At 36.6% G+C, this 57,671-nt stretch carries 45 protein-coding genes and 1 pseudogene (2 of these 46 only partly in view); 5 read left to right on the top strand and 41 right to left on the bottom strand.

Annotated features, from left to right (window positions below; translation table 11 throughout):
• Positions 1-575 carry the 3' portion of a PAS domain S-box protein gene (locus tag BUF13_RS17450; protein WP_243839761.1) on the top strand. It extends 3,625 nt beyond the left edge of the window, so only the last 575 of its 4,200 coding nucleotides appear in the window; its start codon lies off the left edge, out of view; it ends in the stop codon at positions 573-575.
• A gap of 7 nt (positions 576-582) precedes the next feature.
• Here the strand turns inward: BUF13_RS17450 and BUF13_RS17445 are convergent, their stop codons facing one another.
• The 14 genes from BUF13_RS17445 to BUF13_RS17380 all read right to left on the bottom strand — a co-directional run bounded on the left by BUF13_RS17445 (position 583) and on the right by BUF13_RS17380 (position 23,061).
• Positions 583-1,290, bottom strand: coding sequence for a LytR/AlgR family response regulator transcription factor (locus BUF13_RS17445; RefSeq protein WP_073573095.1), 708 nt, complete (start codon positions 1,288-1,290; stop codon positions 583-585).
• Between the two features lie 2 nt (positions 1,291-1,292).
• On the bottom strand, positions 1,293-1,601 hold the full coding sequence (locus tag BUF13_RS17440; protein WP_083586508.1) for a hypothetical protein: 309 nt from the start codon (positions 1,599-1,601) through the stop codon (positions 1,293-1,295).
• A gap of 29 nt (positions 1,602-1,630) precedes the next feature.
• Positions 1,631-2,035, bottom strand: coding sequence for a hypothetical protein (locus BUF13_RS17435; RefSeq protein ID WP_073573093.1), 405 nt, complete (start codon positions 2,033-2,035; stop codon positions 1,631-1,633).
• A gap of 318 nt (positions 2,036-2,353) precedes the next feature.
• Positions 2,354-4,807: a leucine-rich repeat domain-containing protein gene (locus BUF13_RS17430; RefSeq protein WP_073573092.1), complete on the bottom strand. Its 2,454-nt coding sequence runs from the start codon at positions 4,805-4,807 to the stop codon at positions 2,354-2,356.
• Complete coding sequence (locus tag BUF13_RS17425) at positions 4,794-5,636, bottom strand: hypothetical protein (protein WP_073573091.1); 843 nt, start codon at positions 5,634-5,636, stop codon at positions 4,794-4,796. Before BUF13_RS17425 ends, BUF13_RS17430 begins: the two co-directional genes overlap by 14 nt.
• Positions 5,633-6,211, bottom strand: a complete 579-nt coding sequence (locus tag BUF13_RS17420; protein WP_073573090.1) for a hypothetical protein — start codon at positions 6,209-6,211, stop codon at positions 5,633-5,635. Before BUF13_RS17420 ends, BUF13_RS17425 begins: the two co-directional genes overlap by 4 nt.
• 24 nt (positions 6,212-6,235) lie before the next feature.
• The gene (locus BUF13_RS17415) at positions 6,236-6,706 is read right to left on the bottom strand and encodes a nucleoid-structuring protein H-NS (protein WP_073573172.1); all 471 of its coding nucleotides are present in this window, start codon (positions 6,704-6,706) and stop codon (positions 6,236-6,238) included.
• A gap of 711 nt (positions 6,707-7,417) precedes the next feature.
• Positions 7,418-7,957, bottom strand: coding sequence for an SRPBCC family protein (locus tag BUF13_RS17410; protein WP_073573089.1), 540 nt, complete (start codon positions 7,955-7,957; stop codon positions 7,418-7,420).
• Between the two features lie 21 nt (positions 7,958-7,978).
• A complete protein-coding gene (locus BUF13_RS17405) occupies positions 7,979-8,938 on the bottom strand; it encodes an MraY family glycosyltransferase (RefSeq protein WP_073573088.1) in 960 nt (319 codons plus the stop codon).
• Positions 8,939-9,063: 125 nt separating this feature from the next.
• Positions 9,064-10,218, bottom strand: coding sequence for a UDP-N-acetylglucosamine 2-epimerase (gene neuC, locus BUF13_RS17400; protein ID WP_073573087.1), 1,155 nt, complete (start codon positions 10,216-10,218; stop codon positions 9,064-9,066).
• A gap of 4 nt (positions 10,219-10,222) precedes the next feature.
• Positions 10,223-11,215, bottom strand: coding sequence for an N-acetylneuraminate synthase family protein (locus BUF13_RS17395; protein WP_073573086.1), 993 nt, complete (start codon positions 11,213-11,215; stop codon positions 10,223-10,225).
• Positions 11,216-19,876, bottom strand: coding sequence for a PKD domain-containing protein (locus BUF13_RS17390; protein WP_139243098.1), 8,661 nt, complete (start codon positions 19,874-19,876; stop codon positions 11,216-11,218).
• 159 nt (positions 19,877-20,035) lie between these two features.
• Positions 20,036-20,992, bottom strand: coding sequence for a glycosyltransferase (locus BUF13_RS17385; protein WP_073573084.1), 957 nt, complete (start codon positions 20,990-20,992; stop codon positions 20,036-20,038).
• 59 nt (positions 20,993-21,051) lie between these two features.
• A complete protein-coding gene (locus BUF13_RS17380; protein ID WP_073573083.1) occupies positions 21,052-23,061 on the bottom strand; it encodes a hypothetical protein in 2,010 nt (669 codons plus the stop codon).
• A gap of 126 nt (positions 23,062-23,187) precedes the next feature.
• Here BUF13_RS17380 and BUF13_RS20865 point away from each other — a divergent pair.
• The 4 genes and pseudogenes from BUF13_RS20865 to BUF13_RS17365 form a co-directional block, all read left to right on the top strand.
• Positions 23,188-23,523, top strand: a pseudogene (locus tag BUF13_RS20865) (glycosyltransferase family 32 protein); the annotation flags it as partial.
• A gap of 42 nt (positions 23,524-23,565) precedes the next feature.
• Entirely contained in the window at positions 23,566-24,012 is a 447-nt protein-coding gene (locus tag BUF13_RS20860; protein ID WP_342039405.1) for a hypothetical protein, read from the top strand.
• Positions 24,012-25,007 (top strand): glycosyltransferase family 61 protein, encoded by a 996-nt coding sequence (locus tag BUF13_RS17370; RefSeq protein WP_073573081.1) that lies wholly within the window; start codon positions 24,012-24,014, stop codon positions 25,005-25,007. Before BUF13_RS20860 ends, BUF13_RS17370 begins: the two co-directional genes overlap by 1 nt.
• Before the next feature lie 200 nt (positions 25,008-25,207).
• The gene (locus BUF13_RS17365) at positions 25,208-25,840 is read left to right on the top strand and encodes an FkbM family methyltransferase (protein ID WP_166669850.1); all 633 of its coding nucleotides are present in this window, start codon (positions 25,208-25,210) and stop codon (positions 25,838-25,840) included.
• A gap of 13 nt (positions 25,841-25,853) precedes the next feature.
• Here BUF13_RS17365 and BUF13_RS17360 read toward each other — a convergent pair whose 3' ends face one another.
• The 27 genes from BUF13_RS17360 to BUF13_RS17230 all read right to left on the bottom strand — a co-directional run.
• Positions 25,854-26,729: a sulfotransferase domain-containing protein gene (locus BUF13_RS17360; protein WP_073573080.1), complete on the bottom strand. Its 876-nt coding sequence runs from the start codon at positions 26,727-26,729 to the stop codon at positions 25,854-25,856.
• A 43-nt stretch (positions 26,730-26,772) separates the two neighbouring features.
• Entirely contained in the window at positions 26,773-27,756 is a 984-nt protein-coding gene (locus BUF13_RS17355) for a class I SAM-dependent DNA methyltransferase (RefSeq protein WP_073573079.1), read from the bottom strand.
• Between the two features lie 47 nt (positions 27,757-27,803).
• Positions 27,804-28,850, bottom strand: a complete 1,047-nt coding sequence (locus BUF13_RS17350) for a glycosyltransferase family 4 protein (protein ID WP_073573078.1) — start codon at positions 28,848-28,850, stop codon at positions 27,804-27,806.
• Positions 28,851-28,886: 36 nt separating this feature from the next.
• Positions 28,887-29,795 carry an alpha-1,2-fucosyltransferase gene (locus BUF13_RS17345; RefSeq protein WP_166669849.1) on the bottom strand — a complete coding sequence of 303 codons (909 nt, stop codon included), beginning with the start codon at positions 29,793-29,795 and terminating at the stop codon, positions 28,887-28,889.
• Between the two features lie 11 nt (positions 29,796-29,806).
• Positions 29,807-31,618, bottom strand: coding sequence for an ABC transporter ATP-binding protein (locus tag BUF13_RS17340; protein ID WP_073573076.1), 1,812 nt, complete (start codon positions 31,616-31,618; stop codon positions 29,807-29,809).
• Positions 31,619-31,641: 23 nt separating this feature from the next.
• Complete coding sequence (locus BUF13_RS17335) at positions 31,642-32,625, bottom strand: glycosyltransferase (protein WP_073573075.1); 984 nt, start codon at positions 32,623-32,625, stop codon at positions 31,642-31,644.
• 76 nt (positions 32,626-32,701) lie between these two features.
• A complete protein-coding gene (locus BUF13_RS17330; RefSeq protein WP_073573074.1) occupies positions 32,702-34,000 on the bottom strand; it encodes a phenylacetate--CoA ligase family protein in 1,299 nt (432 codons plus the stop codon).
• On the bottom strand, positions 33,997-34,905 hold the full coding sequence (locus tag BUF13_RS17325) for an NAD-dependent epimerase/dehydratase family protein (protein WP_073573073.1): 909 nt from the start codon (positions 34,903-34,905) through the stop codon (positions 33,997-33,999). Before BUF13_RS17325 ends, BUF13_RS17330 begins: the two co-directional genes overlap by 4 nt.
• Complete coding sequence (locus BUF13_RS17320; RefSeq protein ID WP_166669848.1) at positions 34,902-36,128, bottom strand: glycosyltransferase family 4 protein; 1,227 nt, start codon at positions 36,126-36,128, stop codon at positions 34,902-34,904. Before BUF13_RS17320 ends, BUF13_RS17325 begins: the two co-directional genes overlap by 4 nt.
• A 5-nt stretch (positions 36,129-36,133) precedes the next feature.
• The gene (locus tag BUF13_RS17315) at positions 36,134-37,516 is read right to left on the bottom strand and encodes an O-antigen ligase family protein (RefSeq protein ID WP_134204538.1); all 1,383 of its coding nucleotides are present in this window, start codon (positions 37,514-37,516) and stop codon (positions 36,134-36,136) included.
• A 74-nt stretch (positions 37,517-37,590) separates the two neighbouring features.
• Entirely contained in the window at positions 37,591-38,670 is a 1,080-nt protein-coding gene (locus tag BUF13_RS17310) for a glycosyltransferase (protein ID WP_073573070.1), read from the bottom strand.
• Entirely contained in the window at positions 38,667-39,803 is a 1,137-nt protein-coding gene (locus BUF13_RS17305; RefSeq protein WP_073573069.1) for a glycosyltransferase family 4 protein, read from the bottom strand. Before BUF13_RS17305 ends, BUF13_RS17310 begins: the two co-directional genes overlap by 4 nt.
• A complete protein-coding gene (locus BUF13_RS17300) occupies positions 39,800-40,828 on the bottom strand; it encodes a glycosyltransferase family 2 protein (protein ID WP_073573068.1) in 1,029 nt (342 codons plus the stop codon). Before BUF13_RS17300 ends, BUF13_RS17305 begins: the two co-directional genes overlap by 4 nt.
• Positions 40,821-42,281: a glycosyltransferase family 2 protein gene (locus BUF13_RS17295; RefSeq protein ID WP_134204536.1), complete on the bottom strand. Its 1,461-nt coding sequence runs from the start codon at positions 42,279-42,281 to the stop codon at positions 40,821-40,823. The genes BUF13_RS17300 and BUF13_RS17295 overlap by 8 nt, the downstream gene beginning before the upstream one ends.
• Positions 42,282-42,382: 101 nt before the next feature.
• Positions 42,383-43,534 (bottom strand): glycosyltransferase family 4 protein, encoded by a 1,152-nt coding sequence (locus BUF13_RS17290; RefSeq protein WP_073573066.1) that lies wholly within the window; start codon positions 43,532-43,534, stop codon positions 42,383-42,385.
• 10 nt (positions 43,535-43,544) lie between these two features.
• Positions 43,545-44,945, bottom strand: coding sequence for a UDP-glycosyltransferase (locus tag BUF13_RS17285; RefSeq protein ID WP_073573065.1), 1,401 nt, complete (start codon positions 44,943-44,945; stop codon positions 43,545-43,547).
• Positions 44,946-44,949: 4 nt separating this feature from the next.
• Entirely contained in the window at positions 44,950-46,035 is a 1,086-nt protein-coding gene (locus BUF13_RS17280; RefSeq protein ID WP_073573064.1) for a glycosyltransferase family 2 protein, read from the bottom strand.
• Entirely contained in the window at positions 46,028-46,963 is a 936-nt protein-coding gene (locus BUF13_RS17275; protein ID WP_073573063.1) for an NAD(P)-dependent oxidoreductase, read from the bottom strand. The genes BUF13_RS17280 and BUF13_RS17275 overlap by 8 nt, the downstream gene beginning before the upstream one ends.
• Positions 46,960-47,661, bottom strand: a complete 702-nt coding sequence (locus BUF13_RS17270) for an acylneuraminate cytidylyltransferase family protein (protein WP_073573062.1) — start codon at positions 47,659-47,661, stop codon at positions 46,960-46,962. The genes BUF13_RS17275 and BUF13_RS17270 overlap by 4 nt, the downstream gene beginning before the upstream one ends.
• Before the next feature lie 19 nt (positions 47,662-47,680).
• Positions 47,681-50,059 (bottom strand): GumC family protein, encoded by a 2,379-nt coding sequence (locus BUF13_RS17265; protein WP_073573061.1) that lies wholly within the window; start codon positions 50,057-50,059, stop codon positions 47,681-47,683.
• 8 nt (positions 50,060-50,067) lie between these two features.
• On the bottom strand, positions 50,068-50,895 hold the full coding sequence (locus tag BUF13_RS17260; protein WP_083586504.1) for a polysaccharide biosynthesis/export family protein: 828 nt from the start codon (positions 50,893-50,895) through the stop codon (positions 50,068-50,070).
• Positions 50,896-50,930: 35 nt separating this feature from the next.
• The gene (locus BUF13_RS17255) at positions 50,931-52,232 is read right to left on the bottom strand and encodes a nucleotide sugar dehydrogenase (protein ID WP_073573059.1); all 1,302 of its coding nucleotides are present in this window, start codon (positions 52,230-52,232) and stop codon (positions 50,931-50,933) included.
• A gap of 253 nt (positions 52,233-52,485) precedes the next feature.
• Positions 52,486-54,183 (bottom strand): capsule assembly Wzi family protein, encoded by a 1,698-nt coding sequence (locus tag BUF13_RS17250; RefSeq protein WP_073573058.1) that lies wholly within the window; start codon positions 54,181-54,183, stop codon positions 52,486-52,488.
• Positions 54,183-55,037, bottom strand: coding sequence for a glycosyltransferase family 2 protein (locus tag BUF13_RS17245; protein ID WP_073573057.1), 855 nt, complete (start codon positions 55,035-55,037; stop codon positions 54,183-54,185). The genes BUF13_RS17250 and BUF13_RS17245 overlap by 1 nt, the downstream gene beginning before the upstream one ends.
• 2 nt (positions 55,038-55,039) lie before the next feature.
• Positions 55,040-55,795, bottom strand: coding sequence for a glycosyltransferase family 2 protein (locus tag BUF13_RS17240; RefSeq protein ID WP_073573056.1), 756 nt, complete (start codon positions 55,793-55,795; stop codon positions 55,040-55,042).
• The gene (locus BUF13_RS17235; RefSeq protein ID WP_134204534.1) at positions 55,795-56,484 is read right to left on the bottom strand and encodes a glycosyltransferase family 2 protein; all 690 of its coding nucleotides are present in this window, start codon (positions 56,482-56,484) and stop codon (positions 55,795-55,797) included. The genes BUF13_RS17240 and BUF13_RS17235 overlap by 1 nt, the downstream gene beginning before the upstream one ends.
• A 56-nt stretch (positions 56,485-56,540) precedes the next feature.
• Positions 56,541-57,671 carry the 3' portion of a hypothetical protein gene (locus BUF13_RS17230; protein ID WP_073573054.1) on the bottom strand. Its footprint extends 72 nt past the window's final position, so 1,131 of the gene's 1,203 nt are visible here — the last part of the coding sequence; its start codon lies off the right edge, out of view; the stop codon is at positions 56,541-56,543.

The raw sequence follows: 57,671 nt of genomic DNA, 5'->3' as shown, positions 1-57,671 counted from the left end.
TGGATATTCAGATGCCAGAAATGAATGGTTATGTAGCAACAGAAAAAATCAGATCCCTCTCAAATGGTCAGAATGTTCCAATTATAGCATTGACTGCAGGTAATGTCAAAGGCGAAAAAGAAAAGTGCCTGGCCGTGGGGATGAATGATTTTGTAGTCAAACCTATCGTAGAGGACATGCTTCGAGAAGTACTTGAAAAATGGGCGACTTTTAATGCAGACTCCAATTCAGATACCACTGCCCTAAAAGAAACCGATCATTATGACCCGGAAGTACTTAAGCTATATACTGACTACAATTCTGAAGTCTGGGAAGGAATTATTGAAATTGTTAAATCTGAATTAAGTCGATCAAAGCTAAGCCTTAGGAAAGAAATCGAGGCTAAAAATCTTCCAGGCATTAAGGAGGCTGGCCATAAACTATATGGTACCGCTGTAAGTTCTGGGATGAATCAATTAGCCAAAATGTCAGAGGAATTTGAACTTACAAAAGAGATTAATCAGGAATCTTTAATAAAACAATTAGAAAAAATAGAAAAAGAAATAGAACTAATATTAGAGTTACTTAAAAAGTAAATACCAACTAAAATAAGTTTATTCTTCTCATTAAATCAGCCTTCTTATACCGACTAATTGGGATGACAGTTTTATCTATCAAAACCGTATTATCTTGAATATCAATAATTTTACTCAAATTAATAATATAAGACCGGTGTACCTGAAAAAAGCTATCCGAAGGCAGTTTATCTAGAACATTTGATAAAGTGGTATGCACCAAGTATTCTCCTTTCTCTAATAAGATCTGAACATAGTCACCTTGAGCTTTAAAAAAGTAAACTTGCTTTAAATCTAATTTGATCAGTTTTTTATCAATATTGATATAAAACTGATCTGATTCTTGTGGCTTATTCTCTTTAGTTTTTACAGTCACCCTTTCGATCAACATATTTGAAGCTTTTTGAACAGACTTCACAAACCTCTCAGGATCAATAGGTTTACTTAAGAAATCAATAATACTATCATATTCAAATGCATGAATAGCCTGCCCTTTATCCGAAGAGGTAATTATTACTAAAGGAGGGTTCTTCAAAGTTTGAATAAAATCAAAGCCATTAAAACCAGGCATATGTATATCTAGAAAAATCAAATCAACTTCAGAACTATTTAAAAACCTAAAGGCCTCAATTGCACTTGCAAAACTTCCTTTCAAACTCAACTCTGGTTGTTTATTACATAAAAAAGTTAATATCTCTCTCGATACGCTTTCATCATCTAAGATGATACAGTTCATAATTATATAGAGTATTTTGGCAGGAAGTTAAGAATTTTAGTAACCACTTCATTAAAATATGGATGGTATTTTAAATTCCCTTCCCTCAAATACTTTTCATGCTTCTCCACTTTTTTATAGGATTCTTCTAATTGAAAAAAAGCGATCTTTTGGATAATACGATGGACAATTTCTGAAGCCCAAAAATAATTACCTCCAGCAATAGCATGTTTATATAGCGTATACTCTTCTGGGAGTTCTGCTAAGATTATTTTCACAATCTTTTTCTTAAACTCCTCATTTCCACCGGATAATTCATCTAAATAAGTCATAGAGGGTTCCATAATAGTCTTGGATGCATTTAGAGTAGATAGATTGGGTAACAGTCTCCTCCCCTTTTAGGGATAGACAAGGAAGTTTTAACAGGGTCAACATCCAAAACCATTTCTTTCCCCCTCCTAGTATCTCCAATCCCCATTTTTACCAAAAAGGTAAAAATCCAATGTTTGGGATCTTTGATATGACTTACATAAACTGACAGGTGATTCATGGGTTTTTCTTTAACCAAAACAGAAATAAAATCCTTAAATCTGGTTTTAAGGTCCAGAGGACTTCCAACTATGACAGGTAAAGATCCATCCAACTCGTAGGACAAGTTGTTTTGTCCCCCAATCTCTCCAAAAACTGATGTGATCAGATCATAGCTATCCAAGATTTGCTCTTGGTAGCTGAGCGGGAAGAATTGGTTTTCCACTTGATCTGACATTTACATTATTTGAATTAACATGGGGGACAAAAGGGCAATCAAACAACTTTTACTCTTACATGATTTCTCATGCTCCTTATCCACCAATAGGTTTAACAGGTATTCGATTAATCTTTGACCATCGATTAATCAAATGATCTGAACAAATGTAATTCTGATGAAAGAGCCCGTGTAAAAAATTAGCTCAAAACCGTTCAACTATCGGTGAATGGCAATTTCCTTTCGGTAAAAAATATTCCAAAATTGCTTTAATGATATTTCTCATAAAAAAAGCCTCTTCAGATTTATCCGAAGAGGCTTTCATATGAATGGATCAATTTAATAATATCTCACTTCACAGTCAGGAATAGCTTGCTTAAATCGATCAACAGTTCGGCTGGACAACCTGGTATTAAAGCAGCTCAATTTCTTCAAATTGTTAAGCCCTTCTATCGGTCTCAATGACCTCAAATTGGTACTTGCTACATCTAACTCAACTAGGTTGATCAGTCCTTCTAGTCCTTTTAAGCCTGTTAAGTTTGTTCCGGAGAGATTCAAAACTTTCAATTCAGTCAATGAACCCAATGGATCAAGATCTTCAACTCCTGTATTAGAAAGATCTAAGGTTTCAAGAGAAAACAAACTTGAAACAGGCAGAAAATCAGTAATAGGTGCTTGAGATAGTCTCAAATTGGTCAAAAGATGCAGTTCTGAGATTGGAGAAATATCAGACAAAGGTGCATCAAAGATCACCAGGGACCTTAAATTAACAAAAGCAGTCAAAGGCCTAATATCTCTAATAGAAACGCGTTCAAGGTCTAATGATGACTTGGCTGTCAAATTATGCAATTGTTCTGTAGTAGGCTCCTCAGGCATGCTAAACTGCCTTCTAAACAATTCTTTCCAGTCAGAAGGTAAATTAGTCCACCATTGATTCAATTCCTCTACCCTATAAACCAAAGTTAAATCAGACTTCTTCATCAAAACTTCTGGAACCTCTTCTCCAAAAATCGATGATCCGTTGACATTTAAATAACTAATATTTGGCAAGCTTAAAATTGGCAGGATACTTTCTACAGGGCTCCCTTCCAAATTAATTTTCTTTAAGCTCTCATTGTTTCTTATTGGATTTAAATCCTTGACCAATGTATTGGCAGCTACCAATTCTTCCAACGTATTTACTTCACTCAGAGGAAGTAAGTCCCCCACAGGATTGTCTGACAAGTTGATCTTTTTCAGCTTCGCAAATCTAGTTACCGGATTCAGAGTCTCTACTCCAGCTCCTGAAAGGTCGAGTGACTCAAGTCCAATCGTTGAAGTCAGGACTTCGACATTTGGAGAGTTGCTTCGAATTTGGGAATTAGCCTTTTTGAGACTTTCCTTCCAAGCTTCCGATAATCCTGACCACCAAGACTCCAAGTCCTTGACATGGTGAATCAACAATACTTTAGGGTTGTTTCTGATAAAATTATCCGCAGAGCTTACCGAAAGACTTGTCTCATCGGCCAATACCTTTTCTAAGTTTGGTTTGGCATTCAATACCGAGATATCAGCTACTTCAGTTTGAGTCAAGTCAACAATCTCCAGATGTGACAACTTATTTAACGGTGTCAGATCTTTTATATTCGTTTGAGACAGGTTGATATATTTTAATGATTCCAATTCTCCCAAACTTGTGAAATTGATCAGGTAATTTTTACTCAAATCCAAGTCTTCCAATCGTGATAAATCCTTGATATTTTCAGCATTATTAAACCCGCTTTCCGTCAAATTCAAAGACCTCAAGCTGTCAAATTCATTTAACACTGCAAAACTCATTATTGGAGTTTTCTCAGCTTTTAGGCTTTTTAGAGACTTCAGATTACTAAGCTCACTGATGTCATGAATTTGGGTATTGGAGATATCCAAATGACGCAACCTATCAGAGTATTTGATAAACTGGATATCTGAAGTTGGAGTATTGGCTACATTGAGATACTGAAGAAAGGTCACATTGGAAATAGGCCCCAAAGCTGTGATTTGGGTATTGCTCAAATCGACATATTTCAAATCCCTTAAAGCTTCCAAAGGACGTAAATCCAATAAGCTATCTGTACCAGAAATATCTAGGGTATCAATGGAAACAAATCTATACAGCTGATCCAGATCAACCGAATCGAAAGGTGTCAATTCAAATCTCTCATGGAAATAAGCCTTCCAATGAGGATTTAGGATTTCCCACCATTCCAGTAACTCCTCATCTCTGCTCAATTTGGTCGTATACATACTGACGATTTTCAGCTCCTGGCTTTTATCATCAAGATTTACTTCTACAAATCGAGGTTTTGTATTGGTTATTTTCTTCCCATCATTATCTGAAGCGTCAATTGTCCTATCCAATGATACTACGAAATAGACCTCTCCATTGTCTTTTTGGGCAGGTTTTACGTCTCGGATTTTAAATTTGAAATTGACATTCTGATAGAAGAACTCAATGTCTTTCATATAAGCCGTGACATCTTTATTGGTCACTACTTTTCTATCCAAAAGTAGATCATCTTCCACTTGGACACTGGCATCTCTAAATATCTTCAGATAGCTCTCCCTGATGATGACATCCTTGTCTCGAGCAGGAGTTTCAGCTGACCCCACTGTGTTCAGCAAATACTCAAGAAATCTAACCTGGTCTTCGACTTTGGAAGAAAAATCTTTGATCTCCTCTTTTGTATATCCTTTGATACTTTGAGAAAAAGCAAAAGGACTTGTTAAAAGAAGAATTACCAGAAAAAGAAAATGTCTGTTACTTCTGATCATAAATGTACTTTTCAATGGTTTCCTTATCTCCAGGATTAAGCTTTACTAGATTAGAAATCAGCCATCCTGTATTGAATCCGGGACGGTTGAACTGTGATACTTCAAAATACCAGCCATCTATTTGGAAAAAATGAAACTTAACATCATTCACCGTGATGAATTTTATATTATTCTGTTTCATTTCATACAAAAACAAGGTCAGGTAGTCCGGGTGAAAGGTGGAACCTGTGAACGCCTCAGGAACTTTAGAATCCTGAAACGCCCTTCTTAAATTCATAAAGCCCAGTTCATGGGAAAGTGGATGAAGAAAATCCTTCTCCTCTCCTACTGGCTTATTGAACAAATTCTTAAATGGAGGAAAGCTAACTGCATCTATTACCCATTCGTAGCCCAAACCCTCAGGTTGGATTTTTAGGATAAGCGTAGCACTTTCTCTTTTTCCTTTAAAAGTAAACTCTGCCTGAACTTCAGAATACCACCCTACTCTGTGAAAATTAAGATATTGAGGGTAGACCTCTGAAAGGACATTTTTAGTAAACTGATCCTTTAAATCTCGAGAAATAGAACTTGTCTGATTGTCAAAAAGGATTTGAAGAAACCCTTGTCTTAAGGCATTATTATGATAGAGTGAGTCTCCCGGATAAAATCGGGTATTCCCATCTGTTGGTGACTCTTCACCATTGAAGCGTCTAAAAAATTGATTTAGTTGTTTGGTAGAAGCGGCAAATCTGCCATCATCTTTGATTGTACCGCCAGAGCCAATGCCCTGAGCGGATACAATCGAAATGCTTGCGATAAAAATCGCAAAAATAATTAGGGTAAATCTCATGCGGAGGTTTCAGTCACTCGCACATCACCAAGCATCACATCCCAGAATTCGATGGTTCTACCGGCAATTTGAGTTTGTTTTTTCTCTACGTAGATCGTGATGTCTTTCTTAGTGGTGTCTTTGTAGTTCATACCAGTTTCGATAGAAGTACCTTCGAATCTCTGGAAGATGGTAATCACACCTACATATCTACCGTCAGGTTGTCTTTCCAAATCTGAGATATATTGGATATCATACCAAGTGATATTGACACGGTCGTAGTTCAAAGCCATTAGACGCTCAAAGTATCTTCTTACTTTATAGTAAGCGATCTCATTAGAGTTGATACTAGAAACACCCATTTCAGCTCCTGGAGCAAAAAGCTCCTCAGCACGATCCATCACGCGGTTTGCCTCAGAAAACTGAGTGTCTTTGCTACCGATGATAGCGATGTATTTACTTAAGTCTTTTACTTTCTCCAATGCCAAAGAGTCAATCGCCTGCTTTCTAGCTGGGCTGATGTCATCTGACTGGGCAAGGACTACTACCGAACTTGCAAGAAAGAGGCCAAGAAATAGAATTAATTTATTTTTCATTTTGGATTGATTTACTAGGGATGATTATTTTCTTCTCAATTCAAGCTCTGAAACTTTACCATTGGCATCCAAGCGGATGTCAGAGATATAGTTCAGGTTTTTCTTGGTATCCTTCAAGTACTCAAGATACTTTCGGATTGTAGTTGGTTCATCATAGTCCTTGATACCGTTTTCTTCGTGAATTACGATCAAAACAGGAGTATCTTGATTTGAGAACATTGCCAAAGTCTGCTCGATAGATTGGTTTGCCATAGCTGTGCTACTCGCACCAGCTACTGAATTAAATGCACTTTCTAGTTTTTGTGCAGCTACTTCTTCAGCTGATGGTTGTGGAGCTGGAGGAGGAGGAGTTTCCTCTACGCGCTCAACAGGTGCAGGTGCAGGTTCAGGCTGTACAGCTTTTTTCTTTGACTTACAGGCACCCACTGCCAGCAACGCTACCAAAGCAAACATCAAGGAGCGATTTAGCGAAAATGAGATCAGCTTTTCTTTCATTTTGGGGATTGGATTAAGATTTATTTGGTTGTTTGGAAAAACGTATTGCCACATTTTTCCCTTTTTGAAATTTGGGACAAAGTAAATAAAAACCAATGATTAACGTGCAATGCTTGTTCCAAAAGAACATTTACTTCTGTCAATTTTTCTTAATTCCATTTAAGCGGTAATTCTCTCCTTTCCCAATTGGGGATTTTTGTGGATTTTTTCCGAAAAATTGAATGTATTTTCCTCAACATTGAACCCAAATACCATCTAGGCTATTGTAATACCCTTTAAAAAGAAAAATGGGCCCTCCAGAAGAAAAACTGAAATGAAAAACAAAGAGATCTTAAAACCTAATTATTTAATTGACGAAAGACCATTACATGGAATTCTTTGAAAAATCCTACAAACAGCCAAATTGAAGCAAATGGACTATTTTTTTTACGATCAAAGAGTAAAAACTAGAGTACATCTTAATTCTCAATTATAAAATTTTACTCAAATTAAGAGATCACCTAAATACTTATATTTTTTATTAATTAGTCACCATGGCTAAATATTTATTCAACTATTTTCTAAAAATAGGTCAAAAATACCCTATGTAGGGTATTTTTTCTTTAGTTAAAAGGTTGCAACTTTGAGAAGTGTTAAGTTTTAATCAGGCAATGCCTAAACAAAAAAGGCTTCGGGGTGTCCTGAAGCCTTTTTTTTATTTTCACTTTTCTCTTATTTCTCAAGCAGGGATTTTAAATTTTGAAGACCTGTCTGAAGATCATCTGAAATCATTTTTTCCATCCCCATTAAGGGAATCATTAAGTTCATAGGGTATCCCATTTCACCTTCAAAGCCCCAATTTACTTGGGTTTGATTATCTCCCATTCTTTGAAAACTCATAAATGCATTGGACGTAGATTCAAATGGTTCCAAAAAACGAAGTTCGTAATCGATCCTTTTCATCGGAGTAATCCCGACTATTTCTTGTTCTCCTGATCCTACATCTGGGTTATCGCTTTTCCAACCGGAAATAAACCCAACGGTACCATCTTCTCCTTCAAAGTAATGCTCCATAGAAGGGTCCGTCAGTTGCCATTTGCTATATTCTTTTTGGTTTTCCAACAGCTTTGCATAATCGTATACTTCATCGATTGGAAGGTCAATTACAATCTCTTCATTAACTTCATATTCATTGGGCAAAAAAAAGCCAATAATCAGAGGAACCGCAATAATAACTAGCAGTAAAAGGCCAAGAGTTTTGAGGAGTTTCATCAGGAAGAAAGATGGATCTAATCAAATATAATTCTTTTCTACCTGATATTTAATAGGATAATAACACAACCCAAAGACAATCAAGACGAGAGCCGCATAAAATGGCTCAGGAAGATTATTTTCCTGAGAGATGAATAAGAAATAGTTTATGATAGCCTGAAGAAAGGCATAGATAATTGCAATAAGGATATGTGGAATTTTCTTTTCATTGACTAGCCTTTGATATAAATGACTTCTATGAGGTTCCAATATCCTTTCCCCTCTCCGAAATCGCTGGATCATCGTCAAAAAAACATCCAATCCATAAACCATCAACAAGAGGATTATTGTCCAACTTTGGGTAGCTATATACCACTTAGTCATCAAGAATATCATCATGTATGCCATGGAAATACTTCCAATGTCACCCGCAAACATCAATGCCTTCTTTCTCAAATTAAAAAATAGAAATACACTTAACGCCATCAGGACATAATGGATCATAGCGGGATCTATGAACTGAACCTTAACATCTAAAACTAAAATGGTTCCAAAAAAGACAATTCCATATAAACCTGAAATACCATTGATCCCATCCATAAAATTCACAGCATTAATTATCCCCAAGGCTATGAAAAAGAATATGGGCCAAGTATAAAAACTAAAATGATCGAATAATTCAAGATCATAGAAACACATAGCCAAGGCTATTATTTGAACTGAAAACCTTAGTTTTTTTGAGAGCTCATAGATATCATCTAAAAAGCTGATCGAGGAAATCCACAACAAACCAATAACCATCCAAGTATGCTGGTAATCATAAACTAACCACCAGAGAATCACTGCTGCTGGAATTAAAATCCCACCTCCTCTTACAGTACTATCTCGATGTGAGGATCTTTGATTTGGTACATCTATTATCCCAAACTTTCTGGCCAACTTCAAATAAACCAAAGCCACCAATAATAGAATTAAGAAGATATTTAGTTGGGTTAATATCATATAAATCAAATGTAAAATTCAGATTTCTAAGAAATCGAACTTAAACATGAAACAAAATAAACAGACTTTTATTGATTCAGGAACTAATACTATGAATTTCAAAAGTGACAATGACCTAGATCACTTTAATATGCAATGGTTTTATGGAATATCAGAGGTAGCTCACTTAATTGCTGTGCGATAATTTTTCCTGCTTCTCCCCCTCCATATACATTTGAACTTTCAGGTCGTGCAGATTCATCTATTTGTACTGCCGCGTTTCTAATTTGGTTTCGATCATATGTGACATCCCAAACATTATTACCACGCTCTCTTTTATTTTGCCTAGAGCCAATATTTATAACAGGTACTCCTAAGTATGCACATTCTCGGATCCCTACACTACTATTCCCCACTAACCCTTTGCAATTATTTAAAAGCTTCAAAAAGTCATTTGGCTTCATGTTTTTGAAAAAATGAAAATTTTCCAAGTTATTTTTTTCTCTGAAAGAACGTATCCCGGTACTTGTACCATCAGCACCTGCATCAACATTCGGCCAAAACCAAAAAACAGGTTGATTCAATTCCATCATCGCATATAGAGTTTCCTCAATATGTTTTCTAGAACTTCCAACCTCAGTGGTAACAGGATGCTGCATAACGACCCAATATCCATTTCTAATATCAGGATTCCCTCCAACACCACCATATTTGGTAATAGGATCGAAATCTAATTCTCCTTGGAGTTTGACGTGGTGGGCAAGATCAATACTTGGACATCCAGTATTAAAAACCATTTCAGGGTTCTCACCTAATCGAATTACTCTTTCATAAGCACCTTCCGAAGCCACAAAATGATAATCTGCCAATTTGGTTATGGAATGCCTAACTTTCTCATCAATATTTCCTGTCACTTCACCTCCTTGGATATGGGCCAAAGGAATATTCATATAACTAGCTGCAATTGCCGTAGCTATGGTTTCAAACCGATCTGCTATAGTCACAACGATGTCTGGCTTGATATTATCAAAAACGGAAGAAAGCTCTAATATCCCGATACCTGTTGTTTTTGCAGCAGCAGTTAGGTTCTCACCTTCCAAAACATTAAAAACTTTGGCAGTAATTTCAAACCCATCTTCCTCAATAAACTTAGTTGCGTTGCCATACCTATCCAATAATGCAGATGCTGCCAAAACTAGTTGAAGTTGGAGATTGGGATGGTTTTTAATAGCCAATAAAGCTGTTTTTATTCTAGAATAAGAGGGCCTGGCCGTGACCACTACACAAATCTTTCTTTTCATCTTATTATTTAATATGCTCTTCCTTCAAAAAATCCCACTTGTTAAGCGATACACTCAACTCTTTACCCAACACTTGTTTGAATTGATCTGCCGGAATTCCAACTCCTCCTGGTTTTTTAGACTCCAAATCTTCAACAGAAAGAATATGTCCTGCAACAAGATCTTTATTTACGGATAATGATTTACCAAACATGGTTTTCAATGAATCATACTTTTGAATATCATTCTTTTCAATCGGGTTCTTCAATGCTTCCTGGATATCCTTGATTCCTTTACAAAGAACGCCAACTTGATCTATTTCAATACTTGCAGGAGAATCTGGGCCAAATTGCCTTTTATCAAACACTACATGAAATTCAAAAACCTCAGCGCCCAATGAAGCTGCAGCTAGACAGGCAAAGATATCACCGCTATGATCAGAAAATCCGACCGTACAATCAAATCTTTCCTTCAATTCAGAAATTACATTTAATCCCCATTGTTCAGGGCTAGTAGGATAAGCAGTCGTACATTGCAGGACGCTATACTTGTTTCCAAACCCTTTTATAAAATCAATGCTCTCTTTTAATTCATGGTAGGAACTCATCCCTGAGCTCAGGATAATAGGCTTGCCTGTTTTGGCCATTTTTTCCAATAGTAAAAAATTCTTCACTTCTCCTGAGCCGACCTTAAAGGCATCAATATCCAAGGAATCTAATAAGTTTACCGCAGCAATACTGAAGGGGGAAGAAATAAATTGAAGCCCGACTTCTTTACAATGTTCACGAAGTCCTTTCCATTGATCAGGAGTAAACTCCATCCTTTTCCAGTAATCAAACCTAGTCTCATCTTGTTTTGAAAACTTAACCCGAAAGGGCTCTAAGGGAGAACTTTCAGCTTCTGCAATATGAGTTTGAAATTTCACAGCATCCACACCAGTATTTGCCAAGGCATCAATAAAGGCATGCGCATTTCCTAGGCTACCATCATGGGCCTGACCTATTTCTGCTATAATCATTTAACGAATTAAAATAAATACTCCGGCTCTTTCGAATTCCTCACCTGATCTTGAGGTAAATTTAGCCCTATAAACATAATTTCCATTTGGAACGTCAGTTCCATTCAAAGTTCCATCCCAACCTAAAGTTTCTAAGGAATTGGACTCAAAAATCAACTCTCCCCAAGTATTGAAAATATAAAGATGCATACTTGCTATGCCTCTATATTTTGGCTTGAAATATTGGTTTTTAACGTTATCAGGAGTAAACGCATTTGGAATAATCACATTGTAGTCATCAAATACTTCTACCTGAATTTGATATTCAGACATACAACCAATTGAATCAATCGTTGTAAGGGTCACTGTATAACTTCCCTTTCTTTGATATTGGTGTATTGGATTTTGCTCTGAGCTTTGTCCTCCATCTCCAAAGTCCCAATTCCAAATCACAACATCTCCTAAGGACAAATCATTAAACTGAACATCTTCCAATATTTGAATCTCTCCATTTGGAAAAATCAAACCACCCCCCAAATCAACCACATACTCGAAATCGGCTACCAACAGTTCTTCAGCAATAACTACCCGGATTCTTTGATTATCATTCCAACAATTGGAACCTTTCACACTGCTAGACACAATATAATCACCTGAAACAGCTACTTGATCAAGCTCATTCATGCTCATGGCAGCACCATTTGGACTGATTACATTGTAATCATAAACTCCTGGGTTGAATCCCTCTATAAACTGTGTTAAATCCACTGTTCCAGTAGGATCACAAACAATTGATGGATTAGAGACTCTTAAAGACGGAATTTCAGTAACATGAACTTTAACTTCAAAAGGTTCCAAACCACAAATTCCAATTCCATTTGCCATTACATAATAGGAATGCGGGCTATTAGAGCTACTCAATCCTTCAATTTCTAATAGTCCATCCGAATCTATTGAATAGGATATTCCATTAGACGTACCTGAATTTATAGGTTGATTTCCTGCAGCATCAAAGAACCAGCTAAATGTCACGTTTGGACTATTCGAATTCACCTCTGGCTCCAACACTGCTATTTCTCCCTCACATATATAATCGTCTTCTGTTAAGATTTGAGTAGGTTCCTCCACAACTTCCATTGGACTTTCAAAAGTATAAATACAGCCTCCCAAATCAGTAATTTCAAAAGAATACTCTCCTATTCCCAATTCGTCAATCATAAAAATACCATCCGAACCTACTTGCTGGGTACCTACGCTATTCCCATTCTTGTATATTTTTACCGAATAGACTTCATATCCTCCAGAAATTGTAAAACTAATACTACCATTATCTAGGTTACAAGAACTGTTTTTCCCTTCTAATTCTGATATAGATATCGCCTCAGATGGACCAAGAACCTCTACATTTGATACCGTAAAGGCACATCCAGCACCCGAAGTCACAACCACATCATAAACTCCGGTTTCAACATTAAAGATATTGGAGCTTTGGAAGTTTGTACCATCAATACTGTATTCATATGTACCATCGCCTCCAGAAGCTTGAACTTCAATTATCCCTCCATCACCAAAACAAACTTCATTAGTAACCGCTACTACAGCCGTTGGAGTTTCAACCACTTTCACCTCTGGTTCTGCTCGATAACCCAAACAAACACCTTGACCTTCTGCAATTACATAATACACATAAGGCTGACTTGAGGCTCCAAGCCCCGTTACTTTTAACTCTCCATTGGATGAAATTTCATAAATAATTCCATCAGAAGCTGGACTAGTACTGGACTGTATCAAATTATTGCCTTGCGGATCAAAAGACCAAATAAATGTTGGCGATGACACCTGAGGGTCTAAAACAGGACTAAAAATCACCGACTCACCTTCACAAATTATTTGATCATCTACAAGAATTTGTGTAGGTCCATCAACCAAAGTGAGAGTAGGGCTTGTAATGCTACATCCTTCAGAATCGCTGATAACCAAATAGTAATCACCCAAGGACAAACCATCCACCTCAAGATCGGCTCCAACACCATCCAAAACATCAAAGGAAACTCCATTTTTAAATACTTCAACAGTATATGGAGCCCAGCCACCTTTAATATCTGCGAAAATCTTTCCGTTTAAAGCTCCACAACCCGGATCGATTCCTTCCAGATTCTCCAATTCTAATGGAGCAGTAGGCCCTTGAATTTCAAAAGGAATAACTTGCGGACATCCAGCAGGAGTCCAAACTTGCAACTCATGGGATCCAACTTCAAAACTAATATTCTCCAATTCAGAAAGTGACATTGAAGCTCCACCATCCAATGAATAAGTGTAACTCGGATCATCACCAGAAATAACATGAATTCCTCCGTTGTTATCTCCGAAGCAAGTTACAGGAGTGATTTCAACTTCGACTTCAGGAGTATCAAAGACTTCAATATCTATTTTAATTTCCTGACCAGTACAAACCACATAGAAATAAAAATCGTGTACCCCAACAGGTAAATTCTCAATTTCCAGTGCAGGATTTAGCCAATCACTATCATCGATAGTGTAGATAATTGATGGATCGGTAGAATCCTGTCCATTAGAAATAAGTCCCGATTGGCCAGGTCCGGTATACCATCTTACCTCTGTTGGTGCCACAGGAGGCAAAGAAGGATCTGGAGCTAAATGAACTGGTCGGATTTCATTAATCTCACCAAAACAACTTTCAACTGGAGGTATCACATCATAAACTGGGTCAGAGGCATCTTCTATTTCAAAGACAAACACTTCCTCACATCCACCACTATCACGAACAATCAGATAATATGTGCCTGTAGCCAGATCTTCAATTCCTGAAATCGTACCCTGACTCAATAGAGTACCATCTATTGGGTTATCTTTTCTCCACTGAAAATCATAATCTCCCCAACCTCCAGTAATTTCTAAATTCCTTACCGCTCCATTATCTAAATCACAGCTTGTTCGGATTAAATCAGGATTGTTGGACGAAATAGCTCCTTCAGGCCCTTCAACATTTCCAGAAATTGTAAAGGTACAGCCATTACTAGAACTACTATCTCTTATTTGAACCTGATAATCACCAACTGACAATCCACTAAATTGATTTGATGCTTGCCAATTTGTTCCATCTAAGCTGTATTCGAATTCACCATTTCCTCCTGAAATATCTACCACAGTGATTACCCCGTCTGACTCACCAAAACATGTAATCGGATCAATTTCCAGAGATGCTGCAATAGCTTCATTCACCAATACATTAGCCTCAAATATTTTGGTACAAATCCCTGGCCCTGCAATTCTCAAATAATAAGTATAGGTTCCCCCAGCAAGATTTTCAATAGAAAGAATACCTGTTCCATTAATCTGGTAAATATTACCGTCAGAGGCAGGACTAGAATTAGAAAAAATCTCCTGACTGGCTGAAGCATCAAAGAACCATCTCAATTCAGGACTTGCGCCTGCAGGGATCGTAATATTGGGATCAAGCACTGCCACTCCTGACTCACAGATTAAATCTTCCATCTGATCAGGCTGAATATCTATCCCCTCATTATTCACTAAAGTATACAATTCACTTTCAGGCACTTCACATCCATTCGCATCTACTACACCAACTGAATAAGTACCAGGAGATAAATCCTGAACCGTATAAACTAATCCAGCAATCTGATAAGAGTAGCTTTCAATGGAACTACCATTGATAGTTATCAAATAATCAGATGTACCTCCCGAGATTTCAAACTTTATTTCACCATTATCATCACCACAAGTAGGGTCCAATTTTTCAACCCCTAGAATTTGTAATTCATCTGGCTCTACGACAGTGATTTGAGAAACAGAAGAACACCCAATTGCATCGGAAATAGTTACCTCATAGTCTCCTGCAGTCAAGCCGGAGAACTCACCAGTAGTATTTGACTCGCCAGTGTTTAAAGTATAAGTATAGGAAGGATCTGAACCAGAAGTCACTCGGATCACTCCATCCGAACCTCCAAAACAAGATACCGAGTCGCTTTCAAAATCAACCGCCGGAATTGGCTTGACTTTCAATAAGACTGGAATAGCTGTAAAATCACAAGCATTTAGAATATCTGGTTTCAGATATAATGTATATTCTCCATCCTGCTGAAGGTCGGTCACGTTCAACTGACCCGTATTACTGTCTACCTGGAAAGTCATTCCCCAATCAGAATCTACTCCGCTCACTACTTCATCAATTCCAGAAGCATCTTTATACCATCTGAACACAGGGTTTGCATCTGGACTTCCTGCATCAACAATCACTGGATCGAAAGTAGCAACCTCATTCACACAAATCTCCTGATCTTCAACTTCATATACCGGCAGAGTTTGAGCCTCAATAGTCATGGAAGTAGATACAGAACAGGATCTGGAATCATTTATTGAAATATCATAAACACCTCCCGCTAAAGATGAAACCTGAATCTCATTCGTTCCATCTGAACCAACCGTGACTGCAAAATCATAGGAACTTAAGGCTTGTCCATTGATGGTGATTTCATAATTAGAATTGGAATCAGGGGTTCCTCCCCATACACTAAAATTAATCACCCCATTATCCTGAAGACAGGTTGGATCTACTGTTACTCCATTGCTGAATTCTAAAACTGGCGGCTCAACGACAGTGATTTGCGAAACAGAAGAACACCCAATTGCATCGGAAATAGTTACCTCATAGTCACCTGCAGCCAAGCCGGAGAACTCACCAGTAGTATTTGACTCGCCTGTGTTTAAAGTATAAGTATAGGAAGGATCTGAACCAGAAGTCACTCGGATCACTCCATCCGAACCTCCAAAACAAGATACCGGGTCGCTTTCAAAATCAACCGCTGGAATTGGGTTGACTTTCAATAAGACTGGAATTGCAGTAAAATCACAAGCATTTAGAATATCTGGTTTCAGATATAATGTATATTCTCCATCCTGCTGAAGGTCGGTCACGTTCAACTGACCCGTATTACTGTCTACCTGGAAAGTCATTCCCCAATCAGAATCTACTCCACTCACTACTTCATCAATTCCAGAAGCATCTTTATACCATCTGAACACAGGGTTTGCATCGGGACTTCCTGCATCAACAATCACTGGATCAAATGTAACCACCTCATTCACACAAATCTCCTGATCTTCAACTTCATATACCGGCAAAGTTTGAGCTTCAATAGTCATGGAAGTAGATACAGAACAGGATCTGGAATCATTTATTGAAATATCATAAACACCTCCCGCTAAAGATGATACCTGAATTTCATTCGTTCCATCTGAACCAACCGTGACTGCAAAATCATAGGAACTTAAGGCTTGTCCATTGATGGTGATTTCATAATTAGAATTGGAATCAGGGGTTCCTCCCCATACACTAAAATTAATCACCCCATTATCCTGAAGACAAGTTGGATCTACTGTTACTCCATTGCTGATTTCTAATAGCGGAGGTTCAATGACCGTTACTTCAGGACTTACAATTTCACAACCGGAAACTTTATTTTGAATTCTTATCGTGTAATCTCCAGCTTCAACATTTAGAAACTCTCCTCCATTATCAGCAAACGGCACAATTACAGTCGAATTTCTTTCTAATTGGTATAAGTAATCGCTTAGATTTCCTGATTGTAATACTGCTTGAATTTCTCCATCAGTCCCTCCATTACACGAAACATTAGTAACTAAAGGCTCTCCTGCATCAGGAAGTGGTAAAACCTCAAAATCAACCGCTAGCCTTGGCAAATTACATGCATCAGGTCCTGACATTTCTAACCACAGCGTATAGGCCCCATCAACCAAATCAGTGAGAATCAACTCTCCAGTTGCATTATCTATCTGAAGTGTCATACCTCCCAGACCATTCCCATTACCCAATGGTGAGCCGCCAGTTTCTGTTTCATACCAATTGAATTCTGGAACTGCAGTAGCAGCTACCTCAAAGAAATCATAGGTTACTTGAAATTCAAGTGAAGCTTGATCTTCACAAAGGTTTGAAGGAGTTTGAACATCAAAAACTGGAGTCTGAATTTCATCCAATGTAAAATTCAAAGAGGCAGTACAATTTTGTTCATCTGTTACAGTAACAGTATAATTTACTCCAGGTTCTAAGCCAGAATAGGTGTAGGTATTGGTGGAACTATTGTAAGAAACTCCATTATCTACTCCTCCACTAATACTTAAATTAGAAACAGACAGTGTTCCATTACCACCGGCTACTTCTAACTCAAATGTACCATTGTCCAAATCGCAAGATGTAGGGGTTCTAGCTATTTCTGCTATAGTCAACTCCTCCTCTGCTCCTTTTATTTCTACAGGAATAGATTCTAAACAAGTCGGATTTGCACTTTCAATTTCAACGAAATAATCCCCTGGCAATAAACCCGAAAAAGTAGCATTTGCTGGATCAATTTTCGTTTCGAGTTCATTATTTTCAGAATCAAACAATACAAAAGTTTTATCTCCATTTCCACCTAATGCCTCAATTTCAATTTGTCCATTACTGTCTCTACACCAATCAGGTGTCTCATTTACAGAAATTGACAAGGCAGGATAAACAGTTATAACTGCTTCAGACATTACATCACCAACGAAGGGGCAGAAATTTCCAGATCCAGAGCCATTATTGTTGACAAAGGATGTTTCAACATAAAAAGTATACGTTTTAGGATTTAATCCATCGGCAATTAATCCTTCTACTGAAAGTGTTCCATCAGAAGCAATCTGAACATCAATGTTTACTCCATCAATGGTTGAAGAACCAGATGTTGGTAAAGCTCCCCCAGATCTATCTGCACTGGTATACCATTTAAAAGGTACTGGCAAATTATCTGGATTAAATTCGGGGTCTAGAAATGGTGTTATAGTTGCGGGAGTTCCTTCACAAATATCCGTATCAAAAGGCTCTAATTCGACTGGTGTACCATTTTGCTGAGAAACAACGATTTCATCCAACAAGTTAGGGCAAGAACCTCCCTCCCCATCATTCAATGGATTAAACACTTCCAATCTGTAGGACCCTAAGTTTACATTGGTAAGAATCAATTCTGCTTTCCCATCCACAATTCCCGGAATAGGAGCCTCTGTTGTGATTGGGTTCCCGTCCCATAACCATCGAAAAGTAGCCCCATCTAAAAGTTGGTCCAATTCAACTCGAATTTGTCCATCATCTTGTCCGTCACAAGTAGGATTACTTACCTCAGTAGCCGTAATTTCAGGAATTGGATTAATAGTAACTGTTATTAGAGCCGGCTCGGAAATCAAACTGTAATTATCTTGAACAGTATAGATAACACTTGCCTCACCTGTCGCTCCTGGGACAGGAACAAATGTCACTTCAATATCATTGATCCCAGATATTAAATTTCCACTAGCATCGTATTCCAAATCTCCCAAAGGAGTAATATAAAAAGTACCTTTTCCTGGAACTTCATATTCTAAATTCCCATCGGAACACTGATTACAGATACCCGCAGGCCCACAATCTATATTTGGATCATTATTGGTTATATTTTCCCATGGCGGACTTGGGCTATTTAGTAAAGCTGGATCATACAACTGCACACACTGAATAAAAGTCGCCCCTTGCTTTAGCTCAACATCGTCAATCAAGATCGTAAGTTCCTCTCCGACACAAGTTCTTCTGTCTGCCGGAGAAACTACAGGCTTTCCTACCTCATTAATAGTAGAAACATCGACTTCCAAATTTCTAATCTCATGGAAGTTTGTATTCTGACCCGTTGAAGCAGCAAATCCAATCTTAATATTTTCTGGAACATTAGGAAAACTATAATCCAATTGATCAAAAATGGTATAAACAGTCCCTCCAACATTCATTTGAAGGGAAATCTTATAGGCTCCTGTTGGATTTCCAGCACCATCAAAAACTGGTTCCAGATCGATTAATACTTTTCTATAGTCAGAATCATTGCAATTCCAGACAGCATTATTCCCATTGATATCTATCTCAAATGAATGCTCATCTACAACATCCACTACATAATCTGAGGCCAAACTATTCCCTAAAAAAGGATAGGGGGCATAGGCTCCACCAGGATTTTCAGGGCCTCTAATTGAAATGGTATGAGGATAAGTGTAGTAAGGAGCATTCGAGGCATTATCCGGGAGTCCCGAACCTCTAGCCTCTGAATCACGAACAAAATTTCCCCATTCATCAAATCCAATCCCAATGAATCCACCTGTTAGCCCAGGAAAATAGGGCGGACTAGGGTTTACTGCAGAAGGATTTTGTTGGATAGGTGCATAACCCAAAGAACCTCCAAAACCACCTGTTTGAAATTGAAAAGGGCTTCCATTTGACACCTCTCCATATTGTGCATCAAACATAAAAAAACTAAACCCATCAGCTCCTCCTCCAGAAACCGTAGCACCGTAACTAGAATATTCAAAGGAAACTTTTACCCCATATTCAATTGAAAATGGGATATCAATATACATGTAACCCGCCTGATAAGGTTGTGCTTCAGTCAAAACCAAACTTCCACCACCAACAGACGCTAAATTTGGAGTTCCTCCAAGAATTGTTTCTGGTCTAAGATCTGAAGCAGTCCCTGTAAACGGTTCACAATAAGGAAAACCAGCTCTAGGAATAGATACCTGTGCCTTTACTAGACTGGTAGTCAAGCTAAAAGCAAAGAAGAAAATTATTAGTAACGCGTTTTTCAAAATTGAAAAGGACCAGAATATTCACTGATTTGCTTTCTTCACATTCACAAATCCTAAGCCAAACTATCCAATTTGGTACGGTAACAAATATACAACCCTTATCCTTCTTTGAAACGAAGATTGGGAATGTTTCTAAAAATATTGAATCAGGTAATTATTTTAATTTGAGCCCACTAGAATTTCAAGTACATATTGTACCTGTGCTTGAGGAGTACAGTATTTCTCAAAATAGGCTCTTGCACCAATCGAAATTGCATGATGGTAATCCGGGGTATCAAAAATCAAATCAAAAACTTCTTTAAAATCATTTGACTTTTCAACGTAATGAATTTCTTTTCCATGCTCCATTGCAACCGGCAATTCTATCGCCTCTGGATAACTGATGACAAAAGTTCCTGAAGAAAGATACTCGGCAAGTCTCCAGCTGACGGCCCCTAAGACTGCAGGATTATTCAGCGCAAATAACGTTTTTGAACTCAAGTCTGAAAAGACCTTCGGAGGATATATCTTTTCACTAACAAAATCAGAAAAACCCATTGCATCTCCATCCCCTCTTTTCACAAAACCTCCTTCAAAGTTGATTCTTTCATCCTCTTGACAAGCTTGCATAAAGTCAGCTCTGATTTGATTAGTTAGTGGTTCTTTTTTCCATAAGTTTGATGAAAAGAAAACGTAATTATGGAAGGAATAGCTTTTCTTATCCATGCTAAAAACTGGACGCTTTCGTAGAATATGCAATTGATGGATCAATTTCTTGAGAGGAACTTTCTTAATTAAGCTCACACCAAAAGTTCTCAGATATAGACCCAAAATATTGATCGGGTAATGAGGAAAAAGAGGCCTAATCTTACTCTGCTCGTAATTCGGATTCCCTTTTAGCTTATTGGTAACAAAATATAAATCGACCGCGTCATACAAATCAGGCTTCGTTCCGTGAGGGTCATTATTGTCAATCACACCTATTTTCCCCTTATACCTGAAAATCAAAAAAGGTCTATTATTAAAGCGTTCAAATCGATTTTCCGGTCTATACTTAAGGTCAAATCTTTGAGAAAAACCGAATAAATAATAGGAAGAATAATAATTTGGAATATTGAGGATTTCTAGAGGCTCCAATGGATATGGTCTATTAATGGATTATTAAAAACCAAAGATATTCATTCCATTTCCTCTGCTTATATTTTATTTGGAAAAATATCCATATTCTCTAATTCAGCCATATATTCTTGGACTACTTCCGGTAGTTCACCAGAATTCTTAACGGGTACATCTGGATGAAACTCTCCTCCAAACCCTTCAGAATTTATCATTGTATATCCTGGACTTTGACCTTTTCCTGAGCTTTGTCTGTAAAATCCATTGTGAACGGTATCCTTCGCCCAGAAGCCAATTTCCTTATGATTATAGCTTAAATGTCCAATTCCTGCGGTGTACAATACCTGATCGTTGCCAAATTGGGTATCTTCTGTGAGAGCTATTTGGCTATTGCCCTTGTACATGAAATAGGCCGGTCTTTCCTTGCCATCTAATAAATATTCAGAACAGGATTTCTTTATCAAAATTTCAAATATCTCTCCTTCAGGCAAGGACTTATCTAGCTTGCAATTGGCAAAAATGTATTGACTTTCCTCTCCTCTATTGAATTCTTGATAGCCACTTGGCATGGTTGGATACTCTCCCCTTTCTTTCATTAATACCTTGTAGTCTTCTCCACTGATTTCAAAAATATCCCCTGGTTGTAATTCAACTAGTTGACCATTCTCTGGAACATTGACCTCATGAACCGTTTTCCCTTGAATTTCGGACCAGTTCACAAAAGTTCTTATTGTATCATTGTTACTTTTTTGAACCCAATATTTTTTTCCTTTTTCAGGAATATTAAAAATCATAACCTTTGAACCGGTCATAGTCTGAGTCAATAGATCTGAAATTCTCCAATTTTCACAACCTCCAAAAATTGGATCATGAATATTCTTAAAATATTGGGCTGAAGGCAGTAAAAAAACAAAGCGATCAATATGGATCATATTTAGACGGTTGTTCCATCCTCTTGCATAAAACTGATTATTGAAAAAATAAAAGCTGGAATCAGTAGTTTCAGCTACATATTCAGGATAAGAAGGGTGCTGAGGCAAACCTTTACTATCCTTAGTAAATCTGATTTTTGAAAGAAAATAAGTTGTCTGAAAATCTTTTTTATTTTCAAAATCAAGTTGAACATTCTCCAATACCAGCCAAAGCTTTCCTCCATCTGGCACTTTGAAATCAGTAAATGACCCTCCTCTATTTTTAAAATTCTTTAGGTAAAAAACATTGTCTGAATCATAAATAAACCCAAGTCCAAATCCGAAGGAATTACACATGGGGTTTCTTTGATTTAGAGTCGTATCACAATTTATGATCGCTACTCTGAGTTTCTGATTAGACTTCCTTGTATTAGTAAACAACCTTGGAAAATAGGATTCTGTACATTTAACAATCCTACAAGGAGGAAGAAAATTCACATTATAAGAGGCAAAATTTAGTGACCTATCTCCCAAATCAAAAAGGACGGTATCAAATTTTTGTTGTGGATCCGTGGTATATCTAAAATAATCCTCGACTCCAAACATTAAGCTGCTGCCTTTTGCATGTCCAACCAAATAAGTATCCTTATTTAAGTCAGTTTTCACGAGATCTTTGATAACGAGTACCCCTTCTGGAAAATCTATTCTCCCCCCCAATTTTAGTTTTTCATAAAAGACTTTGGAATTGTCCTGAAACACATACCCGAAAGTGGATCCCGTATTGTATTCAAAATCAGTCACTATTTCCTTTGGAGAAACCACTTTTATGATTTTTGAATATCTACTCCCCACTATTCCAGGAAAATAAGAGTCTTTATCAGGTGTATCCGGATTTTTATGAGCAAATAATCCACAAAACTCTTTTCCTAAGTCCTCTTTGGAAAAAACAGGATGTGAGGAGGTTATTTTTGCTCCTTCAATGGATAAATTTTCTAAAAATTTAAAATAGGGATTAAAATCTGAGGTTTCTTCCTCTAAAATTTCAACTTGCTGATACTCTTGATTATCTAAAGAAATAACTCCTGTTGCAGGCACTACTTTTTCTAAAAGTTCTTGTGGCACTCCTTCAAAATCGCCTTCAAGCTGGATTATTCCATTAAATTTAAATTGGATTTTCATCTTAAAAATTATTTACTTTCAATTAATACAAAACACCAAGGTCTTCGTTGCAAAGACCATATTCTAAAACTATCCAATACTGGTCAGTTAAGTTAAATTAAATAGAGCCATTTTGAAAAGAACGCTTCATTTTTTTCACCCAATCAGCTCTCTCATAATCAAATGATACCCAAGAAGATACATTATTGCTGGTATGGCCATCAAGAATACCCTGAGCTGATTTCAACATGTATCGACTCATGGACCAATCATCTAAAAGGATATGAATTTATTCGATGGGACGAAAGCAATACAGAATTTGATAACCCTTGGCTAAAAAAAGCCTTATCAGAGAAAAAGTACGCTTTTGTTGCTGATTATGTAAGATTCAGAGCTTTATATATTCATGGCGGCATCTATTTGGACACAGACATGCTTCTATTAAAATCCCTTGATCCATTATTAGAACATTCCTGCTTTGCAGGGTTTGAAGACCATACACATATTAATACTGCAATTATAGGAGTGGAGCCAGGACATCCTCTTTTACAAAAAATATTAGATGCATATACTCCTTTATTTGGAGCCAAAGATTTCAAAGTGATTACTTCAGTTGTTACTCCTATTTTTCAAGAATACATGAAGGAACTGAACCCAGAAAAAATAAGCACCTATCTAGGGTTGACCGTTTATCCTCCTACCTATTTTTATCCAGTTCCTTATTCAGAGAAAAATGTCCTTGCAACATTTCAATCCTATATAGGTCCCAATAGCTATGCAGCACATCTCTGGTACAAATCTTGGTATGATGAGTTTAGCTATTTTTCAATTCAAGAATTCCGAAAAGGGTTTAGAATTTTATTTAAAAAACTTAAAGAGAATCCTTTTCAGTCTTTTTCATACTACAGGTTTTTATTCTTTAGCCTGTATACTAACTATAAAAAACACCTTACCCGATCCGAAAAAAAATAATGAGGCTGTCACTATCCGAAATCCCCAAATTACCCGCTTATCGGTCAGAAAGAACTCTTCCTCTAAACTTCAAGGAGAAGGATTTGAATTTATTTGAGAATGAGCTTTCTAGAGAAATCAACTCAAGTGAAGCCGTTTCCCTTTCATTAGCCATTGTAATAGACGAGACCATTTGGATCTGGCAAAAGTTCCAATTTATGGATCATTTGAGTCATTCCAGCCCTTGGAGTAAAAAAGCAAAAATCAAGCGTCTTCCACTTTTATTCAAACCTGGCAAATTTATCCAAAAAGCAATTTGGATCTCTGATAACTGGGCTCACAACTATTTCCATTGGATGACAGAATCAATCCCTAGATTGGTCGCCCTTCAAGGAAATTTCAAAGATTATAAAATTTTTATTCCTGAGCGCCTGAAAGGGTATTCCTATATCAAAGATTCATTAGAGATTTTGGGCTACCAGCCCTTTTATATTTCAAGTGACGTTAAATTAACGGTGGGTGAATTGATTTCCTACCAAAGAACAGCTCCAAGTTTCAACTATCATACTCAAATTATCAATCGAGTTCGCCAAGAGTTTTCCCCTTCACCAACTCAAAAAAGGAAAATTTATATATCCAGAATGAAAGCCTCTAAAAGAAGAATTGTCAATGAGGTTGAACTAATTTCTAAACTCGAAGAATTTGGGTATGAAATTCATCATTTCGAGGATTATGGGCTCCGAGATCAGATTCTTTTAATGAGTGAAGCTTCCCATTTGGTAAGCATGCATGGTGCAGGATTGACCAACATGCTCTACATGAGTAGTGGTAGCAAAGTAATGGAATTCCGATTCAGAGGAGACACTACAAATAATTGTTTTTTCACACTTGCCTCCGAACTAGGACTTGGCTATTATTATTCTCAAAATGAGTTTGAGAATCCCAAAATCCATTTAAATTCGAATATGATTTTAAATTTAGAGGAGACCTTTGAAGCTATCCTTTCCATGGAATGAAAAAGGAAGATCTTCAAAACTCATTTAATTAAAATCTTCGAAGAAAATATTAAAAATTAACTTTTTCCTCTTAAACAACTTTTATTCAATTCCCTACTGTTTATATGATTATAACAAATACCCTTCAAAAAATTTTAAAAAAATTCGGATTGAAAATCGGGAAATTCCCTGAGCCTGATAAGAAAAGAAGGTTGAAAATCATGCGTAATTTTCAAATCAATAAAGTATTGGATGTGGGAGCTAATACCGGGTCGTATGGAAAAGAACTTAGAGAAATGGGCTATGAGGGGGAAATTATATCTTTTGAGCCTACTGATTTGGCCTATTCATTTCTCGAAAAAAAGTGCGCTAAAGATTCTAAATGGAACTGTATTCAATTAGCCTTGGGGGATATAGACCGGACAGCACACATTAATATCTCCTTGAATTCCAAAAGCAGCTCATTGCTCGAAATTCTTCCTTTAAGCATTGAAAATGCTCCAGATTCTAAATTTGTAGGAAAAGAAAAGGTGCAGGTGAAAGCCCTTGATCAAATGCAGGATGAACTGCTTTCTCCTGGAGATCATTTAATGCTAAAAATTGATACCCAGGGATACGAAAAAAATATACTTGAAGGGGGGAGAGCTATCCTTGAAAAAGTAAAGGTGGTTCAGCTCGAATTATCTTTTGAACCTTTGTATAGGAATGAACCTACTTTTTTTGAAATGATTTCTTATATGGAAGAGTTGGGGTTTGAGATTTTTTCTCTCGAGACAGATCTCTCTTTTTCTAATCCCAAAAATGGAAAAATGCTACAGGTAGACTGTATTTTCTGTAAATCTTCTGAAAATTAATTTCCAACTTTTCTCAAGGAAGTAAGTAACCATTGGCTTGTAGCTCTTCTTTACTAACAAAACCCAAATCGACTATTTCCTGATTGGTTTTTTTGAATTCGTTGAAGATCTTAAGTTTCCCAGGAATCGTATCCCAACTAAAAAAATCCTTCCTAGGAGTTAAACGGAAAATCTTGATCAAGCTAAACTTGATTCGTTGCTCAATCCGATGTCCTATCCGATGATAAAACCTACTTTCTGATTTCCTCGAAAAAATTGCAAAACGATTAAGTTTTGTTAAAGTATAAAGCTGTCCTTCAGAAAATGAATTTTGGTTTTGAAGGGGAAATTCAGTGCATTCAAACTCTAAGCCCAAGGATTTATAAAACTTGGTATAAAAAGAACTAGGATTCTTTTTAAGCTCCTCAAATAATAGAACTTTGATTTGTTCCTTAGGGTAATAGGCCATCAATGTTTTGAGGATATCTCCATAAAAACAAATGCTAAGATAATCCATCCCCAAATCAGTGTGAAACAACCAATTTCTAAAAGACTTCACTCCCCAAAAGGCATTGACTATGTGGAACTTATACATAGACATAATAGCCTTTGGTTGGTTTCTCAAAACAATAATGATATCCGCATTTGGATTAGTTTTATGAAACCGTGCTACAACTTGAGAAAATTTTACTTTCTGATAACCTCCACTAATAAGGGTCTCATTTGATTCTATTATAGGGAAATCAGCCTCTTTGAGTATTGTATCTTTAGCCCACCACTCAGCACCAGTAAAAAATCTAGATCTAGTTAACTTTAGCCTTGAATCATTCTCAAGCACCTCTTGAATACTCGTACTTCCTGATTTAGGAATTCCAATATGAAAAACATGAGGTTTTAAAACTTCCTTCATTATTTCTTATCTAAAGATTCTCGGTTTTCTGATTTCAAAGCACTTAGTTCTTTTTCCAGGCAGCAGCTAGATACCTACCTTCTTTGCTACCACTTTTAATTAAATTTTGTTCTAGATCAGTATATTCTTTATCAAGTTCGAAACCCAATCGTCCATAAAAGCCATAGGATCTTTGCCCAACCAATTCTAATGGAGAAAGCATTGTTTTCATTTCAGATAATAAAATCCCTTTCTTTTTGGAATATGGTAACCCTTCCACATGGATATCAGTGATACTCCAAATTTCTTTGGCGTTCATTCTTTTCTTAATCACTCCCTTTTCCAGAAGAGCATTATTAACCAGATCAATATGATTATACCTTCCTCTGATTCGATTAACTCTGTGAAAAATTGACTTTAGAATTTCAGAACTATTCAACCATTGGTAAACATTGGTGACTTTATCATGGCTAGCGATTTCATTCCTTCTTTTGATTAAGGCAGGGTTATGTAATTGATCTCCGTTCGGGTCATGAATATGCATGAAAACTCCACCTTGATTTAACCTCTGAATGACATCTTTGAAAAACTCCTCCAAATTTGGAATATGATGAAGAACTGAAGAGGTAAGAATTATGTCAGCTTTTAAGTTTACTTCATTGATTTTTCCAACGAAAGATTCCAGCTCAACACCCCAAGATTGGCTTCTTTCCAAAGCCTTTTCCATCATTTTGGAAGAAACATCTACTAGAATCACCTTATCAACTTTCTTACCTAATTCCGTCGCAAGAAATAACTCTGTACCGAGCCCTGTACCACAACCAATATCCAAAAGTGTGATCTTGGTTTTCCCCTCCATCGATGCTGAAAAATCACTGGTTAGCAAGTTAAACTGCTGCAACAAGACCTCCCACATATCCTTGTGTATTTGGTCATAATCTTCAGACTCAAAATCATGAAACACCACGTTAACAACATGGTGAAATTCCTCTGGACTTAATCTGGATTGGGTTTTCCGAATTATCGGATTCAAATTATCCAATGACATGTAAATGCAACTAGTTTAATAAAACTTCCTAAATATCTATTGTTTGTTCAATTGGAATCATTTTCCAACTGAGATATTAATTCACCCCAGCTTTCTTTGACATGGCTCCATGCGCAACTCTCAGCAGTTTGTCGCCCTTTGATCGAAATACTATATTGCTTTCTTGGGTCATTCCATAAGTTTAAGATCGTATTCCCCATAGATTCTATGTCATCAACTTTCACCAACATACCATTCTCTCCATCTTTTATGACGTATGGAATCCCTCCAACAGAGGTACTTACGATAGGAATCCCCAAGGCCATCATCTCTAATAAACTTACAGGCATATTATCAACCGAAGTAGTATTGATAAATATATTTCCTTTTCTAGCTATTGGAATCCAATCTTCTCTTTTCATTCTACCCATGAATTGAACATTCCTCTCAAGCCCTAATTTCTTCACTAATTTTTGACACGGTTCCATAGTACCGTCTTTGTCTGGCCCAATCATGAATAGCTGAACACCCTCATGACCTCGCTTTTTCAAGAAATCTACAACCTTAATTGCATTTTCTGGTCTATAAATATCAGCAAAAGCCCTCAACCAAATTAAAACAAGGTTACCCTGATTTACAGGGACTGAAAAAGGGTATTTCTCAATTTCCAGAAGGTTAGGAATTACTTTGATAGAAACTTGGCTGGGATTTTCCAATGCCTCTTTCAAAAAATAAGAAGGAGAGACAACCTGAAATGCATTTTTTAAATATCTCTGAAACAAATAAGGAGATTGTTTCATCCTATCTCCCAAATTCCCTCCATGAAGAATTGGTATATAAGGTATACCAAGCAATTTGCACAAATAACCTGATGTCCAGGCAAAGTGAAATGCCAAGGTCGAATAAGTATCTATTAATACGACTTGGCAGACTTTTCTATTTTTGAAAACAGTCTGCCACATGTCAAAAATTCTAGAAAAAAATGAATTTCTGGCAGAAGCTTTCTCAACATCAAAAAGTTCCTCCAACTTGCTGCCCAAAGTATCAATCGAAGTGGGATTTAGACCTTTTTGCAGAAGCTGATTCCCTAAATAAACAATTTTCTTTTTTTTCATTTGAATAAGTAAATTGGACACCAATCCCGAAAAACTCTATGCCTTAATTTTTATCCAAGCATTAGGAACTCGGTCTTCCAATTTCATTGGGTCTTTTGCAAACCAAGGATCTGGACAAATGACAATTTTATCCTCCCTGCTACCCAACCAAGCAGACCACCAGCTAAATGAACTATTAGCTACAATAAAATGGTGACAGGAATGCATCAATCGAAAATCCTCATAATCACTTTTCCCTAAATTATGAGTGACAAATGTATGAGGGAAATCAATCTTCAAATTACTTTTTACCCACTCTGGGTCGTCTGAAAACACGTAAAAATGTGGATCTTTTACTTTATCAGTAATATACTTTATTGCATTTTGATAGTAGGATAAAGAACATGTACCGAAATTTTCCAAAAAATAGGGGTCATTTACATAATCTCCTCTTCTAATATGTAAAGCAACAGATTCTGAGTCTTGGATCTCCTTTAGGAATGAAATATTCATGGAATCACTTGGAGACTCTTTTAATTGAAACTCTTCCTTTATTTCTTCTTTTATGTCCTCGAAATACCTGTAACTCTGCCAGTAGCCTAGAAGCAAAATATTTCCAGAAATCCCATCTAAAATATTTGGGTAAAATCCATTCTCAGGATCATGTACTAAACTTAGTCCCTGCTTTTTGGCGAATTTCCTTAACTTTTTGCCTAGCCCCCATTTATTTACAAACATCAGTCTCAACATGAAGCTCTTAGCTCTATTGACTAAGGGAGTTCTAATCTTAAAGAGACCTAAATGATTGTGACGTCTGGAATCATTGGGTGAATCCATTCTTGACAACACCAAGAATTTGCTTCCGCTGTTCCTTGCTATTGCTTTAGCTGATGCATATTGATAAAATTGATTCCCTAGCCCTCCTTCGAGCTTGACGATCAAAGTCCCTGATTTACGCTGTTCCAAAAAGGTATTAATTAATCAGAATGAACTCCTTGGAGTTGGACCATCCTTTTAAAATTAGGTTCTAGTTCAATCAAGGTTTCAAAATTCCCCATGGCAACTTTCTCACCTTTATTTAGAAAAATAATATTATCCGCATTTTTAACCGTGGATAATCTATGTGCGATTACAATAATTGTATAGAAGCCTTTTAACCTCTCCAGGTTAACTTGAATTTCTTTTTCTGTTTCTGAGTCCAATGCGGAGGTTGCTTCATCTAAAATTAAGATGTCGATTTCCTTATACAGTTCCCTTGCTATTGAAATCCTTTGTTTTTGGCCACCGCTCAAATTCAGACCATTATTCCCAAGCATCTCAAATTCCTTTGCTTCAAGGGTTTCAATGAATGAAAGGATAGCGGCACGATCACATGCAGAACGGAATTTCTCCAAGTTCTCAGGGGTAGGCTCATCCCAAAATGTCACATTGTTGAAAACAGTATCATTAAAAATCACCGAGTCCTGACTGATATAACCAATTTTTCTCTGGAAGGTAGGAATATTGATATTGCCCATAGGTTCACCATCAATTCGAATTTGGCCACCATCCGCTGGAATCAATCCTGAAATCATATTGATGATGGAAGTTTTTCCCGACCCACTCTCTCCTACCAAAGCAATTTCGGAGGTTTTTGGAATATCAAAACTGATATTTTTTACCACTCTCGTTTTTCCATAGGACAAAGAAACATTGTCAAGAACTATTTTATCCTCAAGATTTTTAAACTCAATCTTTCCTACCTTCTCTTGATTTTGCACCAATTCCTGAGTGAATTCAGTCATATTATCCAAGGATCCAACTACTGTTAAGAAGTTATTCCAAGAGGATTGGGCTTGCATTAAGGAAGTTAATGCTCGGTAGAAAAACAGCAAACTGATAAGGATTCCTTCTAATGGTGTATTTAAATAAGAGGTCTGAATGAAAATAACAGTACAGACTACCAGTATAATAATCGGCTCTCTAGTTGCGAATAGAATATTACCATATTTAGCAATCTTATTATTTGTATTCTCAACATCGATGGACTGCTTTTTTACTCTGTTTACATATTGCTTAATGCTTCCTGAGGCTTTCAGATATTTAAAGTTTGCTACTGCCTGAAGCATCAGACCCTGCAAATCATGTCCTCCTTTTGTGAGTTTCTTGGAGGATTTTTCTGTACCAGCATATATTCTCTTAAAAATCAAATTGGATATCAAGCCTCCCAAACTCACCAAAATTGCAAATTGCCAGTCAACCAAAAATGCGAAGGTCATATATACCACCACCAAAATCCCATTTTGAAAGGACATGAAATAGGTAGAATAAGCATTAGAAACACGATTGATCTCAGTAGTGTATGAATTTTGAATTCTTCCCTGATCTGCTGACAAAAAGTATTTATACTTCAACCCAGCAAGTAAATCAAGATTTTCAATTCTAATTTTCCTTACGAAGTAATGCTTAACGGCAATCTTATAATAGCCATTTATAAATGCAAATGCCCCCTTGACCATGAAGAAAAAGCAGATAATTCCAAGGGCAATCGGGACAGTTAATTCAATCCCCATATTATTTAGGCCATTGACCAGAAAAATCAATTTTCCCATATTTCCACCCTCTTCAGTAGGAGATATACCGTCTGCTATTTCTAGAAGAGGAAGGAACATAGCCAAGCCAAATCCATCTAAAACCCCCACAAATAGACTAAGACTAACTACGAAGAATATTCTGAAACGTAGGTGAGCAAAGAAATAATAAAAATTGCTGAGGTATTTCTGAGTAAACTTCTTTATTGTAACTTTCATCTTTTACTTAATTCTTCGATTCCTTATAGTTGAGCTAAATCACTCAAAATCAACTCCATTTTTCTTTTTGGATGTAGAAATCGTTGATAATATGCTTTGTTTTCCAATTGCATCTTCTTTCTCTGGGCAGGATTGGATATTAGTGTATCAACTGCGTTTAGACATTCATCCACAGATTCAAATTTGAGAAAATTCTTTCCTTCGCTCAAATCTCCATGAATTACAAATTCATCAATTGGTGTACTCACTATTGCCATACTATGGGCAATATATTCAGGAAATTTCCATCCTATACTTCCCTCCAATCCAAAATTGGCAATTCCAATCAATGCTTTTTTTAAGCTTTCTAAATATGCTTCCTTATTTGACTCCTTTTTATTGACAATCAAATCCGGGCAAAGGATTTTCGACAACTGGCTATTCTCTACTCCTCCCTTAAATTGAGGGCCGTAGATATCTTTCAATTTTCGAATAATGGCTATTCGTTGATGATTAATCTTTTTCCTCTCTTCTTTCTTCCAATCAATCTCATTATTTAGTGGATCCCAAAGTCTGGTGCCAAAAATAATTTCACCAGAGTCATTAGGCTCACCCTCCATATTCTCCAAATAAACATTATGGATAGAATCATTAATATCCATTAGTCCTGATAAGAACTTATTGTATTTAATTGAATAGCCCAAAAGAACTGGTGTCTTTTTCCAAATCTTATTCAACTTGGGATTTTCAACCATAACAGAATAATTCAACCCAAATGGAAATATTTTAGGAAGTCGCTCATAATCCTTTTTCAAAAGCATTCTTTTGAAATAGGCATCACATTGGGCGTAAATCTCCAAATCCACGACATTATCATCAGCCATGTCAAAAATGACCTGCTTCCCTGAAATATCAATTCGCATCTTATTGTTAGGCAACTCCGCTAGAGCCAATTTATATTCCAAAGTTACTCGACCTTCACTCTTTAATAATTCTAAACCCGTAAATATCTGGCTGGCATGAGCCATGGTCGAATTAAAATAAATAATAACGTGTGGTATCAAGTGGTGAAAATGAATTTCAGAAGGTAGAACATGATTTGATTTAAGATGGAATATGAGAGATAAAGTCCCTGAGCTTGCCTTGATTTTCCCGGAAATTATTGTTCTCGATCAACTCCAATTCCAAATCCATAAAATAATTGGAAGCCTCTGTTAAAATCAACTTATTCAATTCGGGTGACAATTTATCTTTTATCCAGATTTGCAATTTTCCTTTCTCAAACTGGTGAGCTTGGAAGTCTATTTTTATCCTTTTATTAAAGTATATATTCTTAAAGATGTAATACAAAGTGAGACTTGGATAAGACCGATCAAGTCCATAGATTTTACTACCAATTCGTCCTGTAACCTCTTCTATGACTGGATGCTCCAGCCCACATGTACACCTAAAATTGGAATCTTTAAATTTTACTTCATCTCCCAATTGGTATCTAATAATAGGAAATGATCTGGACACCATGTTTGTAACCAAAATCCCACCTGTCTCTGGATCGGTTTCAGTATAAAGCCCTTCGGTGGTGATATGCATATTTCCTTTAGGACATTCAAAGGCAATAATACTACATTCAGTAGCACCATATTCACTGATTATCCTTTGACCAAAAACTCTTTGAGCAACATCTTGATAATGAGGCATTATCTTTTCAGATGTACCCTTTACCATTTTCAAAGAGCTGAAATCAAGATTATTATTTTCATTTATTTGGGCTAATTCATATATCATTGAACTATAGCCCTCTATTGCTTTTACTCGATTCAATTTTGATCCAATGGAAGCCATGGTTTTGGGATTGTAATCAAAAACCCTAAATCTATTTACCAAAAAGTCCAAAAATCTAAGCTTGGTCTTTTTCAAAAAATCAGAATTATAGCCCCAGAAATAAAGGCTAAAATCCCAAGGATTCACACCATACCAACTGGTCCCCCTCCAAATAGCTGCACGGTTGAAAGAATCCCAAAGTTCATCCCTGTGAAAAGTTAAAATTTCACCAGATGTACCTGAAGTCTCCACGAAAAAAGTCTTTTCGTTTTTTGAAACTGGGGTGTGAATTTCTTGATTAAAATTAATCAGATCAGCTTTGCTGACTGGTTTAGTTTTTTTGAAATTTTCCAAACTCCAATTTTCGATTGGATTGAAATTGGTCTTTTCAAAGTGAGCTTTATAAAAGCTACTGTTTTTATAGGCGAATTCAACAAAAGTTTTCAGCCGTTCTTCCTGCATTTTCAGGAGTTCTTCTCTGGATAATCTTTCTGTTTTCTTCAATTCCAGGAACTGCTTATACAAGCTTGGGTTCCTTCTGTTAGCTCCCCACCAGAAAATCTTTTTATGTAACCAACTCATATATTTGATATTTCCTCGGCAATCCCTTGAACTGAATTATGAGGGCTCCAATTGATTTCTTTTCGAGCCAAATCATCACTAAATGTCAAGGTCGAAGTGAGTTTAGAATATCGGTATGTATTAATTGGAAGAATAGTAAATACGTCTCCTATTTTTGCCATAATTGCAAGAAGACTCTCAGGAATACTTCTAACCTTTTTTCCTAAAACAAAAGCTATCGAACTGTCAAGGTCTGCAATACTTGGATGGATTCCATCTGTCAAGTTATATATCCCCTTTTCATTTTCTAATCTTCCTATTAATTCAGCAACGTCTTTGGCCAAAACCATTGATTTTTTGGATTTTCCAGCACCAACTCTAAAATATCGTCCTTTTTTTAAGCCTTCTATCATGGCTTTTAAATTGCCTTTAGAGTCCCGCGCTCCGATGATCAAAGGCAATCTTAATACAAGAGCAGAAACTCCTCTTGATTTTGCCCAAGAAGAAACCAAGCCTTCCGCTTCTATTTTTGAAAGGGCATAGGGAGTATCTCCAAGTAATGGTTCATTTTCAGAAATCCCCTCACCTTCATCCAGTCCATAAACTGCAACGGTACTTATCAAGACCACTATTTCTGGAAGTTTTTCCAACCTATCCAATGCTGTCAATAAGTTTTCGGTGCCTTTTGAATTAATTTCAAAAAATCTATTTTTCTCCTCCTCAGTTCTAGGGATCATATGGGCTTTCCCGGCAGCATGAACCACCATCCTAACTTCTGGAAGATTTGGAATTTCTTTACTCAAATCAACCTGAATATCGTTGGATTCACCCGTTCCCAAGGTATAAATAGCTCTAGTTCCATTCAGCGCATCTACAATGTATTTCCCTAAAAACCCATTTGCACCTGTAATTAGTACGGGTTTCATGAAACTACTCCTTTTAATTTCTCTAGATAAAGCTCAGCCAATTTTCCTCTATTAAAATCGGACTGTGCCAAGGCATAGGCTTTTACGCCCTTCTTCGAGGCTTTTTCGGGAAAATCAATTGCCTCTTGAATCGCTTTAGCAAATGTTTCAGGCTTAGAAGCAACTACATTCCAGCCAGCATCAGTCCTATCTATAAGTGTTTTGATCCATCCTTGAGTGGATTGTATAATCGGTATTCCAGCTGCAAATGAATCAAACATCTTATTAGGAGAGCTGGTCTGCAATACCGGATAATCTTTAAAAGTTACAAAACTAGCTCGAGCCAATTTTAACCATTTTGCAACTTCATTTTTCGGAATTAACCCCAGAAATTTGACTTGATCTTTCAGCCCAAATTGATCGACCAATTCTTCCAGTCTATATCTTTCTTCCCCATCTCCGATAAATATCATCCTGAAATCTACCCCTAATTCTTTAGCGGCATTTAGTCCATAAACAATTTGACTACAGTCATCCATTAATCCCAAAGAACCAATATAGACCATATATGGTATCTCCTTTAACTCCTTCGGAAACTGATTAGGAATTTCAATTTTTCCTGAAAATAATTCCACATCAGAAGAGTTCGGGATGATCAATGTATCTATTTCAGGACTGACTTTTTTAATACCCTTCTCCATGCCTTCCGAACAAGCAACAACCAATTGAGAATTGGTGTAACAGAACTTTTCAAACCAAAGTGCAGAATTCTTTAAAATCGGATTATTCAATTTCCCCAATTCAATTCCTCCCTGAGGCCAAAGATCTCTTACTTCGAATACCATGGGTTTTCTTCTGAGGAATTTGGATGCAAGTGTTGGAATTCCTACCGTAATGGGCCCCGAACTCCCAAGAACTACGTCATGGGGCAATGTTAGAGCATAATAAATGGAAGAAAATGCAAAGATTATTGCATTTGCTGCCCGTTTTAATATTCCACTTTTATTTGAATCCGGAGCATTAATCACAATTAGGTTCATCCCTTCCAATTCCCTTTTTGAAATGAATGAATCTGTTCGAATATCGGATTTATAATAGGGCGAGGTAATAATCGTCACCTTGTTGCCAGCGGCTACCCATCTTTTTCCAAATTCATAAAACCTGGTGCTCCATCCTCCAGCGGGAGTTCCGAAATACTGATAAAACAAAAGGATATGAATTGCTTTTGGGGACTTTGAATTCACACTCATTAAATTTGGCCAGCCATGAAAGATTGAAGTTTAGCTCTTTCAGCTTTTTTCTTTTTAACAGCTTTTATTTTGGAATAATCCACAATGGTAACCATAGATAAACTAACCAAAAGTGGAGTTAAAAATGTTCTAGTGGCGGCATGAAATGAGGTGAATATCGCCAGCACAAAGAAGCTCATCTGAACAGCCTTGTTAATCCCATCAATTTTGGAATCTCTAATTCTAAAGTACATGACTCCAAATAAAACTGTAATCATCAATCCAAACATTCCATGCTCGGCAATCAATCTGGAAAGTTCCACGTGAGTGATTTCATTTTGGGTCAAATTCCTTAAGTACTTTGAGGAGGCACCACCGGCACCAAAAATTGGATATTCAGCAAATACAACCATATCCTCAGCAAAAAGCTGCCATCTAGCAGAGGTGAATTTATTGAAGTCAACTTCATGGTTTCCAGTCATTGTTCCAGCAGTCTGTCCTTGATACCTTAAGGCCAGATTCCCCCCAGTAATAATGTTTCCAAGAATAAAGAAAAACACCAAGCCAATTACAGTAGGCAAAATGTACTTTTTTGGATTTGGTATTTTCAACACCTTCAATTGGTTTTTGCCAACTTTTAGCAAAAAATAAATCAAGGTGAATAAGCCCAATGCAGCACCTATCATCCCACCTCTGGAAAAGGTGAGTAAGCCTTGAAGGCTAAATGCCGAAAAGAGGACTATGTCAAATAATTTATTGGTTGTAATCCGATAATTCAAAATCAGAGCTACCGCAAAAAGGAACGCCCCCAATCCCAATACGGTAGAGACCTGATTGGAGCCAAACCCACCTGTGGTGTCAAAATTCGCAGAAAGTTCAAATTCCAAATCCGAATAATCCGGTGTTTTTAAAAATACATAAACCAATACAGGGATAATTGGAAATGCTATTAATCTTACCCAAGAAACAAACTTCCATCTATCAACTTGAAGGGTTCCAAGAAATATCAAGGCAAAAGCAATATTGAAAATCCCAAATAGGTTAAAAATAATATCACTCACTTTCACTAAACCACTCTGATCAATAAATAAAGAAGGGAGGAGCAAAAGCAATAATATGAAGCCCAAATTAGAAAATTTCAAATTTTTCACATTAAAGGATATCCCAATAAGAGATAATACCATCATGATATATTTACTGGACTCGTACGGAATATAGGGTGAGGAACTAGACATCCTCCCAATCAGTTCAAAAGAAGAAAAATAGACAAGAGCATAGGCCAACACGAAATTTCTTTCCTTTCCTTCAACAAAAATAAATGCTCTGATGGTATCAAAAACAAGTAAATAATACCATGCAATAATCGGATAAGGAGATACGGTTGCCAAAGCACCTAAAGCCATGTGAAAGATGGTCCATACTAGCCCATCTTTGAAGGTCAATATCGATTTTAGTAAATATTTGTTTTTCCCAAGCATTAGATACTTTCTACAAACTGCTTATAATTCATTAAAAATTTTTCTCCTCCATAAGAATGTAGGGTATGTTTATGAAACTCCTCTCCCATCTGTATGGCTTTAGGGTAGTCTTCAAGCAATTCCTTAAGAGCCTTCGCAAAGAGGCGTTCATCATTTACAGGAACTAAAACTCCATATTTCCCATTTTCCAAAACTTTTTTGCACTGTCCTACCTCAGTCACCACAACTGGAAGTGCAGCCAATCCATATTCTAACAAGCTGACTGGAAGCCCTTCCGAATCACTCGTCAACAAACCAACTGAGGCTTTTTCCAATATATCCTCTACATCTTCTACTTCTCCAAGAATCTGAACTTGATCTGATAAATCCAAATCCTCTATCAACTGATTCACCTCGACTGTATATTGCTGATCCAATTCGGTAGACCCTGCTAGCCAGAGTTCAGCCTCCAATTGGTATTTATCAAGAAGGATTTTTAATGATTTCACAGCTAAAAAGTGATTTTTTTGAGGTCTAAAATTAGCTAACTGAAAAAGTATTACTTTTTCATTGTTCAACCTTTTGAACCTATCCAACTCCTTCAAATGAGGGAAATTTGAAATCATCACAACATTTTTACTCTGCATTCCCAAATCCTGGATTGCCCAATTTTTTAACTTTTCATTTACAGAAACAACTCCATCAATCCAGGAGGAGCAAAACCGTTCAATTTTTCGATCTCCTTCTTTTAATTGATCACTTAATCCGTAATGGTCATGCCAAATTAATGTCACGTCTTTCAGAAACCATTTAAGCGGAACTCCCCAATACAAGGAAGTCGAATGGACATGAAGTATATCTGGAGAAAACTCGCGTACTAATCTTAATAGCTTTCGAAATGCTCTCCAATCAAGAGAACCTTTTTTATGAAGCACTTGTAGCTGAGTCCGGGAATCCAAGCGGTCCGCCTGCATCCCAGTCTCTCTTGATACAATCAGCATATTATCGATAGAAGCCTGAGAAAACACTGTGGCCATGTTTACAGCCATTCGTTCAGCTCCACCAGCTCTAAGAGTATCTATCAACTGGACTACTTTCAAATCAACTTTCCTATTTCTGTTTCAAAGTAATCCAAAGTGTAGGTGCGGGACCATTGGCTTGCAGCTTCACTAATTTTAAAAAATGTATCCGGTGAATCCTTTAGCGAAACTACCTTGTCTGAAATCTTTTCAGGATCATTGCCCATTAAAAATCCTCTTTCCCCATTTTCTCCAACCATAGTACCAACACAGCTCACAGGAGTTGTCAATGGGACACAACCCCAAAACATAGCTTCCGCAACTGCTTTTGGCCAACCTTCTGATCGGGAAATAAAGATCAAAAAATGAGATTCTTCTAATAGTCTCCTTACTTCTTCTGCAGGCACATTTCCTAAAATATGAACTTGGTCGATAAGGGAGTATTTCTTTACCTGCTCTTCCAATTCTCCTTTTTGGCTACCATTTCCGCAGAAAGTAGCTTTAAAATTGATCCCCCTATCCTTCAAAATTCTAGCAACCTCCAATAATGTTTGCGGGGATTTATGTGCTTCTAATACACCTACAAAAATCAGATTTATTCCTTGTTCAAAATTGGGTTTCCTGATTGGTTTGAGTTCATCATTTCTATAGGTTGCAGTAAAAAACGGCTTGATATTCTTAGTCTTATCCTTCCATTCCCCATATACTAAAGCCTGCATATTGGAGGTAAAGGTCGTAGAACGAAGGAGGTACTTCTGCAAGCGGTAGGAAAGTGGTTGAGCGGATTCAGGGTCCCAGTTTCCTGCATATTTTGCAGTTTTCTTTTTACTTGGATAAAACACCTGTGCGATGCAGCCAATTAAGCCCATATTGCCGGGGCATCTCAAATGAATATGGCTTGCCTTATTCATTTCAAAAATCATATATCCAAATGCTTTTGCTCCCCAAAAAACTGAGCTGAATACTTTGGAAATTGAATTGAAATGAAGTGGCTGGGTGGTTTTAAATTTTATTGGCAATTTGGAATATTTGATGTCAATTTTGGAAGGTTCACCTTCCTCAACCTTTGGTGCAATCAATACATAATTTTCAACGTATTGAAGCCAAATATTCATTTCTCTAACATAGGGACCATAAGCATAAAGTTGTCCCTTCCAAAGTAAATGGGGGACATGAGTTACTATTAAAAACCGTTGAGTTTTTTTACCTCTCATTGAGTTGAATTATTCGGCTTGGGTTTATTCCAAAACCAAAGACTTGCCCAACCAGCTATTCTTCCAAAAAACTCACGCAACGCCTCTCCTCTTTTTGGGCCTGTTACAGCATTTGTACCACGGATCAAGGTTAGTAATCCAGCAGTTACATGCCACTTGACTACTCCACTAAATCCTGGTTTGGGAAACTTCAATCTCCAAACGTAATACCCGTTCCTGATCACCATTTTTCCATATTTATAGGAATTAGGCCTCCCTGAAGGATGGTGAAAATGAGACAGTTGAACACTTGTATCCATTACATTTTTTCCGTGCCTCAAAGCTTTGATACAATAATCTGCATCTTCATAGAGCCCATAGCCATCAAAGTAAAGAGAGAACTTTTCTTTCTCTGTGATCTTCTTTCTAAAGGCAAAAGACATCCCTACCAATAAATCAACCTCATAAAACTTGCCTGTCAACGGATATCCTGAGGCCCTAACGTGGGAGAAATTAGGCATACAAAAAGGCGGAAGTGGAGATGCTAATCCCACTAACTTTCTGATTTTATTTCTTAGAGTTTCTTTGATATAAAAGCCTTCCCAAGTATAAGTATCCCAGCCCAAGGAAACCGACGAATCAATTTTTTTCCATTGATTTTCGTTGATGGCTACTCCGCCAACTCCTCCGACTTGAGGGTTTTCGCGAAAGGTTTGCTCCAACTTCTCAAAGTAATCAGGCTCCAAAACTGTATCATCATCTACAAAAGCCACAATATCCATTTTCTCAGCAACTTTGGAGATTCCAAAATTACGTTGCCGAGTAAGCCCTCTGGCTTCAGGAGGAACTTTATAATAAAGCACTTCATTAGCGAAGTTCTCTTTGATGAGTTTGGATGTTTCATCATCAAATGACCCATCTACAATTATGATCTCATCAGTTGGGTGTATTTGTTTCCTAACTGATTGCAGAAGACTCTCTAATGACCTAGCCCTTTGATAGGTGCATATTACTAGGCTAATTTTCAAAAAATCAACTTTAGGCATTGGTTCGTGAAATTCTTAATTCTCCACTTTCCAATTTTCTTGCAAATGCCAGGCTCCTGTCCCAGTCTTTTTGAAACTTTTTGAAAAACCCAAAAGGATTTTTCCTTCCAAACTTTGAGAAAAAGCTAAAAAAGATCATCAGTTTATTTCCTAAGAACTGATTTTCAGAGAAATGTTTGTGCCAAAAAAGCATTACCGTTGGTGAAGGTTTCAAATTATTATTTGGGGAATTCCAAGGGAATTCCATTTTTTCCCGAAAACCACCAACTGGTGCTTTCAGGTGAAGTATAGTTGGACTTGGAAGATATACCACATCTACACCTTGATTTCTAAGTTGAGCCCCGAAGTCCGAATCTTCGGCATACCCAAACTCATAGGCCAAATCAAAGCGGGTGTTTTTCAATGCCTTGCTTTTCACCAAACTGCATCCTGCTCCAAAAATCCTCGTTTGGTGAATTTCTTCATGCAATTCTTTTTGCCCTTTCAACAAACAACTTATTGTTCCTGCCTCAAGGCTTAGACTGGTTAATTGCCCTATTACTTTGGTGAAAAAATTCTCAGGCAATCGAATATCATCGTCAGCTAAAAAGGTCCATTCTGATTGGATATGTTCCAGGCCAAGATTACGTGCAAAACATGGCCCCCACCTCTTTGAAAACAAATGCTTTATTTCAAATGGCCATTCCTTTTGTTCCAAAAATGGCATTTGAGAACCAGCATCTACCTCCTTTTCCTGCTCTACTATAATCACCCTTTTAGGAACAATTGATTGGGCTTTCAAATCATCCAAAAGCATTTCCACATATTTTTCCCTTCCCAAAGTGGGAATAAGAACATCCACTGTAATCTCTGGTTCTACTGGAAGTGCTTGAGGTCTTTGGGATAATTCTTTAAGGATTTTATTTGAATACTTGGAAGAAATGATTGCTTTGGTCAAAGAGCCAAAAGCCAGCTTTTTTTCGTAAATCAATTGACATAAGCATAAGAAATATGCCCACTTTGGTGCTATTTCATCCCAAACAAAACGGTAAATAGCTGAACCTTGTAAAGTTGATTCTTCAATCGAAGGAGCATCATCCTTCAACAATCTAGGTTCTTGATAGCACAACAAACCATGAGGTTGAAGATTTCTGGAAATAGCATTAAAGAAATACTCAGAATCTACTCCATTTTTCAATTTTAAGCCTTTCAGTACATTTCCATAAACTGCCCCAACAGTTGAACTCATTTTCCAAGTTGGGTATCGAACTCCTTTTTGTACTTTTATTGCAGTCGAATAATCTATGTAGTCTAATGAATACCCAAAGGAATCTCCTTGAATTCGATAGGAAATCATTTCTAAAGTATTCCTGACTAAAGATGGAATTTGCGCTAGATTTAGTGAGTTTTTTAACTCAGCTCTACACCAAACCAGAATCTGATCTGGAAATAGGGTGCCAAGCTCAAGTGCCACTTCTGCTAAATTTCTACCAATAAATTTTTGAGAAGGCTGTAAATCCAATTTGGTATTGAACTCTACAAGCGAGACCTTCTCATTCTGATGATAAATTACTATCAAAGCCTTTTTAATTCCAGGTAAAAAGACTTATTCTTAGATGCAGTAATTAATGCATCGAATTCCTCTTCGATAATTTTTCTAGCTTCTTTGCCCAATTGGATGGCCATTTCACGATCGGAAAGTATTTCAACTGCAACTTTTGCAAAATTCAAATAATCAGTAGGATCCAACCTAAAACCATTCACCCCATTTTCGATAATTTCAGCTGACCAGTCCTCATTACTCGTAATTACTGCTTTTCCCATTGCCATTGCTTCCAGAGTAACCATTCCAGTAGTTTCTGCTTTAGATGGAAACACACATAGGTTGGCTTTTTTCAGATGTGATGAAACTTCAGAATAGTCAATTTTCCCGAGATAGGTAACTTTCTCCAATACCGGCTGGGAAAATTCTTTTTCTAATAGGCTCCAAGTAGATTCAGAACCAGAAAAAACATCTGGAGAATCATTCCCTATAAAAAAGAATCTAACATTTGGTAATAGCCTTATTACTTCTTCAAAAATACTGGGAAGGGTGAACACTCCCTTTTTCCGGATAATTGTACCAATACAACAAATAGTGAATGGTTCAAAACTTTCAAATTCAGGATCATTAAAAAAAGATAAGTCTAATCCCAGATTAATTATTTTAACTTTTTGATGGTCTGACAATCCGAAAACGGATCTAGTTGTATCAAGCGTAAATTTATTGGGAGAAATAAGGGCGTCTGAACTAGACAAAGCCTTTTTCTCCAAAAACCAGTTTTTAATTTTTTGCTTCCTTTGTTCCAAATAACAAAAGAAACCATCACTTCCATGAAGTCTCATTACCACTGGACACGAGAATTTCATAAATGCAGAAATCCCAGTCCAATCAGGCACTTCTAAAATATCTATTTTCTCGGTGGTGATAAAATACTGGACATACTTATTGATGTCCTTTCTATTTTTATACCATCCGAAAGCCCCTTTGTTTTGATTAGAAATCAAATGGAGAGTAATACGATCCTCTTCAATAAAATCAAAAAATGGTTGGTTGTAAACAAAAACTGATACACGACAGTCCAGCTTAATCAAAGAGTCGATTAGGTTTTTGAGGCTTGTACCAATACCCGCAGAATATTGAACCCTTTCATGGGGATATTCTGGGGTTAAAAATCCGATATGCACTTTTTGGACGCTAATTTAATATCGTATCAAATGCGCTGAAGAATCGTTGATTCGTCTCTTCTACAGGTTGTACATTGATTTTTTCAAACCAGCTTCTTGTTAGATCTTTCTGAATAGATTTTCCTGCAAGGCTATCCAAAATCACAGTTTCAAAATCCTCTTTTTGATTGATCCACCCTACGCTTTGTTTGGAAGGCATAGACTCAAAATGAATGTACTTATAGACCTTTTCTATTTTCCAATTAGGATTGAGTGGCTGTTCCACGTTATAATTTAAGAAGTAGCAAGGTTTACTGTGGCAATAAAAATCAAAAACCATGGACGATCCCACATTGATCACCAACTCCGAATGTTCACAAACATTGGATAATAAAGCCAAATCCTCCTTTTCTGGAAGGATAAAGTTCCAGTCTTTACCCATTTTGGTCCATTTTGGAGCCAAAGGGAAAATAACATCTTTAAATTCCTGTTCTACTTTGTCAAATCTATCTGAAAAATCAACTGGGCACCTTCTAAACAAAATCCCCAAATTTTGACCTTGCCCATTCAATTTCCGAACAGTGATAGCAAGATCACGAAGATACCCCGGATCATTTGGAGAAGTCGTTACATCATCGCCTGAGAAACAAATATACTTTTTGGAAGAATCCATCTTAAACTGATGGAAAAACTCATCTCTAGACAATATTGTTGAAGAATCAACATGCCAACCAAATTGTGGTGTTCCGGTTACAAAAACCTGTTCCTCTTTTATAAATGGATGATAAAAGAGCAATTGCTCCTTCATGTAATCACTCCAAACGAAATAATAATCTGCCTCAACGACTAAAGTTGCTTTGGGTAAATTATCCCAAGAGAAAATGAATGTAACCGTAGGGATATTCAAATCTTGAGCAGCCAAAACAGGTGCTAAAGAGGTAATGTGACGTTGGCTTGAATTAAATATCAAGTCAGGCTTATGTTCACTTAATTGCTTATAACAACTCTTATAATAATCTGTCCCTCTTTCTAAGTCCTTAATCTTTTCTCGTAGTGAGTTTATCCCTTTTTGATCCTTATGAGTGAATTCCAATCCTTTGGATAACCATTCTTTTATTTGGCTTTTGAAACCTTTGTAGGTAAAGGGAAAACGATAAGTATTATAAACTGGATTCTCTGTTATTTTAAAAAAATTGGTCAATTCCACCTCTTTGATTGCTTTTTTATAAACATCCGAAAGAGGGTGGTTTCTTGGAGTAGCCATTTGAACTTCCTCCAAGCCCAAGCTTTCAAGACTAAAAACAGTATTATTCCAATAGGTTAGGTTGACATCCAAATCCGTGGCAAAATGATCCAGACCGTTATAAGCGAAATTTCTCACGCCCAATCCGTCTGAAATCAAAAACCAAATTTCTTTTTTACTGTTCGACACGTTCTTAGATTTTAATTCTTAAGGTAATCGACCTTTTTTCAGGGTCTATTCGATACCAATAACTATGATTTCTATAGTTAAATAATAATAAAGCAGAAATCATTTCATTGACATCCTGCATACCCATTTCAATTTCTGAAGACTTTTTTACGATCTCTTTAATACGACTTTTGATCCCCTTCTCTCTTTTTTTCTCAACTATTTGTATTTCATAATACCCTTCTGATAGCAGAGGAAAACTATGATGAAAAAAATGAATTAGTCTGGAATGTATATTTTCAAAAACGAAGGAAATGTAGTTTACTTGATCTCCGAGTTCTTCGGGGAACTTCCCCCATTGATTAATGGAGTTACCTTTAACCAATTTTTTATCTGAATTATAGAATACATGCTTCTCATTAATCCTTTTCACATTGTGTATATAAGGAAAACCAAGGAGCTGACTCGTTCTTTTGATTATCACATGTGGATGCCATACATGAAAAAACAAAGAAGGGGTTTTGATTTTTTTATTTTGATATCCGGCTAAGGAAAGTCTATTTTTCAAATCAGTGTCTTCTCCTCCATACAGATGAAAAAACTCATCATATCCTTCAATCTTTTCCAGAGCACTTTTTTCGATCAAAAGCATCCCATTATCATCAGAGATCTTTGAAGAATCCCAATTTGGTTTTCTTGCTCCTTCTAAAAATTCTTGGCTTTCCTTTTTGCTTAGAAAAACCCAATCACCTCCCAAATACTTTCCTTCTTCAAAAGAATTTAAAGATACTTCCAATGCTTCTGGAGCAAAGTATAAATCTATATCCACGATGAAGATTAGATCATATCTGGCCTTTTTTATTGCAAGGTTTAGAGCTTTACTCCGGCTCCAAAGCATACCTTGCGCCCCCTTCACACCAACATAGGTGCAGAAGTCATAAGATTCTACCAAATCCTTCAAAGCCTTAGGGGATGTTTGATGAGATCCATAATCAAGGAAAACAACCTCAAACTCCTTCCAAGTTTGTTCCTTCAATGAATCTAGAGACGTTTTTACGATCTCAAGACTCCTATCTCTAAAAGAATATAATATGCTTACTTGACTAGCCAAGTTTTAGGGTATCCACTAACTTTTGAACTACAAACTCTTCAGTGCTGTGCATAGTTTCGAAACAAGCCCCGGCTATATGTGGAGTAATAAGAACAGAGTATTCCAAACGTGCCAACTTCATCAATGGGTTATCAGGGAGTATCTCTGGATTCGTTTCATCCGCAAGGACATCCGTAGCAACACCTGAAACATGTCCATTTTTGATAAGTGTGGCTAGATACTCTTCATCCCAAATCCCACCTCTTGAAGTATTAATAATTTTCACTCCTGATTTAAGCATTTCAAGCCTATCCCCATTAAGCCATAAACGATTCTTTGCATTCATTGGGATATGAATACTTAGGATATCTAAACTCTCTGCAAAAGCCTCAAAATTATCATGCCCTACGATTTCAGCTGGATAATATTTAGATTCCAAGTCAAATGCTTTCACTTTCATTCCAAATGCCAAAGCAAAATTAGCGACTTGTCTCCCAACTCTACCATAACCCAAGAGTCCTATAGTTTTACCTCTTAAGGTATTCCCTATGAATAGGTCCCTGTTCCACTTTTCTGAAATTGCATGAGATGAAGCCGATGGTAATTTCCTAATCAGACCTAGGAGTAAGGCCCAAGTATGCTCGGCAGTTGAGGGTATACTGTCTAAAAATTCAGTTTCTCCAAATAGAGAAATTAATTGAATTCCATTTTCCTTAAAAAAATTAAGATCTAAATGATCGTGTCCTGTCGTAGGAGAAAGGACATATTTAACATTTGGACAATTAGTTTTAATGAAATCTGAATCAATTTTATGAGCTAGCCTCACAAAAAGGACATCTGCTTTCTTCAGAGATATCAAATCCATCCCTTTGGATACTGGCCCCAATCCAGCCAGAACTTGATAGCCTACATCAGAAAATCTATCAGATTCTAACAGATGAATGTTCATGAATTAGATTCAGTTTCCCATTCATCAGCCAAAATTCCTGCAAGCTTCAAATCTCTGGGAGTATCAATTGTCAAAAACCATTTTGGGTCCATCACATAGGCTTTTTTATTGGACGGCATCAAAGTCTTCTCTTTCAATATCGTTCCAGTTTTCACTGCGTAAAAGCAACCATTTCTAAGGTAAACTGTTGGAAGATCTTGCCTTCTCAACACCTCACCATCAGGTTGAAGTGGTCTTAAAAAACCCGGATTGTCAACTGTATACATCCTAGCAGGATGAGCTTCAGGAGATGGACATACAGATATGACCCCACCACAATTTGGGTCATCCAATAAGCCTATTACATTCTCCAAATCTTTTGATTTCCAAAATGGTGAAGTAGGTTGCAACAGGACCACCACATCGAAAAAAACCCCTTCCTCTTTGAATTGATTTAATACATGAATAACTGAATCAATGACTGGAGAAGAATCAGAACCCAATTCCAGTGGTCGCATTATCACTCTAGCATTATATCTACTAGCCAAATCTGCTATTGCAGTATCATCTGTGGAGACCACCAATTCAATATCCAAATTAGAGTTTTGAACTTCTTGAATTGGATAGGCAATCAAAGGTTTAGAACCGAGTAACTTGAGGTTTTTACCAGGGATTCCTTTGGACCCTCCTCTAGCTGGAACTATTGCTAAGACTTTCAATAACCTTTACTTTAAACTATTAACCAAGTAGTGATTTCTTCTTTTTGTCATCCTCATAATAGCCATAACCGTATCCGTAGGTATATCCATATCCATAGGTCACTTTTGATCCATCGACACCATTGAAAACTGCATAAATATTCTTGATATCCTTTCCAGTTTTCAATCCATTCAGCGCTTCTATGAAACTCTGCTGAGAATAATTTTGTCTAAACACGAAAAGTGTAACATCAACATGACTTAAGAGATCCAAAGTCTCACTGACCAACCCAACTGGAGGTGTATCTAAAATTACAACGTCATATTCCTCTTTGATTTCCTTTATTAACTTCTCAAATCTCTGAGTGAACAAAAGTTCTGCAGGGTTAGGAGGTGTTGGTCCAGATAACAATACATCCAAATTATCAAACTCTGAATGATTGATTACCGTTCTCCAATCTTCCACTTGGCCACTTAGAATACTTGAAAGCCCTTCATTGTTTTCAAGATTAAAATCTTCAAAAATCTTTGGCTTTCTCATATCACATCCTACCAATATCGTTTTCTTTCCAGTCAAGCTATAAACTGAAGCCAGGTTAATCGCACAGAAGGTTTTTCCTTCTCCAGAAATTGTAGAGGTCAGCATAATTGAAATTTTGTTCTCATTTGGAAGTACAAATTTCAAGTTTGCTCTTAAAGAACGGAAACCCTCAGAAATTCCAGATTTACCCTGCTTCAATACGACTAAATTTGTTTTAGATCTATTGAAAAGAATAATAGATAGGATAGGCACTTTAAGCTTTCTCTCTAAGTATTTCGCATCTTCGATTTTAGTACGTAATGCTTCTTTCAGGAAAACAAAAAGTATTGGGAATATCAAACCAATGAAAATCGCAGTTGCATAATTTCTAAGTGGTTTTGGTTTAATCTTACCCATTGGCTCAGCCGGTTCAATTATTTTGTTTACCGCCTTGTTTGAAGCTTTGGTGATTGCCGCTTCAGCTCTTTTTTCCATCAAGAAAGTATAGAGTTTTTCATTCAGCTCAAATTGTCTTTCTATTCGGATTAAGTTTTGTTCTGTTTGAGGTAAGTTCCTAAATGATTTATCAATATCAGTTCTCCTTGATTTTAAATCATTGATAAGCAATTGAGAGTTTTGATCAACATTTTTTAGAATTTCCTGGATTTGCTGATTGGCATTTTGGATTTTCCTGTTGACTTCCTGAACTGCCGGAGAAGCTTCTTTTTGAGTGGCTAGCAATCTAGATTTATTTACCTGAAGAGCCATCAAATTCTCTATTAAGGCCTGTAAGATTGGATCTTCAATCCCAATACCGGACGGAACTACAACTTCTTCATAATTACCGCTTAGAAGGTAGTTTCTCAAATTTGTATAATATGAACGCTTAAATTCCTCGTTTCTTAATTGGTTTTCCAAATCAGAAAGTTGGGTGTAAACAGCCGCTCCTTCTGTACTTAGGTCATAAATTTTATTTTGAGACCTAAAATTCTCCAATTGTCTTTCGAAGAAACTCAGAGAATCTGCAACTCCTGCAACTTGACTATCGATAAAATCAATTGTATTACCATAAACCAAGTTTTTATCCGCCAATTCTAAATCAAGATACGTCTGCATCAACATATTCAGATAGGCTTCCCCTATCGCATAAGTCGCTGCATTGATTCTCATATTCATAATAGAAGCTCCAGCCTGAACCTCTTCAATGCTCAACTGAGAAGCATAGGCACCCGCAAGTGATTTTAAATCCTTTAATTCAAAAAGAACATTCCCTGTTGAATCTGCATCTAATTTGGTAACCTTAAACTTGTACTGATCATTTTCAATCCACTCTCCGAAGGTATAAACCATATCCTCAGGAATATTGGACATGCTTACTTTGGAACCGTCTGCTAAATACTTGGTATAACTTTCAGCATCAAAAACTAAAGAGAACTCTTCATTAGAAACCCATTCCAATTTGATCAGACCATCAATGATCTGAGAATGGTTCCAGTCCACTTGAATCAAGACAGGAGAATTCTTATAAAGTCTTTCATTAATGAACGTTCCCTCTTTATAATATTCTACATCAAAATCCAGCTTCTTTAATGTTTCATAGGCTACAGGTTTTGATTTTAGAATAATGACCTCATTCTGCATCCCAACATTCCCCACATCCATAATGGTCGGATTGTCAAAGATCGCCAAAGCGCTTTCATTCTCTTTGATAAAAAACTTACCCTGAACCTGATATTCAGGAACAGTCGTTTTTGTCATATAAAAAGCAATCGCCAAACAAAAAACCAAGGCTCCCAAGATCCATGGCCAAATCTGGATTACCTTAGGTATGATCGCTTTTATCTCAAAAGAGCTTCCTTCATTTTGGAACCCTTCTTGATCATCTACTTCGAAACTCATCTATTCGATTATTTTACTAAGTTCAAAATCAAAGCTACCGCCGTAACAGTGGTCGTCAACAATGTCAATGTTTGTATAAAATTGGTCGCATTTCCAATCTCTCTAACTTTGAGAGGTTCTGCATAAATCACATCATTAGGCTTGATGAAATAGAATTCAGATCCGATCAATTTTTCATCATTCAGATTTATTCTGTGGATCTGGGAACCCTCAGGGTATTGTCTTAGCAAAACCACTTCATCTCTTTTAGCCAAAATACTTAAATCTTGAGCAGCTGCGATTGCCTCAAAAATGGTGACACGATTTTGTAGAATGGTACGTTTCCCGGGGCTATTAAATTCACCCAAAGCACTATACCTGATTCCACCCAGTCTCACTCTGACAAAAAACTGATCTTCATTAATATAATTAATTAATTTACTTTCTATTAAAGTCTGGGTCTCTTTTGTAGTCAAGCCTAGGACAGCCAATTCACCAATTAGAGGTAATTCAACTTTTCCTTCTTCATCAATGGTATATCCATTCATGAAAAAGGCATCACCGCCAGCTTGGCCACCACCTCCACCTACTACGGCACTTCCTCCTCCACCAGCTTGCCCAACAATTACATCAAGCAGCATATTCAGCTCTTCACTTGTTGTTTTTATGTTAATATCTACAATATCAAAATTTTGAAGACGATAGGACTCCCATTCATAAGGGATTAACTGCCCAGATTGAACCAAAGGGGCTTCTTCTGCCAATTTTTGCATGTAAATAATCTTTTCATTACTTACACAAGAGAAAAAAATTGCAGTCAAGGCTAGGACTGCAAAGTTCTTAACAAATCGATTCATTATGTGGTTTAATTTGAGAGATCGAATATATTAATTTATAATCTTGAATCAACAAATTCTTTGGGCAATATGGCTTTCACATCAAATACAACTTGATTTTCAGATTTAGAAATTGCCAAACTTTTGAATTCTTTATGTGAAACTGCCAGAATAATTGCTGAATATTCGCTGAGGTCTGGGGCATCTTTCCCGGATAGGATCTCAATTCCGTACTCATGCTTTACCTCCACTGGGTTAGCCCATGGATCATATACATCCACCTCCATATCAAATGATTTCAATTCTTTATAGATATCAATCACTCTGGTATTTCTAACATCTGGACAATCCTCTTTGAAAGTAAATCCTAATATTAAAACTTTAGAATCAATAACTTTCAAATCCTTTCTCATCATTAATTTGATGACCTCAGTAGCGACATGCTTACCCATGCTGTCATTCAAGCGACGGCCAGCAAGGATAATTTCAGGATGATATCCAACCTCCTGGGCTTTTTGAGCTAAATAAAAAGGATCTACCCCTATACAATGTCCTCCTACTAAACCAGGCTTAAATTTGAGAAAATTCCATTTGGTGCCTGCTGCCTCCAATACTTCATGTGTATCAATTTCCAATAGATTGAAAATCTTAGAAAGTTCATTTACAAATGCAATATTGATATCCCTTTGAGAGTTCTCGATCACTTTAGCAGCCTCTGCAACTTTTATAGAAGATGCTTTATGAGTCCCTGCTGTAATTACAGTTTTATAAAGCTGATCAACATACTCGGCAACTTCAGGTGTACTACCAGAAGTCACTTTTAAAATTTTTGCAACGGTATGCTCTTTATCACCCGGGTTAATCCTTTCGGGAGAATAGCCTGCAAAAAAATCTTGGTTATAGGTAAGTCCAGAAATTCTTTCTAAAACTGGAACACATTCATCTTCTGTCACCCCAGGGTAAACTGTCGATTCATAAACTACTACATCCCCCTTTTTCAAATAACCAGCAATATTCTCGGAAGCTTTTAACATCGGAGTTAATACGGGTCGGTTATGTTTGTCAGTTGGAGTAGGGACAGTTACTATATAAACATTACAGTCTTTAAGATCCTCTGAACTAAAGGAAGGAAGTAAACCTTTACCCGAAGTTGATGATTTAGAAACTAATACTGATTTCAAAAGTTCATCTTCTACTTCCAGAGTGAAATCATGTCCATCCTTTAACTCATTGACTCTCTTCTGGTCTATGTCAAAACCAACAACAGAAAACTTTTTTCCAAACTCAACAGCAAGTGGAAGCCCTACATAGCCTAGGCCTATTACGGCAATCTTAACTTCTTCTAATGGTTTTAACATACCTAATTGAAATTCTATGTCAATGGATTATGACTACAGCTTCGCCCTTTCAGTCACAGGGACTTAGCTACTTTTTTTTACTTTGAAAAAACAAAAATATCAGCAATGAGGAATAATGAGAAAACTTCAAAAACCCTCATAGGATGCTCATATAAGCTTTTTTTATTTCTAAAAAGTGAGTACTAAAATTACTCACTTGACATTGTGATAGCAAAACTAACAGAAATTGAATGAAAAAAAATCTTGGAAAAATCTATTGTTTATTAAATCTGTACACTAAGCTAAATTGGCCATAAACTGAGCCAATATTTTTTCCATCTGGAAAATCAGATCTATTCGTTGGTTCTACCTGCCATTGGTAATTGAAGGCTTTAACAAATTGGAGTTTACCACTTAAAATCAATCTACTCCAATGTTGATCCCAAAGAAGGCCTATTCCATAATCAATCCATGGATTTCTTTCTGGGTTTTGACCAAAGGCACGAAAATAAAAATCTTGATTATTCGCTAGTCTTTCCAATAATATCCCCCTTTTGTTGAGGCCATTTATTTTTGAGATTTCGAGGCTTTGGACATTGGACCCAACTCCTGCACCTACACCAAGGGACTCCCCTCTATTTACAAAACCGCGAGCTAAGCCATGTGTATGCCAAGTCTGATTGCCTATTAATCCTGGATACCTCACATACCTATTAATCGACTCTTGTTGATGAGTAATCTCTCCTCTTATTTGAATATAATTTCCTTTTCCTTCAATTGGAAGTAGTTTTTGGAACCCCAATAGATAGGCTCTTGCATGTTCCGGATTCAAAAAGAAATCTCTCCAATTGAACGCATGGTCCCTCCTACCCATTTCAGCATAAACCTCCATTTTTGCTTTTGGGATCAAATACCTAAAAGACAATGAGACTTGTTGATCTTGTCCATTGCTATCATAAAGTACCGAGTTTCCATTCGAAAACAGATTTTGTTTTTGAAAGACCTCAAAAATTGGAAAATAGCCCCCAAAAGTCTTTTCTCTATACTTATTGTATTGCTGGAAAGTCCGATTAAACCCAACAAAAATATTTGGAATGAAAACAGGGTTATAGCTGATATGAATTGCATTGAGATACCGCCAATCTCCATCAAATTTCCTGAAATAATTTTCATTTTGAAATTCATTTTGGGTTGGTTCCAATAATGAGTTCTCAAGTCTTCCTGAAATAATTTCGGCTTCAATCTTACCTATCGGGGTTTTAATAGGTCTGTTGGTTTTCAAAGTCAGATGAGGAAACCCCTCAGCATTGGCACTAAATGTCAATGAATTAAACTGACCAGGTCCCCACCAAATATTTTCCGTAGAAATCCCTGCCGAAATAGGCCCAAAAACAAGCATTGCCGAAGATTGTCCCCACCAGAATCTTGAAATAGGGTCAGTACCAAATCTTTCGGGATTATCTCCATTATTCCAATAAAAGAATCGAGCACTGACGGCTCCTCTAGGGTAGTCTTCTCCAAAACCTTGAAATGGTAAGTTTTGAACATACACGTATTCAGGCTGGAACTGAATTTCAAGAAAATGGAATTTGGCGAAAAACCCAGTACTAATATAGGTCTGCAAACCAACATTGGGAAGGAGTCCTTTATTCCCCCAACCATAGGGTCTTTTACTATTAATTGCTGAAGTAACAATCAAAGGAAGACTCGAAAACCTTGATTTTTTTAGTTCTTGCTTTTGATTGATACCTTTTGAGAAAAAGGCTTCTACTGATTTGAAAGTATGGCTTGTATCTTTTGGGAAAAGTCGAATAGGACGAAGTTGAAAAGAATAGCTGTTTGAAATATTGCCAAGAATTTGTTCCCTACGAATAGCCTCCTCTAAAACAGGAATCCCAGAATTCAAGTTTTGGGAAAAAGAAACTTGACCTATGAAAAGAGTAAAATATATGAAAACAATAAACTTTTTCATTATTCTCTTCCCGCTGTTTTACCAAAGAAAACCTTCATTGATTCCAGAGCTTCCACCCACCTTAATTGTTGTTTGATCCAAAAAAATTCAAGCCTTTGAATACTTGAATCATTCTTTAAATCACTGATCTTTTGGATATCATCCTGACGTACTCTAAACTTTCCTATCAATTTCAGAAATACAATAAATCGGCTATTTCCTTTAGGTAATCTGCCTCCAAACCTTTTAGCTTTTGTCTTTAATTGTTGCCAACTTTCTCTCGCTGGATGTGAAACGGCAAGATCCTCGCAATATTTGATTCTAAAGTCATGAATATGGGCCCTGTTACAAAATTCCGAGTCGCCTCCTGTCATCAATTGTGCATTGAATTGCCCTACTTTTTCAAAAACCTCTTTTTTCACAAGAAGGTTAGCTGTCACTCCAAAATTCTCCTCTTTGACATATTTTTCATTTGGAAAAGCAAAGGCTTGATCAAATTTTGCAAATCGATTTTCTTGGGTACTGATCACATTGATTCTACCTGCAAACAATTCAGCATTTTGTGATTTGGATAGATTATCGGCTACAGCTAACCAATCTGAAAAAGGAATGCAATCAGAATCTGTAAATAATAGCCAATTCCCCTTTGCACTTTTTAATGCACGATTTCTTGCAGCATATGAACCGGGTTTTGATTCCGATAAAAGTATAAGATCAAAGTTATATTTCGGAAATTCTGGAAAGGAATCTGATGGATAATTATTGACAACGAGAACCTCAAATTTTGATTCTAAATCGGTTTGGTTGTCTAGAGCTTTTAGGCATTGAGAAAGCCTATCCCAATCTTTATAAACAGGTATGACTACTGAAATCAAACTTACTTCTTTTCTTTATGGAAATAGGTTTTCAAAACTCCAAAAACGGAATATTGCAGGAAATAATAACTAGCCTCAAACAAATTAAGGTGTTCAAATTCTCTATAAACCCTCCACTGATATTTTGCTGCTTTAAACTTATTTCCTGAAATAGAATCAGACCTTAATCGATAAGTAGATAGGACTTCATTTAATCCATATGCAAAAGGAATTTCTTTCAATATTTTGAGCCATAAAGCAAAATCCTGTCTTCTTGAAATGATTGGCATCAGCATCTTGCCTAACTTCTGAGTATCATAAATGACTGTAAGGCATCCTATAGAACAAGTCTTTAATAAGTCATTGTGGTTTACTCTTTCTCCCACCTCTTGAACTCCTATGATTTGACCATCTTTCAGTTTTTCATAAGCAGTATATGTAAAAGCATAGCCATGTTTCTTCATAAAGGCCAACTGCTTCTCTAACTTAGTTGGTAACCATAGATCATCAGAATCCAAAAAGGCAATATATCTGCCTTGAGCAGCTTCTATTCCATTATTTCTAGTGACAGCAGCACCCTGATTTTTTGAGTTTTTAATGAGTCTAATACGGGAGTCTTGGGCCAAGTATTTTTCAATGATTTTTAGACTTGAATCAGTTGATTTATCATCAATCAAAATCATCTCCCAATCTTGGAAAGTTTGCTTTAAAACCGACTCAATTGTTTCTTCAATATGTTCGCCAGCATTATGTACTGGTGTTATGACAGATACTAACATCAATCCTTTTTAATTGAAAAAAAACCTTTACTTGATTCAGAAATTGCGCGCGACAAAGACACTATTTTTTCTTTTTTGGCAAATTGTTTTGCAAGAAATAGTAAGCCTAATCCAAGTGATGGATTAAAGCCATATAATCTCCTGACTATTGCTCCCTTACTTCTAAAGTATTTTTTGTCCAAAACTTTGCCAGAACTTTCCAAAGGATGAAAAACTAATGTTTCTGGTACATATCGCAACTTTAAACCCGAATTCATGGCATCATTTAAAAAAATCACTTCCTCCCCACTTGAGTATTTTGCCCCCAATCCAAAGTTTTCGTCAAACATCAATCCTTTTTTCCTAACCGAATCAACCCTAACTACTATTTCCACTGATGATACTCGATAGATGGTACTCCTGGTATGAATAAATGATTCGTCGGGGTAGGAAGTTTTATAAGGAGTACCTTCCGGTGTCTCTATTTTGAAAGTTAAAATATCGGAATCGGGATATTTTTGAAATGCATCGACAACCTTCTGTTCAATATCATTTACAAATTTCACATCTTCATCAGATATCAATGCGAATTTTGATTTTGTATTTTCAATAGCCCTATTTCGACTTTTGGAGAGACCTCTTTCATTGAATGATAAAAAAGTAAACTTCTCACTTTGAAATTCTTCACCTTTTGAGTTTTGTGAAATCACCAAAGCAGGCGCAGGTAGCCCTTCAAAAACTTTGGGATCTGGGTTCATAGAAGAGATCAAAATTTGAAAAACCATCTGATTTTTGGTAAGTAAAAGGAAAGCCCATAAGAAACTGCTCCCATGATCAATAAAGTTGCTGGCAAACGATGTCTTACTGCTCCCAATAAATGGAATTCAAAAAAACAGGACATAGCAATATACAACAGGGCAAAAAGCAACCACAAGCCTCTAGTTTTAGTAGGCTTCCACACTATCAGTCCAAGAAAAAGTATAAATAATGTAAATAAACCATCTGCAAAGTAGGCCAGCTTTGACCAAAAAGGAATAAAGATCAAAACCGGAAAAGGAGCCAATAGAAATTGAAAAAACAAGCCTGGAAAATCAAGTAGCAAATCAAACCAGGTAGTCCAATTTACTTCTGGGTAAGTCACTCCAGATTCAAAATAATTCAACCTTTGGACATTCCTAAATAATGAGAGACTCTCAGGGGTAATTGAAATTCTTAATATGCTTTGGGAAAGGAAGTTTAGGCCAATAAAAAAAATTGGAATCAGAATGACAAGTACAGAGACTATTGCAGATTTGTTCCATTTCAGATTAAAGAAATATCTGGCACCAAGAACAATAAAGAAATACAAAACCAACTGGACTCTTAGAATCGCTGCCAAGATTATCCCAAGAATCAGAAAGATATTAATTAAGTTTTTGCGGGACATTCCATAAAAGAAAAGCCCCATAGCTAATACAAAGTAACTTTCTCTGAGCGGAGTGAATGAATAAATGATAATAGAAGGCATAAATGCCACTAACAATAGAAAAAAGCGCTGAACCCATACATCTTTCACTTGATAAAACTGATTGAAAGCACCAGCCATCAAAATCAAACCCATTTGAAAAAAGAGCACGTTAAATAAAAAGTAATTAAAAATAGATTTGAGAGCTACCCAATACATGGGAATTGCCAATAATTTATAGCCCACTTTTACTCCTATTGATTGATTATCAGGTGTCACACCAGTCTCTAAAATCCTAGTAAATAAATTAGTATCTGGAAAGTATGGTATTAGCTTGATTTTGAAGTCAACCAGACCAATCAGAAGGTAAAACAGTAATAAACCTAAAAAGTGAATATTCAAATACTGTTTGTCTTCCAATAAAATCAATTTGGAGAAACCAATCAGAATTAG

The sequence above is a fragment of the Algoriphagus zhangzhouensis genome (genome assembly GCF_900148515.1).
Classification (GTDB): domain Bacteria; phylum Bacteroidota; class Bacteroidia; order Cytophagales; family Cyclobacteriaceae; genus Algoriphagus; species Algoriphagus zhangzhouensis.
This window is presented reverse-complemented; position numbering and strand designations above follow the sequence as displayed.

What these genes read in the sequence shown, in the direction of transcription:
- BUF13_RS17445 (WP_073573095.1), bottom strand. Translation starts at nt 1,290, where the DNA reads ATGAACTGTATCATCTTAGATGATGAAAGCGTATCGAGAGAGATATTA.
- BUF13_RS17405 (WP_073573088.1), bottom strand. Translation starts at nt 8,938, where the DNA reads ATGATATTAACCCAACTAAATATCTTCTTAATTCTATTATTGGTGGCT.
- BUF13_RS17275 (WP_073573063.1), bottom strand. Translation starts at nt 46,963, where the DNA reads ATGAACATTCATCTGTTAGAATCTGATAGATTTTCTGATGTAGGCTAT.
- BUF13_RS17260 (WP_083586504.1), bottom strand. Translation starts at nt 50,895, where the DNA reads ATGAATCGATTTGTTAAGAACTTTGCAGTCCTAGCCTTGACTGCAATT.
- BUF13_RS17425 (WP_073573091.1), bottom strand. Translation starts at nt 5,636, where the DNA reads ATGAGATTTACCCTAATTATTTTTGCGATTTTTATCGCAAGCATTTCG.
- BUF13_RS17305 (WP_073573069.1), bottom strand. Translation starts at nt 39,803, where the DNA reads ATGAGAGGTAAAAAAACTCAACGGTTTTTAATAGTAACTCATGTCCCC.
- BUF13_RS17335 (WP_073573075.1), bottom strand. Translation starts at nt 32,625, where the DNA reads ATGGCTCATGCCAGCCAGATATTTACGGGTTTAGAATTATTAAAGAGT.
- BUF13_RS17340 (WP_073573076.1), bottom strand. Translation starts at nt 31,618, where the DNA reads ATGAAAGTTACAATAAAGAAGTTTACTCAGAAATACCTCAGCAATTTT.
- BUF13_RS17330 (WP_073573074.1), bottom strand. Translation starts at nt 34,000, where the DNA reads ATGAGTTGGTTACATAAAAAGATTTTCTGGTGGGGAGCTAACAGAAGG.
- BUF13_RS17395 (WP_073573086.1), bottom strand. Translation starts at nt 11,215, where the DNA reads ATGATTATAGCAGAAATAGGTCAGGCCCATGATGGTAGCCTAGGAAAT.
- BUF13_RS17420 (WP_073573090.1), bottom strand. Translation starts at nt 6,211, where the DNA reads ATGAAAAATAAATTAATTCTATTTCTTGGCCTCTTTCTTGCAAGTTCG.
- BUF13_RS17250 (WP_073573058.1), bottom strand. Translation starts at nt 54,183, where the DNA reads ATGAAAAAGTTTATTGTTTTCATATATTTTACTCTTTTCATAGGTCAA.
- BUF13_RS17350 (WP_073573078.1), bottom strand. Translation starts at nt 28,850, where the DNA reads ATGAAAAAAAAGAAAATTGTTTATTTAGGGAATCAGCTTCTGCAAAAA.
- BUF13_RS17240 (WP_073573056.1), bottom strand. Translation starts at nt 55,795, where the DNA reads ATGTTAGTATCTGTCATAACACCAGTACATAATGCTGGCGAACATATT.
- BUF13_RS17440 (WP_083586508.1), bottom strand. Translation starts at nt 1,601, where the DNA reads ATGACTTATTTAGATGAATTATCCGGTGGAAATGAGGAGTTTAAGAAA.
- BUF13_RS17370 (WP_073573081.1), top strand. Translation starts at nt 24,012, where the DNA reads ATGAGGCTGTCACTATCCGAAATCCCCAAATTACCCGCTTATCGGTCA.
- BUF13_RS17325 (WP_073573073.1), bottom strand. Translation starts at nt 34,905, where the DNA reads ATGAAACCCGTACTAATTACAGGTGCAAATGGGTTTTTAGGGAAATAC.
- neuC (WP_073573087.1), bottom strand. Translation starts at nt 10,218, where the DNA reads ATGAAAAGAAAGATTTGTGTAGTGGTCACGGCCAGGCCCTCTTATTCT.
- BUF13_RS17365 (WP_166669850.1), top strand. Translation starts at nt 25,208, where the DNA reads ATGCGTAATTTTCAAATCAATAAAGTATTGGATGTGGGAGCTAATACC.
- BUF13_RS17265 (WP_073573061.1), bottom strand. Translation starts at nt 50,059, where the DNA reads ATGAGTTTCGAAGTAGATGATCAAGAAGGGTTCCAAAATGAAGGAAGC.
- BUF13_RS17355 (WP_073573079.1), bottom strand. Translation starts at nt 27,756, where the DNA reads ATGTCATTGGATAATTTGAATCCGATAATTCGGAAAACCCAATCCAGA.
- BUF13_RS17435 (WP_073573093.1), bottom strand. Translation starts at nt 2,035, where the DNA reads ATGTCAGATCAAGTGGAAAACCAATTCTTCCCGCTCAGCTACCAAGAG.
- BUF13_RS17300 (WP_073573068.1), bottom strand. Translation starts at nt 40,828, where the DNA reads ATGCCTAAAGTTGATTTTTTGAAAATTAGCCTAGTAATATGCACCTAT.
- BUF13_RS17360 (WP_073573080.1), bottom strand. Translation starts at nt 26,729, where the DNA reads ATGAAGGAAGTTTTAAAACCTCATGTTTTTCATATTGGAATTCCTAAA.
- BUF13_RS17410 (WP_073573089.1), bottom strand. Translation starts at nt 7,957, where the DNA reads ATGAAACTCCTCAAAACTCTTGGCCTTTTACTGCTAGTTATTATTGCG.
- BUF13_RS17380 (WP_073573083.1), bottom strand. Translation starts at nt 23,061, where the DNA reads ATGAAAATCCAATTTAAATTTAATGGAATAATCCAGCTTGAAGGCGAT.
- BUF13_RS17255 (WP_073573059.1), bottom strand. Translation starts at nt 52,232, where the DNA reads ATGTTAAAACCATTAGAAGAAGTTAAGATTGCCGTAATAGGCCTAGGC.
- BUF13_RS17315 (WP_134204538.1), bottom strand. Translation starts at nt 37,516, where the DNA reads ATGGCTTTAGGTGCTTTGGCAACCGTATCTCCTTATCCGATTATTGCA.
- BUF13_RS17415 (WP_073573172.1), bottom strand. Translation starts at nt 6,706, where the DNA reads ATGAAAGAAAAGCTGATCTCATTTTCGCTAAATCGCTCCTTGATGTTT.
- BUF13_RS17430 (WP_073573092.1), bottom strand. Translation starts at nt 4,807, where the DNA reads ATGATCAGAAGTAACAGACATTTTCTTTTTCTGGTAATTCTTCTTTTA.